Consider the following 57,272-nt stretch of genomic DNA (forward strand, 5'->3'; position numbering starts at 1 on the left):
ACACGCTCGCGCTGCACGGGGGGGCCGCCCCCGCCCCCCCCCCCCTGGGGGGGGCGGGGGGTGCGCGCCGCCGACAGCGGAATCGGTTCACACGACGCGGCGGGGCGCACCAGGGTGTCCATGTTCATTTCACCTCGAATCGGGCGACGTTGTTGCGCGCGTAGCGCGTCACGTCGAACGGCTTGCCACGCACAGTAACCTGAGCGACCTCGGCACGGCCAAGCACCACGGTGTAAGGCGGCGCGCTGGAAAAATCGACGGCGTCACCGGCTTGCAGAACGCGCTGGATGACGACACTGCCGGAGCCATTGACGACCTCCACCCAAGATTCGCCGGTGGCGGCAATGGTGAGCAGGCTGCCCGATGCGGGTGCGGCAGGCGCCGCGGCAGCCGGGGCCACGGGCGGCACCGCAGCCACGGCCGGAGCAGCCGCAGGCGACGCGGACACCGGTGCGGGTGCCGCCACAGGCGCCGCGGGTGTCGCACCTCCTGTGGGAGGAGCCACAGGCGCACCTGCCGCAGCGGGTTCCTGAACAGGCTCGGGCTCCACCGCCGCCACCGGTTCCGCCGGTTGCTCCAGCGGCGTGACCACGTTGCCCGCCTCGGCCTGCGCAGGCTCCTGCGCGGACTCTTCCGCGCGCGGCAGGAACACGATCACCAGCGCGCCCAGCAGCAGCACGATCGCGGCCAGCAGCGCGGGGCGCGAGAGCCAGCTCAAGGGGTTGATGGGGGCCGGGTCGTGCGCGGGCTGGAAGGGGGCGTTGATCGCATGGCGCGAACCACCCAGTTCAGGGATGCCTCCCTGCGGAATCTGTTCGAGGATCGGCGCCGGATCCACCTTGAGGTGGCGGCATGCGCTGGACGCCAGCGCGCGCGCGAAGGTCAGGTCGGGCAGTTCGCTGTAGCGCCCTGCTTCCAGGGCTTCGAGTTTTTTCACCGGGACCTTGAGGGCCGCGGCGAGCGCTGCAATATGCAAGCCCGCCGCCTCGCGCGCCGCGCGCAGCAGCACCGGGCGCGAAGCACCCTCCCCGGCCGCCGTGGCGCCCTCGTTGGCATACACCTCATTCATCAAATGCTCTCCGCTGATACGACGCCCACTCACGCGAGTCCGGATAACGCCGGCTCAGTTGCTGGGCCAGTTGGGCCATGGCTTCGGCGTTGCCCATGCGGTGCTCCACCTTGATGCCCAGCCACAGGGTTTCGGCATTGGCCAGCTCGCTGTTGTTCAGCCGGCGAATGGTGAACTGCGCCTTCGCGTTCTCGCCGCGGCGGAACTGCAAGGCCGCCAGGTTGTAGGCCGTGATGGGGTTGCCAGGATCGAGCTCGTAGGAGCGCGCCAGACTGCCCTCTGCTTCTTCAAACTGCGCCGCCCGCACCTGGCAGATGCCCTTGACCATCAGGGTCTTGGCCTGGCCGCCGTACACCGGGCTGGCCAGCGCCTGCTGGAACAGCTCGATCGCCTGCGGGTAGCGGCCTTGCTGGCACGCGAACAGGCCGTAGTGGTGCAGCACGTCCGGATCGCGCGGGCTGAGCAGTTGCGCGCGCTTGAAGCTGTCTTCCGCGAGCCGCAGTTCGTTCAGCCGCGCGTACACCAGGCCGCGCAGCGTGTAGGCCGGCGCATAGTTCGGATCAGCGGCCAACGCCAGCTTGATCTCGTCGAGCGCCACCGTGGTCTGGCCCTGCTCGAAGTAGCCCGAAGCCAGCTCCACCCGAATGCGCGCGCGCTTGCGCGCTTCGGGCTCGTCCGACTCGGTGACCGGTTCGGCACCGGCTGCCACGGCAGCGGCCGTGGTGGCGGGCAGGCCGCGCGTTTGCGCACAGCCGGCCAGCAACACCAGCAGCACACCCAGCCAGAAGCTGGCCACCATGCCACGCGAGCGCGTGCCATGCGCCCCAAAACCGGTGCGGGTCGGATGTGTCATGCCTGCCTTTCCTTTTGAACGAAACGAATGGGGCGCTCGCTGGCATTGCTGCGCCGTTGCGCCAGGCGCTTGGCCGCGTTGGTGCGGTCCAGCACATCGCCCGCGAGCTGACCGCAGGCGGCATCGATGTCGTCCCCACGCGTCTTGCGCACCGTGGTGACCACACCGGCTTCATTGAGCATCTGCCCGAAGCGCTGCACCACCGCGCGTGGAGAGCAGGTCAGCCCCGAGTCCGGGAAAGGGTTGAAAGGAATCAGGTTGATCTTGCACGGCACACCGCGCTCGCCATGCTGCTTGAGCAGGGCCAGCAATTCGCGGGCGTGCTCGGGCTGGTCGTTCACCCCGTCGAGCATGCAGTACTCGAAAGTGATGAAGTCGCGTGGCGCCGCCGGCAGGTAGCGCAGGCAAGCGTCCAGCAGTTCGGCGATGGGGTACTTGCGGTTCAAGGGCACGAGGTCGTCGCGCAGGGGGTCGTTGGGGGCGTGCAGCGACACCGCCAGGGCCACTGGACAATCCTGCGCCAGGCGATCGATCATCGGCACCACGCCCGAGGTGGACACCGTCACGCGGCGGCGCGACAGGCCGTAGCCATGGTCATCGAGCATGGCGCGCAGCGCCGGCACCAGCGCGTGGTAGTTCTGCAAGGGTTCGCCCATGCCCATCATGACCACGTTCGTGATCACGCGTTCCCCGCGTTTCAGGTGACGGCGAAGAAAATGCTCGGCATGCCACAGCTGGGCCAGGATCTCACCGGTGGTGAGGTTGCGCGAAAAGCCCTGGTGGCCGGTGGAGCAGAAGCGGCAGCCCACGGCGCAACCGGCCTGGGAGGAAATGCACAGCGTGCCGCGGTCTTCCTCGGGGATGAACACGGTTTCCACCGCGTTGCCATCGCCCACATCGAAGAGCCACTTGATGGTGCCGTCGGCCGAGTCCTGGCGCGAGAGCACGGGCAGGTCGGTGATGGTGCAGACGCCGGGCAGCTTGTCGCGCAGGCTGCGCGCCAGGTCCGTCATCTGGGCGAAGTCCGACGCCCCTTTTTGATGGATCCAGCGAAACAGCTGGACGGCGCGAAAGCGCTTCTCGCCCAGCTGCTCGCAAAAGGCGGCCAAACCCTCGAGATCGAAGTCGAGCAGATTGGCCGTCATACCATGATCAACGCGAGTAGACGTTGAGGCCGGCAAAGAAGAATGCCACTTCGGCGGCAGCCGTCTCGGGCGCGTCCGAGCCGTGCACGGCGTTGGCGTCGATGCTGTCGGCGAAGTCGGCGCGGATGGTGCCGGCAGCGGCCTTCTTGGGATCGGTGGCGCCCATCAGGTCGCGGTTCTTGGCGATGGCGCCTTCGCCTTCGAGCGCCTGGATCATCACGGGGCCGGAGATCATGAAGTCGACCAGGTCCTTGAAGAAGGGACGGGCCTTGTGCACGGCGTAGAAAGCTTCGGCTTCGCCGCGCGAGAGGTGGGCCATGCGAGCGGCCACGACCTTCAGGCCAGCGGCTTCAAAGCGGGCGTAAATCTGGCCGATGACGTTCTTGGCGACGGCGTCGGGCTTGATGATCGAGAGGGTGCGTTCGATGGCCATAGGAATCCTGAAGTTTCTTGGTTGAATTTGCCGAAGCCACAAGGCCTCACAAAGCCCACGATTCTACATTGCTCGGGTGTCCGTGCCGTGGAACGTGGGCGTGGGAAGCGCCATTCAGCGCCCGCCCGAACGTCCGCCACCCCGGCGCCGGCCACCGCCCGGCGGGCCTCCGCGGCCGGCGTCCTGCTCGCGCCGGCGCTGCAGGGCGTCCTGACCGATGTAACCGAAGGAGGTTTTCATCGGGTCCGGCTGCGAACCCGCACTCCCCTGCCCCTTGCCCGGGCCCTTGGCGCCACGCGGCTTGGCGCCACCCGGCGCCCCGCCCATGCCGTAGCCGCTGTTGGTCCGGCGATCGCCGAAACCGGGGCCGTCCGCACGGCTGCCTGGCGGTTTGCCCTGGGTGCGGCCTCCCTTGCCGCCTTGTTTGCCCCGCTGGGCAGGGTGCCGGCCGCCGGGGCGCGGGCCACGCGGCTCGTCGGCCTCCACCAGCCCTGCCGCGGCGGTCAACCGGGCGATGTCGCGGTCGTCGAGTTCCAGCCACACGCCGCGCTTGAGCCCGCGCGGCAGCATCACCGCGCCATAACGGATGCGGATCAGCCGGCTGACCGCATGGCCAACGGCTTCGAACATGCGGCGCACCTCGCGGTTGCGGCCCTCGCCGATCGTCACGCGGTACCAGCAGTTGGCGCCCTCGCCGCCGCCATCCTCGATGGAGGCGAACTGGGCCACGCCGTCGTCCAGGCGCACGCCGTCCAGCAGCCGCTGTTTCTCCTCGTTGGACAAGGCGCCCAGCACGCGCACGGCGTATTCCCGCTGCAAACCGAAACGGGGGTGCATCAGCCGATTGGCCAGTTCGCCCGAGTTGGTCAGCAACAGCAGGCCTTCGGTGTTGAGGTCGAGTCGGCCCACCGACTGCCACTTGCCCTGCATCAGCTTGGGCAGGCGGCGGAACACGGTCGGGCGGTTCTGCGGGTCGTCGTGAGAGACCACCTCCCCGGCGGGCTTGTGGTAGGCCAGCACGCGCGGCGGCGGCGGCGTCATGCGCACGCGCACCGGCTTGCCGTTGACCTTGATGACGTCCCCGAACTGGATGCGCTGCCCGATGTGGGCTGGCTCGCCGTTGACCGAGATGCGGCCTTCCAGGATGAGTTGCTCCATCTCCAGCCGCGAGCCCATGCCGGCCTGCGCCAGCACCTTGTGCAGCTTGGGCGACTCGGCCTGCGGCGCGAGCACGCGCTTGGTCGGCAGCGGCAGGGCTTGCTCCTGTTCTGCATCGAAGGCCCCGCTGACCACGTCGTCGAAACGCAGGGCTTCGGCATCGGCGGCCTCTCGAGGGCCCGCGACAGGGGCCGGCTCCATGCCCGCGGCCTGAGGCGGCACCGTGTTCTCGGCGGGCGGCAACGTCGCGTCGGGGGTCGACTCAGGCGTCGCTGGGGGGGTGTTCGCCGGGTTCATGGTGTTCCTGGGTGGAGGGATCGGCTCTCTGCAGATCGGGGGTGGGGGTCTCGGCGTCAGCCGGCAAGTCGGCGGTCGCCGTTGCTTCGGGCGCATCCGCCACGGCAATCTCGGTATCGATCGCGACCTCTGCCACTTCGGGCGACAGGTTGGACGACAGCGCTTCGAAGTCCAGCCGGTCCAGGGCCGATTCCTGGATTTCATTGCCCTCGAGTGGGGGCAACTGATCGAGCGACGACAGGCCCAGGTCGTCGAGAAACTGGCGCGTGGTGGCGAACAGCGCGGGACGGCCCACGGTTTCGCGGTGGCCGATGACCTCGACCCAACCCCGGTCCTCCAACTGCTTGATGATGAGCGAGTTGATGGTCACGCCGCGGATGTCTTCCATGTCGCCCCGCGTCACCGGCTGGCGGTAGGCAATGATGGCCAGCGTCTCCATGGTGGCGCGGCTGTAACGAGGCGGCTTTTCGGGGTGCAAACGGTCCAGGTAGGGGCGCAGTTCGGGCCGGCTCTGGAAACGCCAGCCACTGGCCACTTGCACCAGTTCGACGCCGCGGCCGGTCCATTCCAGTTGAAGGTCGACCAGCAAGGTCTTGAGCGTGTCCGCCGAGACTTCGGCGTCGAACAGCGTGCCCAGTTCCCGCACAGACAGGGGCTGGGGCGCGCAGATCAACGCCGTCTCGAGGACGCGCTTGGCATCCGTGGTGTTCATGGTGTCAGTCTGTCAAAAACCGGCATGGACCGGGACGGTACAGGGGTGGGCACGGGGCCCGTTGCTCAAACCGGCGAGGACGGCGGTGGCCGTCGGCTCGGAACGCCGGGGAAGAACCTGTTGCCTGGCAGGGCAAAAATTGGGGGATCGTGAGGTCAGGACCTCGACACGCCGCGCAGCGGGGGTCGCACGGTAGCGCTCACTCGAGGAATCCGCTGCCCAGACCCGGCTCATTGTACCGGAGGCCGTTGCCATCGATGGCGGCCAGCAGGTCCGGCGGCGGGGCCGATTGAAACGCCAGCGGCTCGCCGGTGATCGGATGCCGCAGCGACAGGCGCGCCGCATGCAGGGCCTGGCGGCCCATGCCCCAGAGCGGGCGACCACCGTAGAGCGCATCCCCGACCAGGGGATGACCCAACCAGGCCATGTGCACGCGGATCTGGTGCGTGCGCCCCGTGTGAAGCTTGCAGGCCACCAGGCAGGCCTGGTCAGACCCATCGAGCAGGCGGATGGTGGTCTGCGCCGTTTTCCCGATGCCGGTGTCGGCGCGCACGACGGCCATGCGCAGGCGGTTGTGCACGTCGCGCCCGATGGGCTGGTCCACGCCCTTCTCGGCCGCGCCCTGCCAGCGGCCATGGGCCAGGGCAAGGTACTGGCGATTCACCTCGCGCGCGGCGATGGCTCGCACCAGCGCCTCCACGGCCTGGCGCGATTTGCCCACGAGCATGAGGCCCGAGGTGTCCTTGTCCAGGCGGTGCACGATACCGGCGCGCGGCAACGCCGCAGCGCCGGCGTGGTGCGCCAGCAGACCGTTGAGCAACGTGCCGGTCCAGTGCCCCGCCGCCGGGTGCACCACCAGGCCGGCGGGCTTCTGGATCACCAGCAGGTCGGCGTCCTCGAACACCACGTCCAGCGCCATGGCCTGCGCCACAAAGGCCTGCGCCTGCTGCGTGGGGCGCAGCTCCACCGCCAACCGGTCGCCCACGGCGATGCGGGCCGACGGCTTGCGCAGGGCCGTGCCACGCATCACGACAGCGCCGTCGGCCATCAGTTGCTGCAGGTAGGAACGGGAGAATTCGGGAATCAGCTGTGCCAGCGCGCGATCGATGCGCCAGCCATGCATGGCAGCGGGTACTTCGCAGATCCGCGTTTCCATTTCCGCCGTGAGTTCGTCGAGCACGGCGCCCGCCTCCGATTCGAGACCCGGCATGGAACCTCCTGTCACATCCCCCGTCGATATAATTTGCGAAGCCAAGTCCATTGTTCCGTTGTAAAGGTGCACCCGTGAAGTTGACGTCCAGATTATCGGCTGTGCCCCTGTGCGCGATGGCCTCGGCGCTGGTGCTCAGCGCATGCAGCACCACGCCCGTGGATGAAACGGCCGGCTGGAGCCCGAACCGAATCTACAGCGAAGCGACCGAAGAGCGTGCCGCCGGCAACTACGAGAAGTCGGTGACGCTGTACGAAAAGCTCGAAGGCCGTGCCGCCGGCACCCCCCTGGCCCAGCAGGCCCAGCTCGACAAGGCTTACGCGCAGTACAAGGCCGGCGAACAAGCCCAGGCGCTGGCCACCCTCGACCGCTTTCAGAAGCTCCATCCCACCAGCCCGGCGATGGACTATGCCCTGTACCTCAAGGGGCTGGTGAATTTCAACGACAACCTCGGCCTCTTCGGCTCGCTGGCGCGTCAGGATCTGTCCGAACGCGATCAGAAAGCCGCCAAGGAATCGTTCGAAGCGTTCCGCGAGCTCGTCTCGCGGTTCCCGGATTCCCGCTACAGCCCCGATGCCCGGGACCGCATGACGTACATCGTCAACTCGCTGGCGCAGTACGAGGTCCATGTCGCGCGCTACTACCACAGCCGGGGCGCCTACGTGGCGGCCATCAACCGCGCTCAGACGGCCTTGACCGACTACGTCAACGCGCCGGCCCTCGAAGAAGCCCTCTTCATCATGCTGCGGTCCTATGAGGCGCTGGGCCTGACGCAGTTGCGCGACGACACCCGCCGCGTGATGCAGGCCAGCTACCCGAACAGCGAGTACCTGAGCCAGGGTTTCAAGTCCAAAGACGATCCCTGGTGGAAGATCTGGTAAGCACCAGCGCATCGAGGCGGGCGACCATGTCCGCCTCGTCCACCAGCCGGCTCATGGCCGGCAACGCCCCCAGCAGACGGTTGCCATAAGACCGGGTGACCAAGCGCCGGTCGCCGATCACCAGAATCCCCTGGTCGGTCTCGGAGCGGATCAAACGCCCTGCCCCCTGCTTGAGCGCCATGGCGGCTTCGGGCAGAAAGGCGTCGTTGAAAGCGCTCAAGCCCTGCGCCTCCAGGCGCTGGCCGCGCGCCTGCATCAAGGGATCGTCCGGTGGTGGAAAAGGCAGCTTGTCGATGACCAACAGCTGCAGCGCGTCGCCGGGCAGATCCACGCCCTCCCAGAACGACGCCGACGCCACCAGCACGGACGGTTCGCCCGCTTGGCGAAACCGCGCCAACAGCGCGCGCTTGGACAAGCGCCCCTGCGCCAACACCTGAAGCGGCGCGCAACGCCCTTGCGCCACCAGGCCCTGCAGATGATCAGCCATGCGCGATGCGGCGCGCAAAGTGGTGGTCAACACCAGGGTGCGGCCACCCAGTCGGGATGCCCAGCGCGCCACCGCGTCGGCGAGCGCCGGCGTGTGAGAGGCGTCGGCGGGCTCGGGCAGGTCGTGGGGCACATACAGCGCCGCCTGGGCCGCGTGATCGAACGGGCTGGGCACGCGCAGGGTGCGCAAACCCGGCAGCGCATCCAGACCGAGGCCCCGGGTGAACCAGCTCAGCCCGTCGTCGCTGCCCAAGGTCGCCGACGAGAACACCCAGCTGCGCCGGCCCGCCGATTCGTCCAGCAAGGGCTGGAACAGGCGGGCGCTGTCGGACGGCGCGCACACGGCGCGCCAATGCCGGGCTTCACCCCACTCCACCCAGCGAACCATGTCGGTCGCCGGCATGCCGGTGGCCATGCCTTGCCACACCGACAGCAAGGCCTGCACCCGCGCCTGCAGGCGCTCCAGTTCCGCCGAGGCTTGCGCGGTGGCGGTCAGCGCCTCCTGGCTGGCCGTCAACGCCTGGCTCAGTTCGATGCCGCAGCGCTGCCAGTCGGCCGCGTCAACACCTTCGGGCGCCATGCCTTGCCAACGGTAGCGGCCACCACTGCCACCGGCCTGGCGGGGCAAGGCGGCCATCGCGCGCGCGGCCTGTTCGATCGCCAGTGCCAGGTGGGCCCACGGCCGCTGGCCCCGCGCCCACTGCGGCCCCTGGGTGGCCAGATCGCGCGCCAGTTCCCGCAACTGCCCCGTCCCGAGCGTGCGCCCCAGAAACGGAATGCCGGTGTCGTTCAGCTGATGCGCTTCGTCGAACACCACCACCTCGGCGGCTGGCAGCAACGAGGCCACGCCCGACTCCAGCAACAGCTGATCCGAAAAGAACAGGTGGTGGTTGATCACCACCCACTCGGCCTGCAAGGCCTCGCCGCGCGCGCGGTTGACATGGCAATCGCCGTGGCGCGGGCAGCTCGCGCCCAGGCAGTTGTCCCGGGTGGATGTGACCATCGGGCGCAGCGGCGAGCGTTCGTCCAGGGCCTCCAGTTCGGCCAGGTCGCCGCTGCGCGAGCGGTTCGCCCAGCTCAGCACCTGGGCCAACCCGGCCGTGATGGCAGGGTCGCGCAGGCCGACCGACGCCGGCCCATGCAAGGCCTGCTCCAGTCGATGCAGGCAGACGTAACTCGACCGCCCCTTGAGCAGGGCCACGCGCACCGGCAGACCGAGTGCGCGAACCACGGCGGGAATGTCGCGCGTGAACAGCTGGTCCTGCAAGGCCTGGGTGGCGGTGGACAGCAGAGCACGCCGGCCACTGAGCAGCAAGGGCACGAGGTAGGCGAAGGTCTTGCCCACCCCGGTGCCCGCTTCGACGGCCAGGCCATGGCCGTCTTCGATGGCGCGGGACACGGCGGCGGCCATGTCGAGCTGCCCCTGACGCGGGCGCAGACTGCCGTGCGCGCGCGCCAAGGGTCCGTCGGCGGCAAACGCGGCTGCCACGCCGTTTTCAAGCGCGCTCAAGCCGCCTCCAGGCCCTGCCAGGCACCGTTGAGCAGGCCCACGCCGCCGGACGGCGGACCGGCGCGCAAGGGTTCACGGTTTCGGCCTTTGCCGGGCTTCGCGCAGCGCATATGTGGATACCATTGCACCCATTTCCCCACCCGCACAGACCGATCAGCACCTTCATGTCCAAAGGCTACCGCATCCAGGCCTCCACCGGCATCCACCGGGGCGATCGCGATTACCAGCAAGACCAGGTCAGCCTGCTGCACCATCCGCGCCACGGCACCTGCCTGCTCGCGGTGCTGGCCGACGGGATGGGGGGTCGCAGCGGCGGACGCAAAGCCTCCGACCAGGTGATGCTCACGGCGCGGCAGCTGTTCGAGCGCTACGACCCCGAGACGGACGATGCCGCCGCGCTGCTGCGCCAGATCGTCGAAGAGTCGCACCTGGTGATCAAGCTCACGGCTGTCTCGGCCGAACAGGAGCCGCACAGCACCATCGCCGCCTTCCTCATCAACCCGGGTGGCGACAGCCACTGGGTGCACGCAGGCGACTCGCGCATCTACCACTTCCGCAATGGCCGGATGGTCTTTCGCACGATGGACCATTCCTACGTGCAGACCCTGGTCAACCAGGGCGAGATCAGCGAGGAAGAGGCGTTGGACCACCCGCATGCCAACATCCTGATGGGCTGCCTGGGCACGGAGAACGATCCGCCAGTGGACCTGCACGTGGTGCCCCAGCTGAGCGCGGGTGACGCGATCATGGCCTGCAGCGACGGCATCTGGCACTACTTCACCCCGGAAGAACTCTCCAGCACGATCGCCATGCTCTCGCCCCGCGAGGCTTGCGAGTTCCTGATCCAGAAGGCGCGCTCGCGCGCCAAGGGCATGGGCGACAACCTGTCGCTGACGATCGTCAAACTCGACCCGCTCGGCTGAAGCGGGGTTCAAGTCAGCCCGGTGTCCACCAACCGGTGCTCCAGCGACAGGAATTCCTGCGACTGCATCTCGGTCAGGCGCGAGACGGTGCGCGGGAATTCGTGCGACATCGGCCCTTCCACGTACAGATCCTCGGGAGGCACGGCGGCGGACATCACCAGCTTGACCCGCCGGTCGTAGAGCACATCCACCAGCCAGGTGAAGCGCCGCGCTTCCGACGCCTGGCGCACCGACATCTGCGGCACGTTCGACAGCATGAGCGTGTGGAACTGGGAAGCGATCTCGAGGTAGTCGTTCTGCGAACGGGGTCCACCGCACAGGGTGCGGAAGTCGAACCAGATCACGCCGCCTGAGCGCCGCAGCGCCTGGATCTGCCGCGCTTCGATGTGCATGACCGCATCGTGGTCGCCCATCTCGGCCAACTCATTGAAGGTGGCCTCCATCGCGGCATCGGCCTGCGGCCCCAGCGGGCAGTGGTAGAGCTGGATGTGGTTGAGCGTGCGCTGGCGGTAGTCGGTGCCGTTGTCCACGCTCAGCACCTCCAGCCGCTGTTTAAGCAGTTCGATCGCGGGCAGGATGCGGTCGCGGTGCAGCCCGTCGGGGTACAGGTCGTCCGGGCGGAAGTTGGACGTGGTGACGAACCCCACGCCTGCCTTGAACAGCGCGTCCAGCAGGCGGTGCAGGATCATCGCGTCGGTCACGTCGGCCACATGGAACTCATCGAAGCAGATGAGCTTGTAGCGCTTGGCGATGCGCGCGCCGAGCTCGTCCAGCGGATTGACCGTGCCCTGCAACTCGCGCAGTTCGCGGTGCACCTCGCGCATGAACTCGTGGAAATGCAGCCGCGTCTTGCGACGCAGCGGCACCGCCTCGAAAAAGCACTCCATGAGGAAACTCTTGCCCCGGCCCACGCCGCCGTACATGTAGACGCCGCGCGGGATCTCGGGATTGATGAAGAGCTTCTTCAGCGAGTTCGAGCGCTTCTGCTTGTATACCGCCCACTCGGCCGCGCACCGCTCCAGCGCGTCGATGGCGCGCTGTTGGGCGGGGTCCGTCGTGTAGCCGCGCTCCTTGAGCGCGGCCTCGTACGTGCTGCGGACGCTCAAGATCGGCGCTTAGAAGTTCAGCGTGCGCTTGTCCACCGCCAGCGCGGCTTCCTTCGTCGCCTCCGACAGCGAAGGGTGGGCGTGGCAGATGCGCGCGATGTCCTCGGCGCTGGCCTTGAACTCCATGGCCACCACGGCTTCGGCGATCAGTTCGCTGGCCATGGGGCCCACGATGTGCACGCCGAGGATTTCGTCGGTGGTCGCGTCGGCCAGGAACTTCACCATGCCGGTGGTGTCGCCCAGCGCCCGCGCACGGCCGTTGGCCAGGAACGGGAAGGTGCCGGCCTTGTACTTCACGCCGTCGGCCTTGAGCTGCTGCTCGGTGCGGCCCACCCAGGCGATCTCGGGGCTGGTGTAGATCACCCAGGGGATGGTGTTGAAGTTGACGTGTCCGTGCTGGCCGGCGATGCGCTCGGCCACGGCCACGCCCTCTTCTTCCGCCTTGTGCGCCAGCATGGGGCCACGCACCACGTCGCCCACGGCCCACACACCCTTGAGGCTGGTGCGGCATTCGCCGTCCACCACGATGGCGCCGCGCTCGTCGAGCTGCAGGCCCACGGCCTCGGCATTCAGGCCGATGGTGTTGGGCACACGGCCGATGGAGACGATCAGCTTGTCGGCGTCAATGCTCTGCGCTTCGCCCTTGGCGTTCGTGTAGGCCACGCTCACGCCCTTCTTGCCGGTCTTGACCTCGCCGACCTTCACGCCCAGTTCGATCTTCAGGCCTTGCTTGTCGAAGGCCTTCTTGGCTTCCTTGGCGATCTGCTCGTCCACCGCGCCCAGGAAGGTCGGCAGACCTTCGAGGATGATCACGTCCGAGCCCAGGCGGCGCCAGACCGAGCCCATTTCCAGGCCGATCACGCCGGAGCCGATCAGCACCAGCTTCTTGGGCACGGCGCCGAGGCGCAGCGCGCCGTCGTTGGACAGCACGCTCTCTTCGTCGAACGGCACACCCGGCAGCGCGCGGGCGTTGGAGCCCGTGGCCAGGATGATCTGCTGGCCCGTGATGAGCTCTTCCTTCGCGCCGGTCACCTGGATCTCGTAGCCGGCTTCGACGGCCTTCACGAACGAGCCGCGGCCATGGAAGAAGGTGACCTTGTTCTTCTTGAACAGGTACAGGATGCCGTCGTTGTTCTGCTTCACCACCGTGTCCTTGCGGCCGATCATCTTGGCGATGTCGATCTTCACGTTGGTGGCGCTGATGCCATGGTCGGCGAAGTGGTGGTTGGCGTGATCGAAGTGTTCGGACGACTGCAGCAGCGCCTTGCTGGGAATGCAGCCGACGTTGGTGCAGGTGCCACCCGGTGCCGGGCCGCCAGCGGCGTTCTTCCACTCGTCGATGCAGGCGACCTTGAAGCCGAGCTGCGCCGCACGGATGGCGGCGATGTAGCCACCGGGGCCGCCGCCGATCACGACGACGTCAAAGGATTGGGACATGTTGTGTTCCTGAAGTCAAAGGGCCAACGCCCCTGTCGGGGCGTTGGCGAGAGGAGGATCGATCAGATGTCGAACAGGATGCGGGCCGGGTCTTCCAGCGCTTCCTTCATCGCCACCAGACCCAGCACGGCTTCGCGGCCGTCGATGATGCGGTGGTCGTACGACATGGCGAGGTAGTTGATCGGGCGGATCACGATCTGGCCGTTCTCCACCACCGCGCGGTCCTTCGTAGCGTGCACGCCGAGGATGGCCGACTGCGGCGGGTTGATGATGGGCGTGGACAGCATGGAGCCGAAGGTGCCGCCATTGGAAATCGAGAACGTGCCACCGGTGAGGTCGTCCAGACCCAGCTTGCCGTCCTTGGCCTTCTGGCCGAACTCGGCGATCTTCTTTTCGATGTCGGCAAAGCTCATCTGGTCGGCGTTGCGCAGGATGGGCACCACCAGGCCACGGGGCGAACCGACAGCGATGCCGATGTCGAAGTAACCGTGGTAGACGATGTCGCTGCCGTCCACCGAGGCATTGATGATCGGGTACTTCTTGAGCGCATGCACCGCGGCCTTCACGAAGAAGCTCATGAAGCCCAGCTTGACGCCGTGTTCCTTCTCGAACTTTTCCTGGAACTTCTTGCGCATCTCCATCACCGGCGCCATGTTCACCTCGTTGAACGTGGTCAGGATGGCGTTGGTGGATTGCGATTGCAGCAGACGCTCGGCCACGCGCGCGCGCAGGCGGGTCATGGCCACGCGCTCTTCGGGGCGGTCGCCCAGGTCGGGGGCGACCACGGGCACCTGCGGCAGCACCTTGGAAGGCGCGCCGGTGGGGATCGCCACGGGGGCGGCCACGGCGGCCTTGGGCGCGGCCACGGCCGACAGCACGTCGCCCTTGGTCACGCGGCCGTCCTTGCCGGTGCCGGCCACCGAGCCAGCGGCCAGGTTGTTGTCGGCCATCAGCTTGGCGGCGGCGGGCATGGCCACACCGGCCTTGGATTGGGATGTTGCAGCAGCAGCAGCAGCAGCCGGTGCGGCGGCGGGAGCGGCAGCGGCAGGCGCCGCAGCAGCGGGTGCGGGCGCCGCGGCACCGGCGACGGCAGCGGTGTCGATGCGAGCGATCAGCTGGTCGGCGGCCACGGTGGCGCCGTCGCCCTGGACCAGCTCCACCAGCACGCCGGCGGCGGGCGCGGGCACTTCGAGCACGACCTTGTCGGTTTCGATCTCGATCAGGATTTCATCGGCCGCGACGGCTTCGCCGGCCTTCTTCTTCCATGCCAGCAAGGTGGCTTCGGCCACGGATTCGGACAGTTGCGGAACTTTGACTTCTACGATTGCCATGAGTGTTCTACCTGGGGGTTTTGTGGGGTGCGCCGGACGGGCCAGTCACAGGACGTCAACGTCGGGTGACCGGCTCGGGTCCGTTCAGTTCACTTGGTGAGGATGAAGCCTTTGAGCTTGCCGAAAGCGGCTTCGATCAACGTCTTCTGCTGCTCCTGGTGGAGGTGGGCATAACCCACGGCCGGCGATGCGGAGGCCGCACGCCCGGCGTAACCCAGCTTCTGGCCCTCGAGCATGTTCTCGTGGATGTAGTGCTGCACGAAGAACCAGGCGCCCTGGTTCTGCGGCTCGTCCTGGCACCACACGATGTCGGTCGCGTTGGGGTACTTGCGCAGCTCCGCGCCGAACACTTTGTGCGGGAACGGGTACAGCTGCTCCACGCGCACGATCGCCACGTCGTCCGAGCCGCGCTCTTCGCGCTTCTTGACGAGGTCGTAGTACACCTTGCCCGAGCAGCAGATGACGCGCTTGACCTTCTCGGCCTTCTTCACGACGTCGGCGTTCTGCTCCGGGATCACGGTCTGGAAACCGCCCTTGGTGAACTCGGACAGCGGCGAGGTCGCGTCCTTGTTGCGCAGCAGCGACTTGGGCGTGAAGATGATCAGCGGCTTGCGCAGGCCGCGAATCATCTGGCGGCGCAGCACGTGGAAGATCTGGCTCGCGGTGGTGGGCTGCACGACCTGCATGTTGGTGTCGGCGGCCAGCTGCATGAAGCGCTCCAGGCGCGCCGAGCTGTGCTCCGGACCCTGGCCTTCGTAGCCGTGCGGCAGCATCATCGTGATGCCGTTGACGCGGCCCCACTTCACTTCACCGGAGGCGATGAACTGGTCGATCACGACCTGCGCGCCGTTGACGAAGTCGCCGAACTGGGCTTCCCAGATCACCAGCGTGTTCGGGTCGTTCGAGGCGTAGCCGTATTCGAAACCGAGCACGGCCTCTTCGGACAGGATCGAGTCGATCACCACGAACGGGGCCTGGTTGTCGGCCACGTTCTGCAGCGGCACGTAGATGCCTTCGTCGTACTTCTCGCGGTTCTGGTCGTGGATGACGGCGTGGCGGTGGGTGAACGTGCCGCGGCCGCAATCCTCACCCGAGAGGCGCACGGGGAAACCGCTGGCCACCAGCGAGGCAAAAGCCATGTGCTCGCCCATGCCCCAGTCCACCGGAATGTCGCCACGGCCCATGGCCGCGCGATCGGCGTACACCTTCTTCACCAGTTGGTGCGGGGTGACGTTGTCCGGAATCGTGGTCAGGCGATCCGACAGTCGCTTCCACTCGGCCATGGGGATGGCGGAGTCCGCGCTGTCGGTCCACTTCTTGCCCAGGTACGGGCTCCAGTCGACCGCGAACTTGCTCTTGAAGTTGGTCAGCACCGGGTCCACCGTGTGGCGACCGGCGTCCAGCGCGGCACGGTAGGCCTTGACCATGTCGTCGCCCAGCGTCTCGCCCAGGCCCTGCGCGGCCAGCTTGTCGGCGTACAGCTTGCGCGTACCGGGGTGGGCCGCGATCTTCTTGTACATGAGCGGCTGCGTCAGGCTCGGGGTGTCCTGTTCGTTGTGGCCCAGCTTGCGGAAGCAAACAATGTCGACCACCACGTCCTTCTGGAAGGTCATGCGGAAGTCGAGCGCCAGCTGGGTGGCGAACACCACCGCTTCGGGATCGTCGCCGTTCACGTGCAGCACCGGCGCCTCGATCATCTTCACGACGTCGGAGCAGTACAGCGTGGAGCGGCTGTCGCGCGGGTCGGAGGTGGTGAAACCAATCTGGTTGTTGATCACCAGATGCACCGTGCCGCCCGTGGAATAGCCACGGGTTTCGGCCAGCGCCAGGGTTTCCATCACCACGCCCTGGCCGGCAAAGGCGGCATCACCGTGCACCAGCACCGGCAGCACCTGCTTGCCCAGCGGGTCGCCACGGCGGTCCATGCGGGCGCGCACCGAACCTTCCACGACCGGGTTCACGATTTCCAGGTGCGAGGGGTTGAATGCCAGCGACAGGTGCACCGGGCCCCCGGGGGTGGTCACGTCGGAGCTGAAGCCCTGGTGGTACTTCACGTCACCGGCGGGCAGTTCTTCGGGCGCGGTGTGGTCGAACTCGGCAAACAGGTCCTTGGGCATCTTGCCCAGGGTGTTGACCAGCACGTTCAGGCGACCGCGGTGGGCCATGCCGATCACGATTTCCTGCACGCCGATCTGGCCGGCCTGGTTGATCAGCTCGTCCATCGAGGCGATGAAGCTCTCGCCACCTTCCAGCGAGAAGCGCTTCTGGCCCACGTACTTGGTGTGCAGGAAACGCTCCAGGCCTTCGGCGGCCGTCAGGCGGTCGAGGATGTGCTTTTTCTTCTCGGCGTTGAAGGCGGGCTTGGTGCGCGTGGCTTCCAGGCGCTCCTGCCACCAGCGCTTCTGGCTCTGGTCGGTGATGTACATGTACTCGGCACCGATGGAGCCGCAGTACGTCTCGCGCAAGGCGTTGAGCAACTCGCGCAAGGACATGGTTTCCTTGCCGAAGAACGTGTTGCTGGTGTTGAACACGGTCTCGAGGTCGGCGTCGGTGAAACCGTAGAACGAGAGTTCGAGTTCGGGAATGTGGTCGCGCTCGGCGCGCTTGAGCGGATCCAGATCGGCCCAGCGGGCACCGACGTTGCGGTAGGCGGCAATCAGCTGCTGGACGGCGGTGCGCTTGCGGGCGAGCTCGGAGTCGGCACCAGCGGCCACGACGACCTTGGTGCCACCCTGCTTGGCGCGCTCGGCGAAGGCGTTGATGACGGGCAGATGGGGTACGTCGCGGGCGTCGGTGCCATCACCGGCGGGGACGTTCTGCAGCGCGTCGAAGTAACCGCGCCAGTTGTCGGGGACGCTACCGGGATTGTCCAGGTAGTTTTCGTACATCTCTTCCACGTACGGCGCGTTGCCGCCGAAGAGGTAGGAGTTGCCTTTGTAGGCAACATAGACGTTGCCCCCGTTCGATTGGGAATCGCTCATAAATCCGCTGACCTCCGTTTCCCTTCGGGAAACATAAGCTGGTTAAGACAACCTTCCGCGGCACGGCTGAACCGTTAGGCGGATGCGACAGTGACTGTGGAAGGACCTGACTGCAGCCCGCGATTGTGCCACCGCGGGAACAGCCCTGTGTAAAAAGATGCGATGCGGGGGCCGTTCGTCAAGACGCGACGCGGGGCGAGAGGCGCTCGGAGGCCGGCACCGAGCTCGGCTCGTCCATCTCGATCGCGATCTGGGTGCAGACCGTGCGGCACAGGGTAACGGCCTTTTCGCTCTGCACGCGGTAGATCACCTGCGTGCCGTCCTTGCGCTTGGCCAGCACGCCTGCGCGGTAGAGCAGGTTCAGGTGCTGCGACAGATTGGGCTGGGTGGTGTCGATTTCCTGCAACAGCTGGGAAACCGACTTCTCCTTGTCACAAAGCGCACTGAGGATGCGCAGCCGCATGGGGGTGGCGAGCACGCCGAAGAGTTCGGCCGCGAGTTCAAACACGCGGACTTTTTCCACTTGGCCTTCGGACGCGATCATCTGTTCCATGGCGGTCGTTGCTCGTGTAAATATAAGCATGAATTGTACTTACAAACACCCCGAACCACCATGCCTTGCCAACGCGACCGGAACGCCGGCAAGGCCTCCCCTGCGTTTCAGGCCAGCAGATCCTTGATCTGCTGCAGCGCGGCGGGATCGTCCATGGTCGTGAGGTCGCCCGGATCGCGCCCTTCGCAGACCGCCTGGATGGCCCGGCGCAGCAGCTTGCCGCTGCGCGTCTTGGGCAGCACGGTCACGAAACGCACCCGGGCCGGGCGGGCCACGGCACCGAGCTGCTCGTCCACCCGCTTCATGATCTCGCCCTCCAGCTTGAGCTTCGAGGCCTCGTCACCGAGCGCCGAGGTGTCCTTGGCGACCACGAAGGCCATGGCCACCTGCCCCTTGAGCTGGTCGGCCACGCCCACCACCGCCACCTCCGCCACGTTGGCGTGGCTGGAGATGCTCTCCTCGATCTCCCGCGTGCCCAGCCGGTGGCCCGCCACGTTGATCACGTCGTCGGTGCGGCCCAGGATGTAGAAGTACCCGTCCTGGTCGCGGATGCCCCAGTCGAAGGTGCTGTAGACCAGCTTGCCCGGGATGCTCTTCCAGTAGGTGTTGACGAAGCGCGCGTCGTCCTTCCACACAGTCTGCATGAAGCCGGGCGGCGTCGGCCCCTCGATCACCACCACGCCCTTCTCATCGGCACCGGTGAGCTCTTCACCGGTGGACTCGTGCAGGAGCTTGACGCTGTAGCCGTACATCGGCACCCCCGGGCTGCCAAACTTGCTGGGCTTCTTCTCGACCCCGTTGGCGATGGTGAGAATAGGCCAGCCGCTCTCGGTCTGCCAGTAGTTGTCGATGATGGGCACGCCCAGGCCGTCGCTGATCCAGCGCGCCGTGGGCTCGTCCAGCGGTTCGCCGGCGAGGAACAGCGCCTTGAGGCTGGAGAGGTCGTACTGCTTCAGGTAGGCCGGGTCCTGCTTCTTGAGCACGCGCACCGCGGTGGGCGCGCTGAACATCACCGTCACCTTGTACTTCTCGACCAGCCGCCACCAGATGCCCCCATCGGGCCGGATCGGCAGGCCTTCGTACAGGATGGTCGCCATGCCGGCGATCAGCGGGCCGTAGACGATGTAGCTGTGGCCCACCACCCAGCCAATGTCGCTGGTGGAGAAATAGGTCTCACCGGGTTCGCCCATGAAGATGTGCTTCATGCTCGCCGCCAGCGCCACCAGGTAGCCTCCGGTATCGCGCTGCACGCCCTTGGGCTTGCCGGTGGTGCCGCTGGTGTAGATCGTGTAGCTGATGGCGGTCGACTCCATCCATTCGCAGGACACCTGCGCGTTCAGGTGCTGCTCGCGCAGAGCGGTGTAGTCGTGGTCGCGCCCGGGCACCAGGGACATCGGCGCCAGGCCCCGATTGACCAGGACCACCGACGCCGGCTTGTGGCTGGACAGGCGAAGGGCTTCGTCCAGCAGCGGCTTGTACTCGACCACCTTGCCACCGCGCGACCCTGCATCGGCGCTCACGATGGCCACGGGGGATGCATCGTCAATGCGGTTGGCCAGCGAATGGCTCGCGAAACCGCCGAACACCACCGAGTGAATGGCGCCGATGCGCGCGCAGGCCAGCATGGCGAAGGTGGCTTCGGGAATCATGGGCATGTAGATCAACACCCGATCGCCCTTCTTCACGCCCTGCCCCAGCAGCACCGCCGCCATGCGCTGCACCTCGGCGTGCAATTCGCGAAAGCTGTAGGTGCGCTCGGTGTCGGTCTCGGTCGACACGTAGATCAGCGCGTTCTGATCGGCGCGATCCCGAAGGTGGCGGTCCACCGCGTTGTGGCACAGGTTGGTCAGCCCGCCCTCGAACCAGTGCGCGAACGGCGGGTGGTCGTGGTTGCAGACCCGGTCGAAGGGCTTGTGCCAGTCCACCAGCGCGGCCTGTTCGGTCCAGAAGGCATCGCGGTCCTCGATGGAGCGGCGGTAGAACTCGGCGTAGCCCTGACTCATATGAATGTCTCCTGCAGCTGATGGACCTAAAGTCGCGCACTAAAGTGAATTCATAATTATGCTGAGCCCGCTTGCGCGAGGCTGACACGGCGCAAGGCCGCCGCCCTGCGCCGCTGCACGCTTCTCTTATTTGATCAAGGCCTGGATCTCGCGGAACGCGGGGTGCTCGGCCGTGCGCAGCCACTCGAAGGCCACCATCTCCGTGGTCACCAGCTCGGCGCCCGCGCCGGCCAGGCGGTCGAAGGCGGCGTCTCGGTTGCGCTCGGTGCGCGAGCTGCAGGCATCCGTCACCACCCAGACGTCGAACTCCTGCTCGATCAGCTCCAGCGCGGTCTGCAGCAGGCACACATGCGCCTCGCAGCCCGCCACGACGACAGTCTGGCGCTCCGAGGCTGGTGCCGCCGCCGGCTTCTGCAGGTGCTTGGGCAGGCTGCGCGCGTTGCCGGACGCCTGCTGACGCACGGGAGGGCGCAGCCAGTCGGCCAGGCCATCGGAGACGGCGCCGAAGTGCATCTTGGACAGGGTCTTCTGGCACAGCTCGCGCAGCTCGGGCGGGTTGGGTCCCAGTTTTTCGGGGTTCTGCTCGGTGCCCCAGGTGGGCACCCGCAGGGCCTGGGCCATGCGCGCCAGGCGCAGGGCATTGGCCAGCACTTGAGGGCCTTCGAAGATGGCGGGCATCAGGCGGGCCTGGTAGTCCACCAGCACCAGTTGGGAATCGGAGGCGTCCAGCAGCATCGGTTTGTCTTTCACGTCTAAGGCTTCGGGGAGAAGCGGGGATTTTCGCAGGGCCGGTCGGGGTGGCCGCGAATGCCCTCAACCCCCGAACAGATCGGCCTGCCCCGGTTCACCCGCTGAAGCGCCATCGCCCGGGCTCAACCGGGCCACGAGCTGGTCCACATAGGCCTGGAACAGCGCATCAGGGGACTGCCCGAACATGCGGATGCGGCCGGTGTGCTGCAACAGCAGCAAACCCACCCCATGGGCGAAGAGCGCGGTGTTCTCGCGCAGCGCGGCTTCGGGCGAGAGCCCCATGGCCTGCAAGGCCTGTTCGCAAGGATGCAGGGCGTCGTGCAGGCGGCTGTTGAGCTGCTGGTTCAGTTCGCTGGTCAGGCCCCGTGGGGCCAGCCCCTGCACCAGGTAGAAGCCCAGATCCAGATCGCGAGGGTTGCGGGCGTAGAAGCCGAACCAGGCCTGCGCCTTGGCCGCGAGCATCGCCTGGGGTTGGGGTTTGGGCGGCTTGGCGGCAGCCACCTCCTGGTTCAGCCGCTCCAGCGATTCGGCCAGCAACGCGGCGTAGATCGCCTCCTTGCTCTCGAAGTAGCTGTAGATCGCCCCTGGTGTGTACGCCGCCCGCTTGGCGATTTCCCGGATGCTGGCGCCTTCCACGCCCTTTTCGGCGAAGACACTGCGCGCCGCTTCCAACACCAGGGCGCGGCGGGAATCCGACTGCGCCGCCTGGCGCAGCTGCCGTTGGCGTTGTTGTTCTCGCGCGGCCTCTGCCTCGGCCTCCGAGGGCACGGGGATCAGTTCATGCAAATGGACGTCCATGCGCGCAGTTTATCGCCCTGACGAACATGGATCGCTGAAATTAAACATTTGCACAAATTATTGAACATTGTTTAAATCAATGCTCGAGAGGCAAAAAATACGTCGACCGTCAATCTATCCACGAGGCATCCATCCCATGAACAACTCACTGGCTCACCCACCCACGCTCATGAGCGGCGAGGATTTCCGCGAATCCCTGCGCGAGCGCAAGCCGCGCGTGTTCGTGGACGGGCGCGCGGTGGACAGCGTGGCCGATGAACCGGGTTTGCAACCCGGGATCAACGCCATTGCCCTCACCTATGACTTGGCCCTCCAAGCCCGGTACGCGCCGCTGATGACGGCGGTCCAGCAGACCAGCGGCCGCCGGGTGAACCGCCTCAGCCACATCAACACCAGCAGCGGCGACCTGCTCAACAAGCTGGAAGCCGTGCGCCTGGTGTGCCAGGAGACCGGTTGCGCCCAGCGCTACCTCACCCACGACGCGCTCAACGCCATCGGCCAGGTCTCGGCCCGCATCGACGATGCCCGTGGGACCACCGAGCACACCCAGCGCTTCCTGAACTACCTGCACCGCGTGCAGGATCAGGACCTGACCCTGGGCGTGGCCATGACCGATGCCAAGGGCGACCGCAGCCGCCGTCCGCATGAGCAGGCCAACGTGGACAGCTACGTGCACGTGGTGGAGAGAAACGCACGCGGCATCGTCATCAGCGGCACCAAGGCCATCGTCACCGGCGCGCCCTATGTGCACGAGCTGCTGGTGATGCCGTGCCGCCACATGGGCCGCGAGGACGCCGACTTCGCCGTCTGCTGCGCCGTGCCCATCGACGCACCGGGCCTGACCATCGTCGCCCGACCCGCCGGCCGGCCCGGCGAAAAGGTCGAACATGGCGAGGCCCTGTTCAGCCGCAAGTACGGGCAGAGCACCGGCGTCTGCATCTTCGACCGGGTGTTCGTGCCCTGGGACAGCGTGTTCTACGCCGGCGAGTGGGAGCACTCCAGCCACCTCACCTACAGCTACGCCACCCACCACCGCCACACCTGCATCGGCGCGCGCGCCGGCTTTGGCGATCTGCTCATCGGCGCCGGGGCGCTCATGTGCGAAGCCAACGGCTTCGACCCGGGCCGGGAAACCCACCTGCGCGAACAAATGGTGGAACTGATCACCATCACCGAGGGCTTCTACGCCTGCGGTGTGGCGGCCAGCGTCTATGGCAAGGCCGACCCGCACAGCCAGACCTTCATGCCCGACCCCGTGTTCTCCAACATCGGCAAGCTGCTGCTGGCCACGCAGATCTACGACATGCACCGCATCGCCCACTACGTGAGCGGCGGCCTGATCGTCACCCTGCCCGGCCCGGACGAAGACCACAACCCCGAAACCGGCGCGAAACTCTCGGACGTGCTGCGCGCCAACCCCGACGTGCCTTACGAGCAGCGGATCCAGACGGCGCGTTTCCTGGAAGACCTGACCGCTGGCTACCAGGGTGGCTGGTACAGCGTGATCAGCCTGCACGGCGGCGGTTCGCCAGCCGCGATGAAGCAGGAAATCTGGCGCAACTACCCGGTGGGCAACAAGGTCGAGCTGGTCGAACGTCTGCTGGAACGCGGCGTGGCGGCCGACGGCAGCGCTGCCGCATCGCCTCACGACCCGGCACGCGCCATCACGAAAAACCGCCAACCCGGCAAGTGCTGCGACACCGGCTGCACCGCGCCCGGTCAGCCCGTGATGGTCGATCTTCCGTCGGTCACCAGCAGCCTTCCGTCGCGAGCCGCCCCGCTGGCCAGGAAGTGAATACGAAAGTGGTTGTAAATCAAGGGGTTGGCGCTCGATTCTCGCTTGACTTCCAGCAGCAGCGCCGATACCCTCACGCCCTATGTCGCGTTGGCTCCCCATTCTTCTGCTGTGCGGTTCGGCCGTGGCCCACGCCGCGCCGGGCACCACCAACGGCTATGAAGACATGGACTCGCTGCTCAACGACAAGGGCCTGATGGCCCGCATCGGTCAACAAGTGCAGCATGCCCGCGAGACGGTGAGCGACCAGGCCTCCAGCCTCGTGATCAACGCCATGGCCTTCCTCGACGTGCCGTACCGCTACGGCGGCAACAGCGCCGAAACGGGCTTCGATTGCAGCGGCTTCGTGCGCGCGGTGTACGAACAGTCGCTGGGCAAGATCCTGCCCCGCCGTTCCGACGAACAGGCCGCGGCCACACAGACCATCGACCGCAGCGAACTCAAGCCGGGCGACCTGGTGTTCTTCAACACCATGCGCCGGGCCTTCAGCCACGTCGGCATTTATGTGGGCGACGGCAAGTTCATCCACTCCCCGCGCAGCGGTGCCCAGGTGCGCATGGAAGACATGCGCATGGCCTACTGGAACAAGCGCTTCAATGGCGCGCGCCGCGTGCCGGTGGCCGACAAGGCTCCCTGAGCCATCACGGCCACCGCGTCGCCGCCCCGACGCTCACTCCATCTTGATGTTCGCGCCCTTGAGCTGGCGGTTGCTGCGCCATTCCTCGGCAATGCGGCGCGCGAAGGAAGGCCGGTCGCCGAGCGCGGGCAGGTTGTCCGACGCCAGCAGCCGCTCGCGGATGGGGGGCGTCTGCACCGCCGCGTTGATTTCCGCATTCAGCCGGTCCAGCACCTGCGGCGGCGTCCCACCCGGCGCGAACAGGCCGAACAGCGAAGTGACATTGGCCTGGGGCAACCCCAGCTCGGCAAACGTGGGCACCTGCGGCAAGACCTCCAGGCGCTGCGGCGCGCCCACGGCCAGGGGCTTGAAACGACCGGCCTCGATGTGGGCCAGCTGCGCCGGAGCCACGTTGGTCGACAGCAACTCGAACTGCCCGCCCAGCGCGTCGGTGAGCTGCTGGCCACCGCCCTTGTACGGAATGTGCGTGACCACCACGCTGCTGCCCAGCTGCACCTGTTCCAGCACCAGATGGCCGGCGGTGGCCAGGCCGGAGGTGGCCCAGCGCAGCGCGCCTGGATGGGCTTTGGCTTGCGCGAGCAAGTCCGCAAAGCCCCGGCCCATGAAGGTCGGCGTGCCCACCAGCAGCACGGGTGTGTACATCACGCTGGCCACCGGCTCGATGTCTCGAAACGGGTCGTAGCCCACCGCACCGAGGTGCGGGCGCAGGGTCAAGGGGCTGACCGCCGAGAAGGCCAGCGTGTGTCCGTCGGCCGGCGCGCGCGCCAGCGCCTGCAGCCCCACGCTGCCGCCCCCACCACCCCGGTTTTCCACCCGCACCGCCACGCCGAGTTGCCACGACAGGCGCTCGGCCAGCGCACGCGCGACGCCATCGCTGAGCCCGCCCGGTGGGTACACGACGATGATGCGCAAGGGCTGAGAAGGCCACGCGGGCTGCGCATGGCTGGCCCGTGGACCGACGACGCCCGCCAGCGCCAGCAGCGCCGGGATCGCTTGCCGACGCGACAGCCCTTCTCTCATGCCACGGTGCGCCCCCGTCGCGCGCGCGCCTGGGCCTTGCGCGCCGTGTCCCGGGCGATCTTGAGGAAATGCGAGGCCGGGCCGGAGGCTTCGGCCGAGCGGTACACCAGGGTCAACGGCGCATCCAGCGGCGTGCCTTCGCGCAAGGGCAGATAGACCACCGCGTGGGGATGCAGCCCGCTCATGGAGGTCGGCACGACCGCGATGCCCGCGCCCGCGGCCACCAGGTTCAGGCTGGTCACCATGCGCTCGACCTCGGCGGCGATGCGCGGACGAAAACCATGGGCTTCGCACAGCGCCAGCAGGTTGGCGTACAGCCCCGGGGCACCGGGTTGCCGCACCAGGATGAAGCCCTCCTCGCGCAGGTCCGCCAACGCCAGCGCGCCCGACCGGCGTCGCGCCAAGGCGTGGTCGCCGGGCAGCGCCACCAGCACCGGCTCGCGCAGCAGCACCTCGAAGGTCAGGCTCTCGGGCTGCGACACCGGCACGCGGATCAGGCCGCAATGCAGCCGCCCCGCCTCCACCGCCTCGGTGATGCCGGCCGCGTGGTCTTCGCGGATCGACAGTGCGATGCCGGGCCAGGCCCGCCGGCAGGCGCGCAAGGCCTCGGGGGTGAAAGCATGCGCGGCGGCGGAGCTGGTGAAGCCGACATGGAGCACACCGAGTTCGCCGCGCGCCACGCGCGCCATGCGCTGCTCCATGGCCGCCATGTCGTCCACCAGCTGGCGCGCTTCCCGCTCGAACAGGCGCCCGGCGTCCGACAACGCCACGCCCTTGGGATGGCGGTGGAACAAGGCAACGCCCAGCTCCTTTTCCAGTGCCTTGATCTGCAGGCTCAGTGGCGGCTGCTGGATGCCCAGGCGCTCGGCCGCGCGGGTCATGTGGCCGGCCTCGGCGACGGCCAGGAAGTAGCGCAGGTGCCTGATTTCCATATCTGAAAGGTATTGAAATTCGGGTTTCAGTATATTTGACATGGGGTGGCGGCGCACCTATCGTCCGCGTGGATTCGAACAACCACAGGAGACCTTTCATGCCCCTTCGCCCCATCGCGCTGCTGGCGCTGGCGGCCCTCGCCGGCCACAGCGGCGGCGCCATCGCCCAGGTGCCCACCGACCCTCAGCCCCGCGCCTGCCCCGCCGAAGTGCCGGCCGGTGCCACCTGCCACACCGGCGAGGACGGGCTGGGCGGCTTCTACTGGATCGCCCTGCCCGCCGGGTGGAAACCTGAGACCGGCGTGCTCGTGGTGCATGCCCATGGCGGCCCCGCCGACACCGGCCCGGCCACGCTGGCGCGCGGCGAGGAAGACCTCAAACGCTGGGCCGTGACCGTCAAGGCCGGCCACGCCTGGGCGGGCGCCACCTACCGCCGGGGCGGCTTTGGCGTGAGCATGGCGGCCGAGGACACCGAGCGCGTGCGCCGCGTCTTCGTGAAGCATTTCGGCCCGCCCCGCCGCACCATCTTGCACGGGCAAAGCTACGGCGGCTCGGTCGCCGCCAAGGGCGCCGAGCTGTACGCCATGGTGGACGGCCCCAACGGACCCGTCAAAGGCCCTTACGACGGCATGCTGCTCACCAGCGGCATGCTGGGCGGCGGCACCCGCGCTTACGACTTCCGGATCGACTTGCGCGTGGTCTACCAGTACGTGTGCAAGAACCACCCGAAGGCAGACGAGCCCCAGTACGCGCTGTGGCAGGGCCTGCCCATGGACGCCAAGCTCACGCGCGCCGAACTGGCCAACCGCGTGGACGAATGCACCGGCGTGCGCAAACCCGCCGCGCAACGCACCGAACAGCAGAAGACCAACCTGGCCAACATCGTCAACGTCATCAAGATCCCCGAGCGCTCGCTGATCGCCCACCTCAACTGGGCGACCTGGCTGTTCCGCGATCTGACGCAGCTGCGCCTGGGCAACCGCAACCCGTTCAACAACGCCAACGTGCGGTACACCGGCTCCACGGACGACGCGGCCCTGAACGCGGGCGTGCTGCGCTACACCGCCGACCCGGCGGCCGTGGCCGAGCTGGCGAAGGACAGCGACCCCGAAGGCCGGATCAACATGCCCGTGCTCTCGCTGCACGCCGTCAACGACCCGACCGCGTTCGTCGAACTCTCTTCCGCCTACCGCGAGACACTGGATCGCGCGGGCAAGGGCAACCTGCTGGTGCAGACCTTCAGCGACGAGTCCGAGCACAGCTACCTGAGCGATCCGCAGTACCCCGCGCTGTTCACCGCGCTGCTCAACTGGATCGACAAGAACGAGAAGCCCACGCCCCAGACGGTGGCCACACTCTGCAAGGGCTACGAGGCCGCGTATGGCGACACCTGCAAGCTGCTGCCCGACTACCGGAGCGCGCCGCTGGCCAGCCGCGTCCCGGCTCGCTGAACGCGGCCCATGAAAAAAGCCGCCGACCCGTGAGGGCTGGCGGCTTCTTCTTTGGCCGGCGTCCCGGCGCTTACTTGCGCTGCGGCGGCACGTCCGTGCAGGAGCCGTGGGCGATCTCGGCCGCCATGCCGATGCTCTCACCCAGCGTGGGGTGGGGGTGGATGGTCTTGCCGATGTCCACCGCGTCCGCGCCCATCTCGATGGCGAGGGCGATCTCGCCGATCATGTCGCCTGCATGCGTGCCCACCATGCCGCCGCCCAGGATCTTGCCGTGGCCATGGGCCTCGGGCGAGTCGTCGAACAACAGCTTGGTCACGCCTTCGTCGCGGCCATTGGCGATGGCGCGGCCCGAGGCCGTCCAGGGGAACAGGCCCTTCTTGACCTTGATGCCCTGCGCCTTGGCCTGGTCCTCGGTCAGGCCCACCCAGGCCACCTCGGGGTCGGTGTAGGCCACGCTCGGAATGACGCGCGCGTTGAACGCCGCGCTGGCCAGTTCCTTGTTGCCCTGCAGTTCACCCGCGATCACCTCGGCCGCCACGTGCGCCTCATGCACCGCCTTGTGCGCCAGCATGGGCTGGCCCACGATGTCGCCAATGGCGAAGATGTTGGGCACGTTGGTGCGCATCTGGATGTCGACGTTGATGAAGCCGCGATCCGTCACCGCCACACCGGCCTTCTCGGCGCCGATCTTCTTGCCGTTGGGCGTGCGGCCCACGGCCTGCAGCACCAGGTCGTAGGTCTGCGGTGCGGGCGCCGTGCCACCCGGCTCAGTGCTCTCGAACGTCACCTCGATGCCGGCCGGCGTGGCCTTGGCCGACACCGTCTTGGTCTTGAGCATGATGTTGTCGAAGCGCGGCGCATTCATCTTCTGCCAGATCTTCACCAGGTCGCGGTCGGCGCCCTGCATCAGGCCGTCGAGCATCTCCACCACGTCCAGGCGAGCGCCCAGGGTGCTGTAAACCGTGCCCATTTCCAGGCCGATGATGCCGCCGCCCAGGATCAGCATGCGCTTGGGCACTTCCTTGAGCGCGAGCGCACCGGTGCTGTCCACCACGCGCGGATCGTCCGGCATGAAGGGCAGGCGCACGGCCTGCGAACCGGCGGCGATGATGGCCTTCTTGAAGCCGATCACCTGCTTCTTGCCCGTCTTCTCCTGGCCGGTGGCCCCCGTGGTCTCTTCCACTTCCAGGTGGTTGGCGCCCACGAAGGAACCGACACCGCGAACGGTCGTGACCTTGCGCATCTTGGCCATGGCGGCCAGGCCACCGGTGAGCTTGCCGATCACCTTTTCCTTGTGGCCGCGCAGCTTCTCGATGTTGACCACCGGGCGGCCGAACTCCACGCCCAGCGCCGCCATGTGGCTGACCTCGTCCATCACCGCCGCCACGTGCAGCAGCGCCTTGGAAGGAATGCAGCCCACGTTCAGGCACACGCCACCCAGGGTGGCGTAGCGCTCGACGATGACGACCTTCAGGCCCAGGTCGGCCGCGCGGAAGGCCGCGCTGTAGCCGCCAGGACCACCGCCGAGCACGACCACGTCGCACTCGAGATCGGCGCTGCCGCCGAAGCTGGCGGCGGTCGGCGCAGCCACCGGGGCCGCAGCCGGCGCCGCGGCGGGTGCCGCTTGTGGCGCGGGTGCCGGTGCGCTGGCGGCGGGCGCGGCGGCGGCCTCACCCGCGGCTTCCAGCGTCAGCACCACGCTGCCCTGCTTGACCTTGTCGCCCAGCTTGACCTTGAGCTCCTTGACCACGCCCGCCTGGGGAGACGGAATCTCCATCGAGGCCTTGTCGGACTCGACCGTGATCAGGCTTTGTTCGGCCTTGACCGTGTCGCCGGGCTTGACCAGCAACTCGATCACCGCCACTTCGTCGAAGTCGCCGATGTCGGGAACTTGAATGTCGATCAGTGCCATCTGCGTGGTCCTTTACAGCAACACGCGACGGAAGTCGCTGAGGATCTGGCCGAGGTACACGTTGAAGCGGGCGGCGGCGGCGCCGTCGATCACGCGGTGGTCCCAGGTCAGCGAGAGCGGCAGCATCAGACGCGGCTGGAAGGCCTTGCCGTCCCACACCGGCTCCATGGTGCTCTTGCACACGCCGAGGATGGCCACTTCGGGCGCGTTGATGATGGGCGTGAAATAACGCCCGCCAATGCCACCCAGGCTGGAGATGGTGAAGGTCGCCCCGCTCATCTCGGCCGGGCTCAGCTTGCCCTCGCGCGCCTTCTTGGCAAGTTCGCCCATTTCCTGGCTGATCTGCAGCACGCCCTTCTTGTCGGCGTCCTTGATCACCGGGACCATCAGGCCGTTGGGCGTGTCGGCCGCGAAGCCGATGTGCCAGAACTGCTTGTAGATCAGGGCATCGCCGTCGATCGAGCTGTTGAACTCGGGGAATTTCTTGAGCGCGGCCACGCAGGCCTTGATCAGGAAGGCGAGCATGGTGACTTTCACGCCGCTCTTCTCGTTTTCCTTGTTGGTGGACACGCGGAAGGCTTCGAGGTCGGTGATGTCGGCGTCGTCGTGGTTGGTGACCGCCGGGATCATGACCGCGTTGCGCAGCAGGTTGGCACCACTGATCTTCTTGATGCGGCCCATCTCCTTGCGCTCGATCGGGCCGAACTTGGCGAAGTCGACCTTGGGCCAGGGGATCAGGCCCAGGCCCGCGCCGTCGCCACCACCGCCGGCCGGGGCCTTGGCCGCCTGCGCCTTGGTCTGCATGGCGCCGGCCATCACGGCCTTGGTGAAGCCTTGCACGTCGTCCAGCACGATGCGGCCCTTGGGACCGCTGCCCTTGACCTCTTCCAGCGGCACACCGAGTTCACGGGCGAACTTGCGCACCGAGGGCGAGGCGTGGGGCAGGCCCAGCGGCGCCGTGGCGGTGGGGTTGTGGGCCGGCGCGGCAGCGGCGGGCGCCGATGCCGTGGCGGCCTGGGGTGCTGCCGCAGCGGCAGCAGGTGCCGCGGGCGCGGCCGTCGGTGCGGCGGCGGGCGCCGGCGCTGCGGCCGGGGCGGCGGCAGCGGCGCCTTCCAGAATCGCCAGCAGGTCACCGATGTTCACGGTGTCGCCGATCTTGACCTTGAGCTCCTTGAGCACGCCAGCGGCCGAGGACGGGATTTCCATCGAGGCCTTGTCGGACTCGACCGTGATCAGGCTCTGCTCCACCGAGATCTTGTCGCCGGGCTTGACCAGCACCTCGATCACCGCGACGTCCTTGAAGTCGCCGATGTCGGGCACACGCACCTCCACCGGGCCGGCGGCCGCAGCGGGCGCCGCCGCAGGCGCGGCAGCCGGTGCCGCAGGGGCCGAGGCCGAGGCCGGTGCAGCGGCTGCAGCCGGTGCGGCCGCCGCCGGGGCCGAAGCGGCTGCGGCCTCTCCCGCCGCCTCCAGCACCAGCACCACCGAACCCTGCTTGACCTTGTCGCCCAGCGCGACCTTGAGTTCCTTGACCACGCCGGCCGTGCTGGAAGGGATCTCCATCGAGGCCTTGTCGGACTCGACCGTGATCAGCGACTGCTCGGCCTTGACCGTGTCACCCACCTTCACCAGCAGTTCGATGACCGCCACTTCATCAAAGTCCCCGATGTCCGGGACCTTCACATCAATCAGTGCCATGTTCTTGTCTCCGGATTACGCGTACAGCGGGTTCACTTTGTCGGCGTTGATGCCGTACTTCTTGATCGCCTCGGCCACCTTGGCCACCGGCAGCTTGCCCTCTTCGCTCAAGGCCTTGAGCGCGGCGACCACGATGTAGTGGCGGTTGATCTCGAAGTGCTCGCGCAGCTTGCTGCGGAAATCGCTGCGGCCGAAACCGTCCGTGCCCAGCACCTTGTACGTGCGCTCCTTGGGAATGAAGGGGCGGATCTGCTCCGCGTAGTTCTTCATGTAGTCGGTGGACGCGATCACCGGGCCGGTGGTGGCGCTCAGCTGCTGCGCCACGAAGGGCACGCGCGGCGTTTCGGCCGGGTGCAGCAGGTTCCAGCGGTCGGCGTCCTGGCCGTCGCGGGCCAGTTCGTTGAAGCTCGGGCAGCTCCACACACCAGCGCTCACGCCCCAGTCCTTCTCCAGCAGTTCCTGCGCGGCGATGCTTTCGCGCAGGATGGTGCCGCTGCCCAGCAGTTGCACACTGGGCGCGTCCTTCTTGAGGGCCGGCGCCTGCTTGCAGTAGTACATGCCCTTGATGATCTGCTCCTCCGTGCCGGGCTGCAGGCCGGGCATGGGGTAGTTCTCGTTGAGCAGCGTCAGGTAGTAGAAGACGTTGTCCTGCTTCTCCACCATGCGCTTCAAGCCGTGGTGCAGGATCACCGCCACTTCGTGCGCGAAGGTCGGGTCGTAGCTGATGCAGTTCGGGATCGTGCCGGCCAGGATGTGGCTGTGGCCGTCTTCGTGCTGCAGGCCTTCGCCGTTGAGCGTGGTGCGGCCCGAGGTGCCGCCCAGCAGGAAGCCACGCGCCTGCATGTCGCCCGCCGCCCAGGCGAGGTCGCCGATGCGCTGGAAGCCGAACATGGAGTAGTACACGTAGAACGGCACCATGATGCGGTTGCTCGTGCTGTAGCTCGTGGCCGCCGCGATCCAGCTGCTCATGCCGCCGGCTTCGTTGATGCCTTCCTGCAGGATCTGGCCGGCCTTGTCTTCCTTGTAGTACATCACCTGGTCCTTGTCGACCGGGGTGTACTGCTGACCGTGCGGGTTGTAGATGCCGACCTGACGGAACAGGCCTTCCATGCCGAAAGTGCGGGCTTCATCCACCAGGATGGGCACGACGCGCGGGCCCAGGGCCTGGTCGCGCAGCAGCTGGGTGAGGAAACGCACGTAGGCCTGCGTGGTCGAGATCTCGCGGCCTTCGGCCGTCGGGTCGAGCACGGCCTTGAAGGTGTCGAGCGAAGGCACGGTGAAGCTTTCGTCGGCCTTCACGCGGCGCTTGGGCAGGTAGCCGCCCAGGGCCTGGCGGCGCTCGTGCAGGTACTTCATTTCCGGCGTGTCTTCGGCCGGCTTGTAGAACGGGATCTTGGAGAGTTCGCTGTCCGGGATCGGCAGGTTGAAGCGGTCGCGGAAGATCTTGATGTCCTCGTCCGTGAGCTTCTTGGTCTGGTGGACCGTGTTCTTGCCCTCGCCCGCCTTGCCCATGCCAAAACCCTTGACGGTCTTGATCAGCAGCACGGTGGGCTGGCCCTTGTGGTTGACCGCCTTGTGATAGGCCGCATAGACCTTCTGGGGGTCGTGGCCGCCACGCTTGAGGTTCCAGATGTCGTTGTCGCTCAGGTGGGCGACCATCTCCAGCGTCTTGGGATCGCGGCCGAAGAAATGCTTGCGCACATAGGCGCCGTCGTTGGCCTTGAACGACTGGTAGTCGCCGTCGACCGTGTCCATCATGATCTTGCGCAGCGCGCCGTCCTTGTCGCGCGCCAGCAGCGAGTCCCACTCGCTGCCCCACAGCAGCTTGATCACGTTCCAGCCGGAGCCGCGGAACTCGCCTTCGAGCTCCTGGATGATCTTGCCATTGCCGCGCACCGGGCCGTCCAGGCGCTGCAGGTTGCAGTTCACCACGAAGATCAGGTTGTCCAGGTTTTCACGGGCGGCCAGGCTGATGGCGCCCAGCGACTCGACTTCGTCCATCTCGCCGTCGCCGCAGAACACCCATACCTTGCGGTTCTCGGTGTTGGCGATGCCACGGGCATGCAGGTACTTCAGGAAACGCGCCTGGTAGATCGCCATCAGCGGGCCCAGGCCCATGGACACCGTGGGGAACTGCCAGAACTCGGGCATGAGCTTGGGGTGCGGGTAGCTCGACAGCCCCTTGCCGTTGACTTCCTGGCGGAAGTTGAGCAACTGCTCTTCGGTCAGGCGACCTTCCAGGTAGGCGCGGGCATACACACCGGGGGACACGTGCCCCTGGATGTAGAGGCAATCGCCGCCGTGGTTCTCGCTCTCGGCATGCCAGAAGTGGTTGAAGCCGGCGCCGAACATGTGGGCCAGCGAGGCGAACGAACCAATGTGACCGCCCAGGTCGCCTCCGTCCTCGGGGTTGTGGCGGTTGGCCTTGACCACCATGGCCATGGCGTTCCAGCGCATGTAGGCGCGCAGGCGTTCTTCGATCTCGATGTTGCCCGGGCAGCGCTCTTCCTGGTTGGGCTCGATGGTGTTGACGTAACCGGTGGTGGCCGAGAACGGCAGGTCGATGCTGTGCTGACGGGCTTCTTCCAGCAGCTGTTCGAGCAGGAAGTGCGCGCGCTCGGGGCCCTCACGTTCGATGACGGCGGCCAGCGCCTCCATCCACTCACGGGTTTCCTGGGAATCCGCATCGGCGGCACCACGGGCATTGAGAGCGTCATTCGCTGACATTGTTGTCTCCTGTTGGTTTGAATCGAGCTTACGGAGGTCCATCCGCACTGTCACTGATTTTTCCACAAAAGCTTTTCATTTTCAACATATGCTTTATGTTTTTATATTGTGAAAATTTAAACGGTTGACGAGACAGGCCTTGGGCGCGACAAAACACGCGTTTCTCCAGCCCCTCCGAAGGGCGTGGAGCACCCACTCACGTAGACTCTCGGGTTCATGATTCCCCTGCCCCAAACCACGCCACCCAACAGCCCGCCTGCCCAGGCCGTCTGGTGGAAGCGCTGGTGGCGCCGCCTGCCGCCGTCCCGCCAGGATCGCTTCGCCACCCTCGGCCCCTTGCTGGCCGTGCTCCTGTTCCTCTCGGCCATCGTGGTCGCCATCACCTACCTGCGTTACGAGGAACTCGAACGCGAACAGGAGGCCGTCACGCGCGACGTGGAGTACGCCCAGCAGCGCCTGCGCCTGCGCCTGCTCGAACGGCAGGAGCAGCTCATGCGACTGGCCCGTGAAGTAGGCAACAAGGAGATCGAGAGCGAGGAGTTCGAGTTCCAGGTCGAATCCCTGGTGAGCCAGTTCCCCGAGATGCTGGCCATCAGCTGGATCGATGGCCGTCGCAACGTGCTGGCCACCTACGCCTCGCCCAGCGCGCCTGCGGCGCTGGTGCGCCCCGTGGGCACGGTGCTCTCGGCCGGCGAAACCGACGGCTCCTTCGACCTGGCCCGGGACCTGCGCCAACCCATCTACTCGCGCCCGCTGGGCGAGGACGCGCGCAATTCCACGCTGATGCTGCACGTGCCGCTGAGCGAGCAAGGCCGCTTCTCCGGCACCATCATGGGCGAGTACTCGGTCGACGGGCTGATGCGTTTCGGCATCCCGCCGGAAATCATGGCCCGCTATGCCGTGGCCTTGGTGGACGACCGCGGCCGCGTGCTGGCCGGCAGCCTGCAGACACCCACCAGCGTGCTGCGCCTGCTGCCGTGGTCCAACCCGCCGCTGGAGCACGAGGTGCCCGTCTCGCCGGTGGGCAACGGCCTGATCCTGAAAGCCCAGGGCTACCGCACCTCGCAGGACATCGTGGGCAGTGGTTTCTTCTGGGTCATTGGCGCACTCTCCGCGCTCACGGTCTGGATGCTGCTCGGCACCTGGCGCCACACCCGCCGCCGCGTGCAGGCGCAGCAGGCGCTGGTGGCCGAGACCAACTTCCGCCGCGCGATGGAAAACTCCATGCTCACCGGCATGCGCGCCCTCGATATGCAGGGGCGCATCACCTACGTCAACCCGGCCTTCTGCTCGATGACCGGCTGGACCGAAGGCGAGCTTGTCGGCCGCACCGCGCCCTTCCCCTACTGGCCGGAAGAGGAACATGATCAACTCGCCGCGCGCCTGGAAGACGAGCTGCGTGGCCGCTCCACGCCCGGTGGCTTCGAGGTGCATGTGAAGCGCCGCGACGGCAGCATCTTCGACGCGCGCATGTACGTCTCGCCCCTGATCGACCCCAAGGGTCACCAGACCGGCTGGATGACGTCCATGACCGACATCACCGAGCCCAAGCGCATCCGGGAGGAGCTTTCGGCCTCCTATGAACGCTTCACCACGGTGCTGGAGTCTTTGGACTCCGCGGTCTCGGTCGCGCCCCTGGGCAGCGACGAGATGCTGTTCGCCAACAAGATGTACCGCCTGTGGTTCGGTACCCGCGGCCAGGGGCACCGCCACCTGGTTGATCTGGCCGGCAACCAGCCCTCCCCCAGCCCCGACGACGGTGACGCCGTGGACGCCTTCGCCGGCATGCCCACCGAAACGCTGACCGACGCTGGCGCGGAGAACGCGGAAGTGTTCGTGGAAGAACTGGACCGCTGGCTGGAGGTGCGCACGCGTTACCTCACCTGGGTCGACGGCCGGCTCGCCCAGATGGTGATCGCCAGCGACATCACGCCCCGCCGCTACGCGGAAGAACAAGCCTCTCGCCAGGCCGAGCGCGCGCAGACCGCGAGCCGCCTGATCACCATGGGAGAGATGGCATCGAGCGTGGCGCACGAACTCAACCAGCCGCTGACCGCGATCACCAACTATTGCAACGGCATGATCTCGCGCGTGACCGAGCAGCGCATCACCACCGACGAGTTGCTGGGCGCGCTGGAGAAGACCTCACGCCAGGCCCAGCGCGCGGGGCAGATCATCCAGCGCATCCGGGCCTTCGTGAAGCGCAGCGAACCCAATCCCACGCTGTCCGACGTGGCACAGATGGTGAGCAACGCGATCGAACTCGCCGACATCGAGTTGCGCCGGCATCAGGTGCGCCTCTCACCCTACGTGGCCGCGCGCTTGCCGAATCTCATGGTCGATCCCATCCTGATTGAGCAGGTGTTGATCAATCTCCTCAAGAACGCGGGCGAAGCCATCGCCCAAGCGGGGCGCGCACCGGGCGAACGCTATGTGGAGCTGCGCGTCGGGCCACGCCGCCTGGACGACGTGGACGTGGTGGAGTTCTCGGTGCGCGACTCGGGCAATGGCGTGCCCGACGAAATGATCGAGCGCATCTACGAAGCCTTCTACAGCACCAAGAGCGAAGGCATGGGCATCGGCCTCAAACTGTGCCGCAGCATCGTCGAATCGCACCACGGCCGGATGCAGGTTCAGAACATCTACAATGGTGAAGAGGTGGTGGGCTGCTGCTTCAGCTTCTGGATCCCCGTGATCTCTCGGCTGCAGAATCTCAGCGCCGCGGCCGGGCCCGCCACAGAGCCGCTGACGGACACTGAAAGAGCGAGATGAGTTTGATCCCCAAAAAAGGCAGCGTCTACGTGGTCGATGACGACGAGGCGGTGCGCGACTCTCTGCAATGGCTGCTCGAAGGCAAGGACTTCCGGGTCCGATGTTTCGAATCGGCCGAAGCCTTTCTGAGCCGCTACGACGCACGCGAAGTGGCCTGCCTGATCGCCGACATCCGCATGGGCGGCATGACCGGCATGGAACTGCAGGAACGCCTGATCGAGCGCCAGTCGCCCCTGCCCATCGTCTTCATCACCGGCCACGGCGATGTGCCCATGGCGGTGGAATCGATGAAGCGCGGCGCGCTCGACTTCATCCAGAAACCCTTCAAGGAAGACCAGCTCGTGGCCCTGGTCGAGCGCATGCTCGAACACGCGCGCGAAGCCTTCGCCACCCACCAGCAGGCGGTCAGCCGCGATGCCCTGCTCTCCAAGCTCACCAGCCGCGAGGCGCAGGTGCTCGAACGCATCGTCGCCGGCCGGCTGAACAAGCAGATCGCCGACGACCTGGGCATCAGCATCAAGACGGTGGAGGCGCACCGCGCCAACATCATGGAAAAGCTCGGCGCCAACACCGTGGCCGACCTGCTCAAGATCGCGCTGGGGCAGACCCCGGCCAAGGCCTGAACCCCTTCATCAGCCACACCCATTCCCCCTAACGCCCGCCGCTCTCCCGGCGGGCGTTTGCATTTCAACCGTAGACACTCTCCAGCCATGACCGCCCAACTCATCGACGGCAATGCCCTCTCCCGCCAACTGCGCGCCGACGTCAGCGCCCGCGTCACCGCCCTCAAGGCCAAAGGCATCACGCCGGGCCTGGCCGTGATCCTGGTCGGCGAGAACCCGGCCTCCCAGGTCTATGTGCGCAACAAGGTCAAGGCCTGCGAAGACACCGGCATGCACTCGGTGCTGGAGCGCTGGCCCGCCACCCTCAGCGAAGCGGAGTTGCTGGCGCGGGTCGATGCGCTCAACCACGACGCGACGGTTCACGGCATCCTGGTCCAGCTGCCCCTGCCCGCCCACATCGACGCCCAGAAGGTGATTGAAGCGATCTCTCCGGCCAAGGACGTGGACGGCTTCCACATCGCCAGCGCGGGCGCTCTGATGACCGGCATGCCCGGCTTCTGGCCCTGCACGCCCTATGGCTGCATGAAGATGCTGGAGAGCATCAGCTGCGAGCTCAAGGGCAAGCACGCGGTGGTGATCGGGCGCAGCAACATCGTGGGCAAACCGATGGCCCTGATGCTGCTGCAACAGAACGCCACCGTGACCATCTGCCACAGCGGCACCAAGGACCTGAAAGCCCTGACCCTGCAGGCCGACGTGATCGTGGCGGCCGTGGGCAAGCGCAATGTGCTCACGGCCGACATGGTCAAACCCGGCGCCGTCGTGCTCGACGTGGGCATGAACCGCAACGACGAAGGCAAGCTCTGCGGTGACGTGGATTTCGACGGCGTGAAGGAAGTGGCCAGCTGGATCACGCCCGTGCCCGGCGGGGTGGGCCCCATGACCATCACCATGCTGATGGTCAATACGCTGGAGTCGGCCGAGCGTCTGGCGGCCTGAGGCCTCAGCGAGCCGGCGATGCCCGGCTCAAGCGCCAGAGCACGGCACCAGCACACAGCCACTGGCCCAGCACCATGGCGGTGCCCACGCCATGCCACAGACGCAGGTTGCCGCCGCTGGCGCGCGCGGTGACGATGTTCTGCGCCACACCGAACTCCTGCAGCAGCGCCAGCAACATGCCCAACACCACGATGCCCAGCGTGGTCATGGTGGCGCCATTGGGCGGGCCACCCTGCTCATTGCCGCGCCGCAACATCACCAGCAGCGCCAGGCCCAGCAACAGGCCCGCGTAACACTGCAGGGAAAAGAGCTTGGCGGCGACCGGCCCCGCCATGGCGGGATTGCCCAATTGGGCGAACAGCGTCGGCACCGCGAGAAAACTCAGCGCCGTGATGCCACCCCACCACAGCGCGGCGATGAAGATGGATACACGGTGCAGTGGCATGGCCTATCAGGCGTAACGCACCGCGACGATTTCGAAGCGCTTGGTGCCACCCGGCGCCTGCACTTCGGCCACATCGCCCTCTTCTTTGCCGATCAGCGCGCGCGCGATCGGGCTGCTGATGTTCACCAGGCCCAGCTTGAGATCGGCCTCGTCCTCGCCCACGATCTGGTAGGTCACGGCCGCGCCGCTGTCTTCGTCTTCCAGCTCCACCGTGGCGCCGAACACCACACGGCCGCCCGCATCGAGTGCGGCCGGGTCGATGATCTGCGCGGCCGAGAGCTTGCCTTCGATTTCGGCGATGCGGCCTTCGATGAAGCCTTGGCGGTCTTTCGCGGCGTCGTACTCGGCGTTCTCGCTCAGGTCCCCCTGCGCGCGCGCCTCGGCGATCGCATTGATCACCCAGGGGCGGTCCACGGTTTTCAAGCGCTGCAACTCTTCCTTGAGTTTTTCGGCGCCGCGTTTGGTGATCGGAATGGTGGCCACTGTGATGTTCTCCTACTGCTTCCGGCTCTGCGCCGGCACAAAAGCAAACCGCCGGGCGTTGCCGCTCGGCGGTGTTCATGAAAGGGCATTATGCCGCGAAAGAAAGCGGTGTCCACACGCATCGGCCGAGTCGATGCGCGGGCCAGCCTCAGAGTTGCGCGTGCATCTCCTGCACCGAGATCACACCCAGCTTGTCCAGGTACTGCATGCCCTCCACCGCGGCTTCAGCGCCAGCGATGGTGGTGAACGTGGTCACGCGCGCCAGCAAGGCCGAGGTGCGGATGGCCCGCGAGTCGGCGATGGCATTGCGGCGCTCTTCCACGGTGTTGATGACGAGCACGATGTCGCCGTTCTTGATCGCGTCGACGATGTGAGGGCGGCCCTCGGTGACCTTGTTCACCGTCTGCACCGCGACCCCAGCGGCGGCGATGGCCGCCGCCGTGCCGCGCGTGGCGACCAGCGAGAAGCCCATCTCGACGAGCTGGCGCGCGATCTCCACCGCGCGCGGCTTGTCGCTGTTCTTCACGGTCAGGAAGACCTTGCCCGAGGTCGGCAGCTTGGTGCCGGCGCCGAGCTGGCTCTTCACGAAGGCCTCGCCAAAGGTCTTGCCCACGCCCATCACCTCGCCGGTGGATTTCATCTCGGGGCCGAGGATGGTGTCCACACCGGGGAACTTCACGAACGGGAACACCGCTTCCTTGACGCTGAAATACGGCGGCGTCACTTCGGCGCCGATGCCCTGCTGGTCGAGCGACTGGCCGGCCATGCAGCGCGCTGCCACCTTGGCCAGCTGGATGCCCGTGGCCTTGGACACGAAGGGCACGGTGCGCGAGGCACGCGGGTTCACTTCGAGCACGAAGATCACGTCCTTCTTCACGCCGTTCTCTTCCACCTCCTGGATCGCGAACTGCACGTTCATCAGGCCGACCACGTTCAGGCCTTCGGCCATGGCGGCGGTCTGGCGCTTGAGCTCATCGACCGTCGCCTTGCTCAGGTAGTACGGCGGCAGCGAGCAGGCGGAGTCACCGCTGTGCACACCGGCCTGTTCGATGTGTTCCATGACGCCGCCGATGAAGACGCGGCCGGTGGCATCGCGCACCGCGTCCACGTCGCACTCGATGGCATCGTTCAGGAAGCGGTCCAGCAGCACGGGCGAATCGTTGCTGACCTTGACGGCCTCGCGCATGTAGCGCTCGAGGTCGCGCTGCTCGTGCACGATCTCCATGGCGCGGCCACCGAGCACATAGCTCGGGCGCACCACCAGCGGGTAGCCCAGGGCAGCCGCCTTCTCCAGCGCCTCCGGTTCGGCGCGGGCGGTGGCGTTGGGCGGCTGGCGCAGGCCCAGGGTGTGCAGCAGCTGCTGGAAGCGCTCGCGGTCTTCGGCCGCGTCGATCATGTCCGGGCTGGTGCCGATGATGGGCACTCCCGCGGCCTCCAGGCCCAGCGCGAGCTTGAGCGGCGTCTGGCCGCCGTACTGCACGATCACGCCCACCGGCTTCTCCTTGTCCACGATCTCCAGCACGTCTTCCAGCGTGAGGGGTTCGAAGTACAGGCGGTCGCTGGTGTCGTAGTCGGTCGACACGGTCTCGGGGTTGCAGTTGACCATGATGGTCTCGTAGCCGTCCTCGCGCATGGCGAGCGCGGCGTGCACGCAGCAGTAGTCGAACTCGATGCCCTGGCCGATGCGGTTGGGACCGCCACCCAGCACCATGATCTTCTTCTTATTGGTCGGCTCGGCCTCGCACTCACCGTCGCCATGGCCTTCGTAGGTGGAGTACAGGTAGGCGGTGTCGGTCGCGAATTCGGCCGCGCAGGTGTCCACGCGCTTGTAGACCGGGCGGATGTTCTCGGCGATGCGGCGCTCGCGCACGGCCTGGTCGTTGGTCTTGAGCAGCTTGGCCAGGCGGCGGTCGGAGAAGCCCTTCTTCTTCAGGCCACGCAGCGTGTCGGCGTCGATCGCGTCGAGGCTGGTCTTTTCCAGCGCGAGCTCGATCTTCACGATCTCCTCGATCTGCACCAGGAACCAGGGGTCGATCTTGGTGAACTGGTGCACCTCCTCCAGCGTCCAGCCGGCGGCGAACGCGTCGCCCACGTACCAGATGCGGTCCGGACCGGGTTCGCCGAGTTCGCGTTCCAGCGTCTCGCGGTCCTGCGTCTTCTCGTTCATGCCGTCCACTCCCACTTCCAGGCCGCGCAGGGCTTTCTGGAACGACTCCTGGAAGGTGCGGCCCATGGCCATGACCTCGCCCACGCTCTTCATCTGCGTGGTCAGGCGGCTGTCGGCGGTGGGGAATTTCTCGAACGCGAAACGTGGGATCTTGGTGACCACGTAGTCGATGCTGGGCTCGAAGCTCGCGGGCGTGGCGCCGCCCGTGATCTCGTTGCGCAGTTCGTCCAGCGTGTAGCCGATGGCCAGCTTGGCGGCCACCTTGGCGATCGGGAAGCCGGTGGCCTTGGACGCCAGCGCCGAAGACCGCGAGACGCGCGGGTTCATCTCGATGACGACCATGCGGCCGTCCTTCGGGTTGATGGAGAACTGCACGTTGGAGCCACCGGTGTCCACGCCGATCTCGCGCAGCACGGCCAGCGAAGCGTTGCGCAGGATCTGGTATTCCTTGTCGGTCAGCGTCTGGGCAGGCGCCACGGTGATCGAATCACCGGTGTGCACACCCATGGGGTCCAGGTTCTCGATCGAGCAGACGATGATGCAGTTGTCCGCCTTGTCGCGCACCACTTCCATCTCGTACTCTTTCCAGCCGAGCAGCGACTCTTCGATCAGCAGTTCGTTGGTGGGCGAGGCTTCCAGGCCGCGCTTGCAGATGGTCTCGAACTCTTCCGGGTTGTAGGCAATGCCGCCACCGGTGCCGCCGAGTGTGAAGCTGGGGCGGATCACCACCGGGAAGCCGACGGTCTTCTGCACGCCCCACGCCTCTTCCATGCTGTGCGCGATGCCCGAGCGCGCCGACCCCAGACCGATCTTGGTCATGGCGTCCTTGAACTTCAGGCGGTCTTCGGCCTTGTCGATGGCCTCGGGCGTGGCGCCGATCAGCTCCACGTCGTATTTGGCGAGCACGCCGTTGCGCCAGAGGTCGAGCGCGCAGTTCAGCGCGGTCTGACCGCCCATGGTCGGCAAGATGGCGAAGCCACCCTGGGCCAGCGGGCGCTCCTTGGCGATGATCTTCTCGACCGTCTGCCAGGTGATGGGCTCGATGTAGGTGACGTCGGCCGTGGCCGGGTCGGTCATGATGGTCGCGGGGTTGCTGTTGATCAGCACGACCCGGTAGCCCTCTTCGCGCAGGGCCTTGCAGGCCTGCACGCCAGAGTAGTCGAACTCACAGGCCTGGCCGATGATGATCGGGCCGGCGCCGATGATGAGGACGGTTTGAATGTCGGTTCTTTTGGGCATGGTTCGCTGGGGATGTGCGCCGGCTCAGGCGGTGGCGGGCACGCGGGCCTGCATCAGGTCGATGAAACGGTCGAACAGGTAACCGATGTCGTGCGGGCCGGGCGATGCCTCGGGGTGGCCCTGAAAGCAGAAGGCCGGCTGGTCGGTGCGTGCCAGGCCTTGCAGCGTGCCGTCGAACAGGCTCACGTGCGTGGCGCGCAGCGTGGCGGGCAAGGTCTTTTCGTCGACCGCGAAGCCGTGGTTCTGGCTGGTGATGCTCACGCGGCCGTTGTCGAGGTCCTTCACCGGGTGGTTGGCACCGTGGTGGCCGAACTTCATCTTGAAGGTCTTGGCCCCACTGGCCAGCGCCAGGATCTGGTGGCCCAGGCAGATGCCGAAGGTCGGCACGCCCGCTTCGATGATCTCGCGCGTGGCGGCGACGGCGTAGTCGCAAGGCTCCGGGTCGCCAGGGCCGTTGGACAGGAACACGCCGTTGGGCTTGAGCTTGAACACGTCGGAGGCTGGCGTCTGCGCCGGCACCACGGTGATCTTGCAGCCCCGCTCGCTGAGCATGCGCAGGATGTTGTACTTCACGCCGAAGTCGTAGGCCACCACGTGGAAGCGCGGCGCGATCTGCTCGCCATAGCCGAAGCCGAGTTGCCACTCGGTCTGCGTCCAGGCGTAAGGCGCCGTGGCCGAGACCACCTTGGCAAGGTCGGTGCCGGCCATGTTCGGCGCAGCCTTGGCCGCAGCCAGGGCCTGGGCGCGGTGCGCCTCGGTGATGGCTTCGCCGGCCGGCAGGGCCAGGATGCAGCCGTTCTGCGCGCCATGCGTGCGCAGGCGGCGCGTGAGCGCCCGGGTGTCGAGGTCGGCGATGGCCACGGTGCCTTCGCGCTGAAGGTACTGCGAGAGCGTTTCGTTGCTGCGGAAGTTGGAGGCCAGCAGAGGCAGGTCTTTGATGATCAGGCCAGCGGCGTGGACGCGGCTGGCTTCCACGTCTTCGGCATTGACGCCGGTATTGCCAATGTGCGGATACGTCAGCGTGACGATCTGCTGGCAGTAGCTGGGATCGGTGAGGATTTCCTGGTAGCCGGTGAGCGAGGTGTTGAACACCACCTCGCCCGTGGTCTGACCGGTGGCGCCAATGGAAACGCCTGTAAAGACCGTGCCGTCGGCGAGCGCGAGAAGGGCTTTCGGGTGGACGGGAAGCACGGAATTCTCCAGAGTGGGGCGGCAACGTCTTCGCGCCGGCGGCAGGTGCCGCGCAGGCCTCGCACCCGCCTCGCGCCGGCCGGAGCCGGGGCAGAAACGGAGCAAAAACCTGGGGTGGTGAGCCGGGGCGCGCAGGGTTGCGCTGATTGCGGGTAAACCGTGGAATTATAGCCCGGGTCGGTCAATCGACCGACGGGTCACGAAGCCAATCCGGCTGCGCTGGCGTGCAGGCAAATGGCGGCGGCGGCGGCCACGTTGAGCGACTCTTCTCCGCCGGGCTGGGCAATGCGCACGAAAGCCCCGGCACGGGCCATCAGGGCCTCGCCCACGCCCTGCCCTTCGTGACCCAGGACCCAGGCGCAGGGCCACGGCAGCCGGGCCTGATGCAGCCAGTCGCCCTGGTGGGAACTGGTCACCAGCATCGGCACGTCCAGCGCCGCGAGATCGTCCGCTGCCAGGCCTTCGATCAAGCGCAGCCCGAAATGCGCCCCCATGCCGGCACGCACCACTTTGGGCGACCACAGCGCGGCAGTGCCCTTGAGGGCCAGCACCTGACCAAAACCGAAAGCCGAGGCGCTGCGCAGGATGGAGCCCACATTGCCCGCGTCCTGCAGGCGGTCCAGCACCACGGTGGCCGTGCCGCCCTGCACCGCCAAGCCGGGCGGCAAGGACCAGACAAAGCCCACGCCGGCGGGCGACTCCAGCCCGCTGATGCCTGCCATCAGGGCGTCGGGCACGGTGACCACGTGATCGGTGGCATCGCGCAGGTCGTGCGGGGCCTGCGGCCAGAAGGATTCGGTGAACACCGCGGTGAGCGGACGCTGCCCGCGCGCCAGCAAGGCCCGGCAAAGGTGATCCCCCTCCAGCCAGACCTGGCCTTGCTTTCGGTAGGCGGTGCCATCCTGCACCAGCAGGCGCAGGCGTTTGAGCAGAGGGTTGTCGCGCGAAGTGATGGCCAGGGGCGATGCCGTCATGGCTCACCGCCCTCGTCCGCTGCGGGCACCACCAAGGCACGCGCGACCGGCGCGAACGAGCGCCGGTGCACAGCCAGGGCGCCATGCACCCGCAAGGCCTGCATGTGTTGCGCCGTTCCGTAGCCCTTGTGCTGGTCGAATCCGTACTCGGGGTGCTGCAGGTGCAGCTCGCACAACAGGCGGTCACGCGTGACCTTGGCCAGGATGGACGCGGCCGAAATCGACGGCACCAGCGCATCGCCCGACACGATGGCCTCGGCCAGCACGTCCAGTGTCGGCAGCCGGTTGCCGTCCACCAGCACCTTGGCGGGCTTCAAGCGCAGGCCCATGACCGCCCGGCGCATGGCCAGCATGGTGGCCTGGAGAATGTTGAGCTGGTCGATCTCCTCCACCGAGGCCTGCGCCACACTGCAGCACAGCGCCTTGGCGCGGATTTCGTCATACAGTTTTTCGCGGCGCAATGCGGTCAGTTGCTTGGAGTCCGCCAGACCCTTGATGGGCGAGCGGTCGTCCAGGATCACGGCGGCGGCCACCACCGGCCCGGCCAGGGGGCCGCGCCCGGCCTCGTCCACGCCCGCGAGCAGTCCGGGCACGTCCCAGATCAGCGGGGCCTGTTCAGCCTTCAAGAACTTGTTCGATCGCATCGGTGGCCAGTTGGGCGGTGTCTCGTCTCAGTGTGTGGTGCAGCTCGGCGAATCGCTGCTGGAGTGATGCAATTTTCGCAGGTGCGTCGAGCCAGTCCAGCACCGCCCGCGACAGCGCCTGGGGTGTGGCCGCGTCTTGCAGCAGCTCGGGCACCACGAATTCGCCACACAGGATGTTGGGCAGGCCCACCCAGGGCTGCAGCTGCTTGCGCCGCATGATCTGCCACGAGAGCCAGTTCATGTTGTAGGCGATCACCATGGGCCGCTTGAACAGCGCGGCTTCCAGCGTGGCGGTGCCGCTGGCGATCAGCGTCACATCGCAGGCGGCCAGCGCGGTGTGCGACTGACCTGGGATCACCGTCAACGCGCCATCCAGCCCGGCGGCACGGGCCGCGGCCTCGATCCGCTCGCGCAGCGCTGGCACCGCCGGCACCACGAATCGAATCCCCGGGCGCTCGCGCCGAAGCCGCACGGCCGCTTCAAAAAAGCGCGCGACCAGGTACTGCACCTCCGACGCACGACTGCCCGGCAGGATGGCGACCACCGCATCCTCCTCGCGCAGACCCAATTGGGCGCGCGCTGCCGCGCGGTCTGGCTCCATGGGGATCACATTGGCCAGCGGATGGCCGACGTAGGTCGCCGCAATGCCATGCTGCCCCAGCAGCTCGGGCTCGAACGGAAAAATACAGAGCACGTGGTCGGCGCTGCGCCGGATCTTGTCGACCCGGTCCGCGCGCCAGGCCCAGATGGACGGGCAGACGAAGTGCACGGTGCGAATGCCCCCCGCCTTCAGGTTGGCTTCCAGATCCAGATTGAAATCGGGTGCGTCCACGCCGATGAACACATCGGGGCGCGTCGATGTCAGCAAGCGCTGCTGCAACTCGGCACGGATGCCCACGATCTCGCGGTAATGGCGCAGCACCTCGACATACCCACGCACCGCGAGCTTCTCGCTGGGCCACCAGGGGTCGAAGCCCTGCGCCACCATCTGCGGGCCACCGATGCCGAACGAGTGAAGATCGGGCCAGCGCTGCCGGACACCACCCAGCAACAGACCGGCGAGCAGGTCGCCCGACGTCTCGCCCGCCACGAGGGCAAAACGCTTGGACGGATTCATCAAGGCCTCAGCGGACGATGCCGCGCTGGGGCGACACCTGCCCGAGGAAGTCCAGCATCATCGCCACATCGGGCGCCGCCTCGGGCGTCTTGTCGGTCAGCCCGTGAATGCGCGCCACGGCCTCTTCCAGCTTGAGATCGTCCCGGTACAACGCCTTGTGCATGGCCTTCACGGCCGAAATGCGCTCGGGCGAAAAGCCCCGGCGGCGCAGGCCTTCGAAATTCATCGAACGCGCCTGGGCGGGCTGGCCCTGGCACATCACAAACGGGGGCAAGTCGGCAAACAGCAGCGAGCACATGGCGGTCATGGCATGCGCACCGATGCGCACGAACTGATGCGCCACGGTGAAACCGCCGAGGATCACCCAGTCATCCACCACCACGTGGCCGGCGAGCTGCGAGTTGTTGGCAAAGATGGTGTGATTGCCTACCACGCAGTCGTGCGCCAAATGCACATAGGCCATGATCCAGTTGTCGTTGCCGACCTGGGTCACCGCACGGTCGCCCGGCGAGCCGATGTTGAAGGTGCAGAACTCGCGGATCGTGTTGCGGTCACCGATGACCAGTTCGCAGGGCTCGCCCGCGTACTTCTTGTCCTGTGGAATCGCCCCCAGCGAGTTGAACTGGAAGATGCGGTTGTCGCGGCCGATGGTGGTGTGACCTTCGATCACGCAGTGGGCGCCGACCGTGGTGCCGGCACCGATCTTCACGTGTGGCCCGATCACGGTGTACGGCCCCACACTCACCGAGCTGTCGAGTTCGGCGGCAGGGTCGACCAGCGCAGTGGGATGAATCAGAGACACGAGGCGCGCTCTCCCACGTTCAGGCGATGGTGCGCATGGTGCACATCAGTTCGGCTTCACACGCAATCTGATCGCCCACGCGCGTCACACCCTTGAACTTGAAGATGCCGGCCTTGGCGCGCTCCAGGGTCACGTCCATGATGAGCTGGTCGCCGGGTTCAACGGGGCGCTTGAAACGCGCGCCATCGATGCCCGCAAAGTAGTACACCGTCTTGTCGTCGGGCGTGACGCCCATGGTGTCGAAGGACAGCAGCGCCGCGGCCTGGGCCATGGCTTCGAGCATCAGCACCCCCGGCATGACCGGGCGATGCGGAAAGTGGCCCACGAAAAACGGCTCGTTGATGGTCACGTTCTTCAGTGCCTTGATACTCTTGCCCTTGTCCAGCTCCAGCACGCGATCCACCAGCAAAATGGGGTATCGGTGCGGCAGCTGCTTGAGAATCTGGTGGATGTCCATCATGGCTTTGAATTGTTTTGAACGGCTTGTTCGATCGCCTGCTCCGCGGCCTTGAGGCGCTCGCGCAGGCGGTTGAGCTGCTTGAGGGAGGCAGCGTTCTTTTCCCAGCTGGCATTGTCGTCGATGGGGAACATGCCGGTGTAATGTCCTGGCTTGAGCAGGGAGCGCGTGACCACCGAGGCCGCCGAGACGTGCACACCATCAGCCAGCCGGAGGTGCCCCAGCACCACCGCGCCCCCGCCAATGGTGCAATGCGCTCCGATGGTCGCACTGCCCGCCACGCCGACACAACCGGCCATGGCGGTGTGCGCTCCCACATGCACGTTGTGGCCGATCTGGATCAGGTTGTCCAGCTTCACGCCGTCCTCGATCACGGTATCGTCCAGCGCGCCACGGTCGATGCAGGTGTTCGCACCGATCTCCACGTCGTTGCCGATGCGCACCGCACCCAGTTGCTCGATCTTGATCCATTCGCCCTGATGAGGCGCGAAACCGAAACCATCGGCCCCGATCACCGCACCGGAATGCACCACACCACGCGCGCCGATGGTGCACCGCTCACCCAGGGTGACCCGCGGATGCAACCAGGTGCCTTCGCCCACGCGGGCGCCGTCACCCAGCACGGCGTGGGCGCCTACCCGGACACCGCGCGACAAATGAACATCGCGCCCCACGACTGCAAACGGCCCCACGCTCACCCCCTCGTCCACACGGGCCGAAGGATGGATGCTGGCCAGTGGATCAATGCCCTGCGCAGGCGCAGCATCGTGCTGCTGCTTCCACCACTGGGTCAGCCTGGCGAAATAGAGGTAGGGGTCGTCCGTGACGATGCAGGCGCCACGGGCCATGGCCTGGTCCTGCAAGGCCGGAGGAACGATGAGCACCTCGGCCGCCGTGCTGGCAATCTGGCCTGCGTAGCGTGCCTGTGCCACGAAGGCCAGCTCGCCCGGGCCGGCCGTGGCCACGGGGGCCAAGCGGTGAATCAGCAGGTCGGGTGAGCCGTGCCGCGCGCCGCCCAGGGCTTCAACGATGTCGCCCAGTGGCCTCGACACGGGTCGCCCTGGCGTGAACTTACTTGCCGCCGTTCAAGCCGCTCAGCACCTTGTCGGTGATGTCGTGCTTGGGGTTGATGTAGACGGCTTCCTGGATCACCAGGTCGTATTTCTCGGCCTCGGCCACCTGCTTGATCACGCGGTTGGCGCGCTCGAGCACGCTTTGCAGCTCCTCGTTCTTGCGCAGGTTGAGGTCTTCCTGGAACTCGCGCTGCTTGCGCTGAAAGTCGCGATCCTGCTCGACGAGCTGGCGCTGGCGCGCCGCGCGCTGGGCATCCGGCAACGTGGGGGACTCACGTTCGAATTTCTCCGAAGCGGTCTTGAGCTGGGCTGCCAGCCCCTGGACTTCCTTCTCGCGCCGCGAGAACTCCTGCTCCAGCTTGGTCTGTGCCGCCTTGGCCAGGTTGGCCTCGCGGAAGATGCGGTCGGTGTTCACGAAGCCGATGCGGAAGTCCTGCGCCGTGGCGGCAAAGGCCAGCAGGCCCAGCCCAGCGGCCAGCAGGAGGCGTCGGTTGAAAAGTCGGGAGAAAGTCTTCATCAAAAGGAGGTTCCGATCTGAAACTGGAATTTCTGGATTCTATCGCCAGGGAATTTCCGGATGGGGTTGGCGATGGCGAAGCGCAAGGGGCCGACGGGCGAGATCCAGCTCAGGCCCACACCCACGGAAGCGCGCAAATCGGTGGCATTTGCTCGGGTGTCATTTTCGCCGTACACGTTGCCGACGTCGATGAACCCGAACATGCGCAGGGTACGGTCATTGCCCGCGCCTGGGAAAGGCGTGATGAACTCGGCGCTGAAAGCCATGCTGCGATTGCCACCGATGTTGACCAGCTCGCCGGCCTGAACGCCCGACATGATGGGCGAGGTCGGACCCAGGGTGCCTTGGTCGAAGCCGCGCACCGAACCCAGGCCCCCCCCGTAGAAGTTCTTGAACAGCGGGAACGGACGGCCGCCCAGGCCCTTGCCATAGCCCAACTCACCGTTGAACGCGAGGGTGTACTGCTTGGTCAGCGGAATGTACTGCTGGATCTGGTAGTTGGCCTTGAGGTAGCGGGTGTCGCCGCCCACCCCGATCTCGGTGTTGAAGCGCTGCAACCGGCCCTGGGTCGGCACCAGCGCGCTGTCGCGACCGTCCCGTGACCAACCGATGGTCAGGGGCACCGAGGAGCTGGTTTCCCCGAACGTGTTCGAGTACTGCTGGTAGGCCTGTGGCAGACCCGTACCGGGTTCGATCTTGGTCTGCTCGATGCCAATGCCGAAGAACACCGTGTCCTGCTCGGTGAAGGGCACGCCGAACTTCACGCTCACACCCGGCGTGATGAGGCGGTAGTCACCACCCTGCTCGGTGTACGGCTGGGTCGTGCGGTAGTAGACGTCGAAGCTGCGCGACACGCCGTCCGGCGTGAAATACGGGTCCACCGTGCTGATCACGACCTGGCGGTTGTAGTCGCTGGTGTTGACGTCCACCCCCAGGTAGTTGCCCGAGCCGAACACGTTTTCCTGGCGGATGCCGGCAATGATCGAGAGCTTGTCAGCCTGTGAGTAGCCCGCACCCAGCGTCAGGTTGCCGGTGGGTTTTTCGGCCACGGTGATGGTCATGTCCACCTGGTCGGGCGTGCCCGGCACCGGCTGGGTATCGACCTCCACGGACGTGAAGAAGCCCAACCGGTCGACCCGGTCGCGCGACAGGCGGATGCGATCGCTGTCGTACCAGGCCGATTCCAGCTGGCGGAACTCGCGACGGATGACTTCGTCGCGGGTGCGGTTGTTGCCTTCGACGTTGATGCGGCGCACGTACACGCGGCGTGCGGGCTGCGCCCGCAGCACGAAGGCCACCTGTTTGTTCACCCGATCGATGTCGCGGCTGGCCTCGACCTGGGCGAAGGCATAACCGAAGGCGCCGAAGTAGTCGGTGAAGGCCTTCACCGTGCTGGTTTCGTCTTCCGCGTTGTAGGCCTCGCCAGCGCGCAGCGTCACGAGCGACTTGAACTCCTCTTCCCGCCCCAGGTACTCGCCCTCGAGCGCCACCGACTTGACCACGTAGCGGTCGCCTTCGGTAATGTTCAGGGTGATGGACATGCTCTCCTTGTCCGGCGCGATCGCGACCTGGGTGGAGTCGATGCGGAATTCGAGGTAGCCGCGCGTGAGGTAGTAGGAACGCAGGGTTTCGATGTCGGCGTTGAGCTTGGCACGCGAATAGCGGTCGGACTTGGTGTACCAGCTCAGCCAGCCACCGGTGTCGAGGTCGAACAGGTTGCGCAGCGTCGACTCCGAGAACGCGCGGTTGCCGACGATGCGAATCTCCCGGATCTTGGCCACGTCGCCTTCGACCACGCTGAAATTGAGGTTGACGCGGTTGCGCTCGCTCGGGGTCACGGTGGTGACGATCTGCGCGGCGTACATGCTGCGGTTGATGTACTGGCGCTTGAGCTCCTGCTCGGCGCGATCCGCCAGCGCCTTGTCGAACGGCCGGCCATCGGTCAGGCCGATGTCTCGCAGGGCCTTCTTCAGCACGGTGTCGTCAAACTCCTTGATGCCAGAGAAGCTGATGTCCGCGACCGTCGGCCGCTCTTCGACGATCACCACCAGCACGTCGCCATTGACCTGCAGGCGCACGTCGCTGAACAGGCCCAGGCCGAACAGCGAACGGATGGCGGTCGAACCCTTGTCGTCGTTGTACTGGTCACCGATGCGGAACGGCAAGGAAGCGAACACCGTACCGGGCTCGACACGCTGCAGGCCTTCGACACGGATGTCGCGCAAGGTGAAGGGGTCGACAGCCCAGGCAGGCAGGGCCGCAAGAAGGGTCGTCGCGAGCGCCGAAAGGGTCAGGCCGCGAAGTCCGAAGGATTTTATTTTCATGGAAAAGAAGCGTTCAGCCAGCCAGGCGGGCCACATCATTGAACAAGGCGACGGACATGAGCGCCATGAGAACCACGACACCCCCTCGCTGCAGGCGCTCCATCCAGACATCAGACACGCTGCGCCCAGTGACACCCTCCCAAAGATAATACATCAGGTGCCCCCCATCGAGGACCGGCAGCGGCAGCAGGTTGAGCACGCCCAGACTCACGCTGATCAGAGCGAGAAACAGCAGGTAAGAGGTGATACCGAGGCTGGCCGATTTACCGGCGTAGTCGGCAATCGTGAGCGGGCCGCTGAGGTTCTTCACAGACGCTTCGCCGATGAGCATCCGCCCCATCATCTTGAGCGTCAGCCAGGACACCTCCCAGGTCCGGACAACCCCGTTGACCAGGCCATCGACCGCGCCGTGGCGCACGGTCGTCATCTCCGGCATGGCGCCGATGTACGCCCCGACACGCCCCACCCAGATGCCGGCCTGCTGCTCGGGCATGGGTTTGACCACCAGATGCACGACCTGCCCTGCGCGCAGCACCTCCCAGCGCTGCTCGACGGGCTGCCCGGCCGGGCCGACGGCTGCCCGGATCAGGGCCCGCAGGCTTTGCCCGTCACCCAGGGCCTGGTCGTTGACCTTGCGCACGGTGTCGCCTTCCCTCAGTCCGGCAGCGGCCGCCGCCCCACCCTCCATGACCTCGCCCACCACCGGCGCGCTCCACGGGCTGGTGATGCCGATGCGCTGGAACAGCGCAGCGTCGGCTTCCCGCACGTCCAGCTCGCTCAAGGGAAGCGTCACGGGGCGCGTCGCATCGCCTTCGCGCGACGACACCCACAGGGTCAAGTCCTCGCTCGACAGAGCGGCCTGCGTCAGGCGCCAGCGCAGGTCCTCGAAAGACGCCACCGCACTGGCTTCGGCGTCGGCCACGGCGGTCTGCGCCACCCACTCACCGCCGTGCAGGCCCGCACGCTCGGCGATCGAACCCGCCACCGGACTGGCCAGCACCGGCTTGGGCTCTTCCACACCGGTCCAGTTGACGACGGCATAAATCGCGATCGCCAGCAGCAGGTTCGCCGCGGGGCCGGCCGCGACGATGGCGGCACGCGAGCGCAGCGGCTGGGTGTTGAAGGCCAGATGGCGCTCGGCCGGGTCGACCGGTGCCTCGCGCTCATCGAGCATGCGCACATAGCCGCCCAGGGGCAACGCGCAGAGCACGAACTCGGTGGGACTGCCCTTTTTGCGCCAGGTCAGCAGCGGTTTGCCAAAACCGACCGAAAAACGCAGCACCTTCACGCCGCAGGCCACGGCCACCCGATAGTGGCCGTACTCGTGCACGGCGATCAGCAGACCGAGGGCCACGACGAAGGCAACGAGTGTGAGCATGGCGAATTCGGTTGAGAGGTGAACGGACGGGGTGGCGGCCGTCGGGCCGTCAAGCCGCCAACCGGTCGATCTGGACTTGCGCGATGGCGCGCGTTTCCGCGTCGATCGCCAGCAGGTCGTCCAGGCCCTGGGGCTTCGAGGGGGTCAGGGCCTGCAAAGTTGCATGGTTGACGACGTGGATCTGGTCGAACCGCAGCCGATGGTCCAGAAAGGCCGCCACGGCGACCTCGTTGGCGGCATTGAGCACCGCCGTCGTGCCCGCCGGGCCGCCCAGGGCATCCCAGGCGAGGCGCAGACCGGGAAAACGCCGGTCGTCCGGCTTTTCGAAACTCAGAGCCCCCAGTGAGGCGAAGTCCAGTGCGGCCGCACCGGAGACGATGCGCTCCGGCCAGGACAGGCCATAGGCGATGGGCCCCCGCATGTCGGGGGTACCCAGCTGGGCCACCACGGATCTGTCGGCGTACTGCACCATCGAATGGATCACGCTTTGCGGATGGATCACCACTTCGATCTGCGAAGCGGGCAATCCAAACAGATAGCAGGCCTCGATGACTTCCAGCGCCTTGTTCATCATGGTCGCCGAGTCCACCGAGATCTTGCGGCCCATCACCCAATTGGGATGCGCACAGGCCTGCTCCGGCGTCACCTCGTGCAAGGTCTGCGGATCGCGCGTGCGGAAAGGACCACCGGAAGCCGTGAGCACGATCTTGTCGACCCGGCGCGACCAGGTCGTGGGGTCTTCGGGCAGCGACTGAAAGACCGCCGAATGTTCGCTGTCGATGGGCAGCAGCGTCGCACCGCCTTCGCGCACCGCCCGCATGAACAGCTCGCCGCCGACCACCAGCGCCTCCTTGTTCGCCAGCAGCAGCTTCTTGCCCGCCTGCGCGGCCGCCAGGCTGGGCGAAAGACCGGCGGCTCCGACGATGGCGGCCATCACGGCATCCACCTCCGGATTGCGGCTGACGTCGCACAAGGCCTGCGCGCCCGACAGCACCTCGACCGACAGGCCGAGCTCGCGCACGCGGCCGGCCAGTTGCTGCGCATGCGCCGGGCTGGCCATGACGGCGTAGCGGGGAGCAAAGCGCTGGCATTGCGCCAGGATGGCCTCCACCTGCGTGGCGGCAGTCAGCGCAAACACGGTGTAGCGCTCAGGGTGGCGGGCGATCACGTCCAGCGTGCTGACCCCGATCGAGCCTGTGGAGCCCAGAATGGTGATGGCTTGGGGGCGGGTCATGGCAATCAGACGGTGATGAGCATCATGGCCAGCGGCAACACGGGCAGCAAGGCGTCGACGCGATCGAGCACGCCGCCATGGCCGGGGAGCAGCTGGCTGGAATCCTTGGCTCCGGCACTGCGCTTGACCAGCGACTCCACCAGATCACCGACCACGCTCATGGTGACAAGAAACACCAGCGACAGCACCGCCAGCGCCGGCCCCAGAGCCCAGAGCCGCGCATACAGGCTGGTGCCTTGCGCATCGGCCCAGAGCCAGCAGGCCGCCAACACAAAGACCCCCAGCAATCCACTGATGGCGCCCTCCCAGCTCTTGCCCGGGCTGATGGTGGGAGCGAGCTTGCGCCGCCCCAGGGCCTTGCCACCAAAATAGGCGGCGATGTCGGCCGTCCAGACCAGCAGCAGCACGGAGAGCAGAAAGCCCAGACCTTCCAGGCGCGCGTGCACCATGGCCAGCCAGGCACAGGCGATGAGTGCCAGCCCCACCCAGAGGCGCAGGCCGACCGGCCATGCGCTCCAGCCTTTCACGCCACGGCCCAGCATTACGACAGCGAGCAACACCCAGGCGGCCCCCACGGCCAGCCAGAGCGGGCGCAGCGACAGGTTCAGGCCACCGGCCCACCAGACCACCGCCATCAGGACACCCAGACCCAGGCCCAGACCCAGCGAGAGCGAAGAGCCGCAGCCATTGAGGCGAGCCCATTCCCAGCCGCCCGCCACGATCAGCAGCAGGGTCAGGGCGGCAAAAGGCTCGATCGAGGGGTTAAACAGCGCGGGCAGCAGAACGGCCAGCAACAGCACAGCCGTGATGATGCGCTGCTTAAGCATGTCGCTGGCCCACCGCGACCACCTCGGGCTCGACCTCGGCCCGTTGCTCGGCGGTCTGGCCGAAGCGGCGCTCGCGCCGGGCGAATTCGGCCAATGCGCGGTCCAGTTCGGCCGCATCGAAATCGGGCCAGAGGCAGTCGGTGAACAGCAGCTCCGTGTAGGCCGACTGCCAGAGAAGGAAGTTGCTGATGCGCAGCTCACCACCGGTGCGGATCAACAGATCCGGGTCGTCCACGTGGGCCAGCGCCATCGCACCTGACAAGCTTTGCTCGGTGATCTCCACGCCTTGCTGGGCGAGGCGCCGGGCGGCCTGGGCGATGTCCCAGCGCCCGCCATAGTTGAAGCACACGTTCAAGACCAGGGTGTGGTTGTGCGCGGTCTCGCGCTCGGCCGCCTCCAGGCCTTGCACCACCCGCGTCGACAGGCCTTCCCGGTTGCCTGGGAAATGCAGTTGCACGCCACTCTTTTTCAGGCTGGGAACCTCGCGCGACAACGCCATGGCGAGCAAATCCATGAGGCCCGAGACCTCTTCCACCGGGCGGTTCCAGTTTTCGGACGAGAACGCGAAGACGGAGAGCACGGGCACGCCTCGCTCGATGCACGCCTTGACCACCCCGCGCAGCGCGTCCACGCCCTGCTTGTGCCCGGCCGCGCGCGGCAGCCAGCGCTTCTGCGCCCAGCGGCCATTGCCGTCCATGACGATGGCCACATGGCCAGGCAGTTTCGCCGGCACGGAGGGGTGAGTTGCAGCAGATGCCATGGCCAGGGTCGATGGAAGGGGCGGATCAGACCGCCATGATGTCCTGCTCTTTGGAGGCCACCAGCCGGTCCACCTCGGCAATCATGCGGTCGGTGAGCTTCTGGATGTCTTCCTGCGAGCGGCGGTCGTCGTCTTCGGACGCCAGCTTTTCCTTGACCAGCTTCTTCACCGATTCGTTGGCGTCGCGCCGGAGGTTGCGCACCGCGATCTTGGCGGCTTCGCCCTCACCCCGGACCACCTTGGTGAGCTCCTTGCGGCGCTCCTCGGTCATGGGAGGCATGGGAACGCGGATCAGGTCGCCCTGGCTGGAAGGATTCAGGCCCAGATCCGACTCGCGAATGGCCTTCTCGATCTTGGCGCCCATGCCTTTTTCCCACGGCGACACGCCGATGGTGCGCGCGTCGAGCAACGTCAGGTTGGCGACCTGGGACAGCGGCAGCATGGAGCCGTAATACTCCACGTGCACGGTGTCCAGCAGGGCGGGGTTGGGCCGGCCGGTGCGGACCTTGGTCAAACTGTTCTTGAGCGCTTCCACCGATTGAAGCATCTTGTGCTCAGCGGTTTTGCGGATGTCGTCGGTGCTCATGAAAACTCCTCAATGCAGCAGAAAATGGAATGCCGTGTGGGCATCAGACGTGAACCAGCGTGCCCTCATCGCCTCCCAGCACCACCTTGCGCAGCGCGCCGGGCTTGAAGATCGAGAACACCTTCACGGGCAGTTTCTGGTCGCGGCACAGGGCAAAGGCGGTGGCGTCCATCACCTGCAGGTTCTTGCTCATGGCCTCGTCGAAGGAAATGGTGGTGTAGCGCGTGGCGCTGGGGTCCTTGTTCGGATCGGCGGTATAGACGCCATCGACCTTGGTGGCCTTGAGCACGATCTCGGCACCGATCTCGGCTCCGCGCAGCGCCGCGGCGGTGTCGGTGGTGAAGAAGGGGTTGCCGGTGCCGGCGGCGAAGACCACGACCTTGCCCTCTTCGAGGTATTGCAAGGCCTTGGGGCGAACGTAGGGCTCGACCACCTGCTCGATGGCAATGGCCGACATCACGCGGGCAACCAGGCCGGCCTTGTCCATGGTGTCGGCGAGAGCCAGCGAATTCATCACGGTCGCAAGCATGCCCATGTAATCGGCGGTGGCGCGGTCCATGCCGACCGAGCCCCCGGCAACGCCGCGGAAGATGTTGCCGCCACCGATGACGATGGCCACCTGGACGCCCAGGCGGGTGACTTCGGCGATTTCTTCCACCATGCGCACGATGGTGGCTCGGTTGATGCCGAAAGCGTCATCGCCCATGAGGGCCTCTCCCGACAGTTTCAACAGAATCCGTTTGTAGGCTGGCATGAGGCAACTTTCAGGAAATCGATAAACAAAGATTCAACCGGCAAGTGTAGCGAGGAGCCCGCATTCACCTGCCGCTTCGGGGCGTAAATAAGCCCCATACGGCACAACGGGCCTTGCGGCCCGTTGTCTCGTCCAGTCTCGGCAGGATCAGGCGCCCT

Annotated in this window: 48 protein-coding genes (1 of these 48 running past the window's edge); 8 read left to right on the forward strand and 40 right to left on the reverse strand. The window is 66.6% G+C overall.

What is annotated here, in order from left to right; translation table 11 throughout:
- Nucleotides 1–124 precede the first annotated feature (124 nt).
- The 7 genes from AC3WPZ_RS02480 to AC3WPZ_RS02510 form a co-directional block, all read right to left on the reverse strand.
- Complete coding sequence (locus AC3WPZ_RS02480; RefSeq protein ID WP_492437942.1) at nt 125–1,069, reverse strand: helix-turn-helix domain-containing protein; 945 nt, start codon at nt 1,067–1,069, stop codon at nt 125–127.
- On the reverse strand, nt 1,062–1,922 hold the full coding sequence (pilW, locus tag AC3WPZ_RS02485) for a type IV pilus biogenesis/stability protein PilW (protein WP_382324431.1): 861 nt from the start codon (nt 1,920–1,922) through the stop codon (nt 1,062–1,064). The genes AC3WPZ_RS02480 and pilW overlap by 8 nt, the downstream gene beginning before the upstream one ends.
- Nucleotides 1,919–3,067: a dual-specificity RNA methyltransferase RlmN gene (rlmN, locus tag AC3WPZ_RS02490; protein ID WP_382158427.1), complete on the reverse strand. Its 1,149-nt coding sequence runs from the start codon at nt 3,065–3,067 to the stop codon at nt 1,919–1,921. Before rlmN ends, pilW begins: the two co-directional genes overlap by 4 nt.
- 7 nt (nt 3,068–3,074) lie before the next feature.
- The gene (ndk, locus tag AC3WPZ_RS02495) at nt 3,075–3,500 is read right to left on the reverse strand and encodes a nucleoside-diphosphate kinase (protein ID WP_086123506.1); all 426 of its coding nucleotides are present in this window, start codon (nt 3,498–3,500) and stop codon (nt 3,075–3,077) included.
- A gap of 114 nt (nt 3,501–3,614) precedes the next feature.
- Nucleotides 3,615–4,955, reverse strand: coding sequence for a pseudouridine synthase (locus AC3WPZ_RS02500; RefSeq protein ID WP_492437944.1), 1,341 nt, complete (start codon nt 4,953–4,955; stop codon nt 3,615–3,617).
- Nucleotides 4,921–5,667: an SMC-Scp complex subunit ScpB gene (gene scpB / locus AC3WPZ_RS02505; protein WP_492437946.1), complete on the reverse strand. Its 747-nt coding sequence runs from the start codon at nt 5,665–5,667 to the stop codon at nt 4,921–4,923. The genes AC3WPZ_RS02500 and scpB overlap by 35 nt, the downstream gene beginning before the upstream one ends.
- Before the next feature lie 199 nt (nt 5,668–5,866).
- A complete protein-coding gene (locus tag AC3WPZ_RS02510; protein ID WP_492437948.1) occupies nt 5,867–6,877 on the reverse strand; it encodes an RluA family pseudouridine synthase in 1,011 nt (336 codons plus the stop codon).
- 116 nt (nt 6,878–6,993) lie between these two features.
- Between AC3WPZ_RS02510 and AC3WPZ_RS02515 the strand changes: the two genes are divergently transcribed.
- The gene (locus AC3WPZ_RS02515; protein ID WP_291119609.1) at nt 6,994–7,758 is read left to right on the forward strand and encodes an outer membrane protein assembly factor BamD; all 765 of its coding nucleotides are present in this window, start codon (nt 6,994–6,996) and stop codon (nt 7,756–7,758) included.
- On the opposite strand, the gene yoaA is transcribed toward AC3WPZ_RS02515, so the two are convergent.
- Complete coding sequence (gene yoaA / locus AC3WPZ_RS02520) at nt 7,721–9,754, reverse strand: DNA repair helicase YoaA (protein ID WP_492437950.1); 2,034 nt, start codon at nt 9,752–9,754, stop codon at nt 7,721–7,723. The two genes, AC3WPZ_RS02515 and yoaA, sit on opposite strands and share 38 nt — an antisense overlap.
- A 164-nt stretch (nt 9,755–9,918) precedes the next feature.
- Between yoaA and AC3WPZ_RS02525 the strand changes: the two genes are divergently transcribed.
- Nucleotides 9,919–10,677, forward strand: a complete 759-nt coding sequence (locus AC3WPZ_RS02525) for a PP2C family protein-serine/threonine phosphatase (RefSeq protein ID WP_291119577.1) — start codon at nt 9,919–9,921, stop codon at nt 10,675–10,677.
- 8 nt (nt 10,678–10,685) lie between these two features.
- On the opposite strand, the gene zapE is transcribed toward AC3WPZ_RS02525, so the two are convergent.
- From zapE to AC3WPZ_RS02565, 8 genes are all read right to left on the reverse strand, one after another.
- Nucleotides 10,686–11,783 carry a cell division protein ZapE gene (gene zapE / locus AC3WPZ_RS02530; protein ID WP_492437952.1) on the reverse strand — a complete coding sequence of 366 codons (1,098 nt, stop codon included), beginning with the start codon at nt 11,781–11,783 and terminating at the stop codon, nt 10,686–10,688.
- A gap of 9 nt (nt 11,784–11,792) precedes the next feature.
- Nucleotides 11,793–13,220 (reverse strand): dihydrolipoyl dehydrogenase, encoded by a 1,428-nt coding sequence (lpdA, locus tag AC3WPZ_RS02535; RefSeq protein WP_382326799.1) that lies wholly within the window; start codon nt 13,218–13,220, stop codon nt 11,793–11,795.
- Between the two features lie 62 nt (nt 13,221–13,282).
- A complete protein-coding gene (gene odhB / locus AC3WPZ_RS02540) occupies nt 13,283–14,551 on the reverse strand; it encodes a 2-oxoglutarate dehydrogenase complex dihydrolipoyllysine-residue succinyltransferase (RefSeq protein ID WP_492437954.1) in 1,269 nt (422 codons plus the stop codon).
- 89 nt (nt 14,552–14,640) lie between these two features.
- On the reverse strand, nt 14,641–17,532 hold the full coding sequence (locus AC3WPZ_RS02545; RefSeq protein ID WP_382158437.1) for a 2-oxoglutarate dehydrogenase E1 component: 2,892 nt from the start codon (nt 17,530–17,532) through the stop codon (nt 14,641–14,643).
- 178 nt (nt 17,533–17,710) lie between these two features.
- Nucleotides 17,711–18,085 (reverse strand): ArsR/SmtB family transcription factor, encoded by a 375-nt coding sequence (locus AC3WPZ_RS02550; protein ID WP_204731485.1) that lies wholly within the window; start codon nt 18,083–18,085, stop codon nt 17,711–17,713.
- A gap of 107 nt (nt 18,086–18,192) precedes the next feature.
- Entirely contained in the window at nt 18,193–20,088 is a 1,896-nt protein-coding gene (locus tag AC3WPZ_RS02555; protein WP_382326803.1) for a propionate--CoA ligase, read from the reverse strand.
- Between the two features lie 126 nt (nt 20,089–20,214).
- Entirely contained in the window at nt 20,215–20,823 is a 609-nt protein-coding gene (locus AC3WPZ_RS02560) for an isochorismatase family protein (protein ID WP_444687470.1), read from the reverse strand.
- Nucleotides 20,824–20,901: 78 nt separating this feature from the next.
- Nucleotides 20,902–21,636, reverse strand: a complete 735-nt coding sequence (locus AC3WPZ_RS02565; RefSeq protein WP_382158441.1) for a TetR/AcrR family transcriptional regulator — start codon at nt 21,634–21,636, stop codon at nt 20,902–20,904.
- A 136-nt stretch (nt 21,637–21,772) separates the two neighbouring features.
- Here AC3WPZ_RS02565 and AC3WPZ_RS02570 point away from each other — a divergent pair, with 136 nt between their 5' ends.
- Both AC3WPZ_RS02570 and AC3WPZ_RS02575 read left to right on the forward strand, forming a co-directional pair.
- Complete coding sequence (locus AC3WPZ_RS02570) at nt 21,773–23,431, forward strand: 4-hydroxyphenylacetate 3-hydroxylase family protein (protein WP_492432108.1); 1,659 nt, start codon at nt 21,773–21,775, stop codon at nt 23,429–23,431.
- A gap of 82 nt (nt 23,432–23,513) precedes the next feature.
- Nucleotides 23,514–24,068 (forward strand): C40 family peptidase, encoded by a 555-nt coding sequence (locus tag AC3WPZ_RS02575; protein ID WP_382158445.1) that lies wholly within the window; start codon nt 23,514–23,516, stop codon nt 24,066–24,068.
- Nucleotides 24,069–24,101: 33 nt separating this feature from the next.
- Here the strand turns inward: AC3WPZ_RS02575 and AC3WPZ_RS02580 are convergent, their stop codons facing one another.
- On the reverse strand, nt 24,102–25,088 hold the full coding sequence (locus tag AC3WPZ_RS02580) for a Bug family tripartite tricarboxylate transporter substrate binding protein (protein ID WP_492432110.1): 987 nt from the start codon (nt 25,086–25,088) through the stop codon (nt 24,102–24,104).
- Complete coding sequence (locus tag AC3WPZ_RS02585; protein WP_382324411.1) at nt 25,085–26,020, reverse strand: LysR family transcriptional regulator; 936 nt, start codon at nt 26,018–26,020, stop codon at nt 25,085–25,087. Before AC3WPZ_RS02585 ends, AC3WPZ_RS02580 begins: the two co-directional genes overlap by 4 nt.
- 98 nt (nt 26,021–26,118) lie before the next feature.
- Between AC3WPZ_RS02585 and AC3WPZ_RS02590 the strand changes: the two genes are divergently transcribed.
- Nucleotides 26,119–27,471 carry an alpha/beta hydrolase gene (locus AC3WPZ_RS02590; RefSeq protein WP_492437957.1) on the forward strand — a complete coding sequence of 451 codons (1,353 nt, stop codon included), beginning with the start codon at nt 26,119–26,121 and terminating at the stop codon, nt 27,469–27,471.
- Nucleotides 27,472–27,541: 70 nt separating this feature from the next.
- On the opposite strand, the gene lpdA (AC3WPZ_RS02595) is transcribed toward AC3WPZ_RS02590, so the two are convergent.
- The 3 genes from lpdA (AC3WPZ_RS02595) to aceE are packed head-to-tail and all read right to left on the reverse strand — an operon-like array spanning nt 27,542 to nt 33,808.
- Nucleotides 27,542–29,383, reverse strand: a complete 1,842-nt coding sequence (gene lpdA, locus AC3WPZ_RS02595; RefSeq protein ID WP_492437959.1) for a dihydrolipoyl dehydrogenase — start codon at nt 29,381–29,383, stop codon at nt 27,542–27,544.
- Between the two features lie 12 nt (nt 29,384–29,395).
- Complete coding sequence (gene aceF / locus AC3WPZ_RS02600; RefSeq protein WP_492437961.1) at nt 29,396–31,081, reverse strand: dihydrolipoyllysine-residue acetyltransferase; 1,686 nt, start codon at nt 31,079–31,081, stop codon at nt 29,396–29,398.
- A gap of 15 nt (nt 31,082–31,096) precedes the next feature.
- Nucleotides 31,097–33,808, reverse strand: a complete 2,712-nt coding sequence (gene aceE / locus AC3WPZ_RS02605; RefSeq protein ID WP_382324405.1) for a pyruvate dehydrogenase (acetyl-transferring), homodimeric type — start codon at nt 33,806–33,808, stop codon at nt 31,097–31,099.
- A 216-nt stretch (nt 33,809–34,024) separates the two neighbouring features.
- On the opposite strand from aceE, the gene AC3WPZ_RS02610 reads away from it, so the two are divergent.
- From AC3WPZ_RS02610 to folD, 3 genes are all read left to right on the forward strand, one after another.
- Entirely contained in the window at nt 34,025–36,580 is a 2,556-nt protein-coding gene (locus tag AC3WPZ_RS02610) for a PAS domain-containing sensor histidine kinase (protein ID WP_444686414.1), read from the forward strand.
- Nucleotides 36,577–37,203, forward strand: coding sequence for a response regulator transcription factor (locus tag AC3WPZ_RS02615; protein ID WP_291119523.1), 627 nt, complete (start codon nt 36,577–36,579; stop codon nt 37,201–37,203). The genes AC3WPZ_RS02610 and AC3WPZ_RS02615 overlap by 4 nt, the downstream gene beginning before the upstream one ends.
- Nucleotides 37,204–37,290: 87 nt before the next feature.
- Complete coding sequence (gene folD, locus AC3WPZ_RS02620) at nt 37,291–38,142, forward strand: bifunctional methylenetetrahydrofolate dehydrogenase/methenyltetrahydrofolate cyclohydrolase FolD (RefSeq protein WP_444686413.1); 852 nt, start codon at nt 37,291–37,293, stop codon at nt 38,140–38,142.
- Between the two features lie 4 nt (nt 38,143–38,146).
- Here folD and AC3WPZ_RS02625 read toward each other — a convergent pair whose 3' ends face one another.
- The 19 genes from AC3WPZ_RS02625 to tsf all read right to left on the reverse strand — a co-directional run.
- Nucleotides 38,147–38,587 carry a DUF4149 domain-containing protein gene (locus AC3WPZ_RS02625; protein ID WP_492437963.1) on the reverse strand — a complete coding sequence of 147 codons (441 nt, stop codon included), beginning with the start codon at nt 38,585–38,587 and terminating at the stop codon, nt 38,147–38,149.
- Between the two features lie 6 nt (nt 38,588–38,593).
- Nucleotides 38,594–39,070: a transcription elongation factor GreA gene (greA, locus tag AC3WPZ_RS02630; protein ID WP_382158465.1), complete on the reverse strand. Its 477-nt coding sequence runs from the start codon at nt 39,068–39,070 to the stop codon at nt 38,594–38,596.
- 148 nt (nt 39,071–39,218) lie between these two features.
- Nucleotides 39,219–42,476 carry a carbamoyl-phosphate synthase large subunit gene (carB, locus tag AC3WPZ_RS02635; protein ID WP_291121637.1) on the reverse strand — a complete coding sequence of 1,086 codons (3,258 nt, stop codon included), beginning with the start codon at nt 42,474–42,476 and terminating at the stop codon, nt 39,219–39,221.
- 24 nt (nt 42,477–42,500) lie between these two features.
- Nucleotides 42,501–43,667 carry a glutamine-hydrolyzing carbamoyl-phosphate synthase small subunit gene (gene carA, locus AC3WPZ_RS02640; protein WP_382324401.1) on the reverse strand — a complete coding sequence of 389 codons (1,167 nt, stop codon included), beginning with the start codon at nt 43,665–43,667 and terminating at the stop codon, nt 42,501–42,503.
- Between the two features lie 197 nt (nt 43,668–43,864).
- On the reverse strand, nt 43,865–44,641 hold the full coding sequence (locus AC3WPZ_RS02645) for a TrmH family RNA methyltransferase (protein WP_492437966.1): 777 nt from the start codon (nt 44,639–44,641) through the stop codon (nt 43,865–43,867).
- A complete protein-coding gene (gene rnhB, locus AC3WPZ_RS02650) occupies nt 44,638–45,285 on the reverse strand; it encodes a ribonuclease HII (protein ID WP_382158471.1) in 648 nt (215 codons plus the stop codon). The genes AC3WPZ_RS02645 and rnhB overlap by 4 nt, the downstream gene beginning before the upstream one ends.
- Nucleotides 45,257–46,402 (reverse strand): lipid-A-disaccharide synthase, encoded by a 1,146-nt coding sequence (gene lpxB / locus AC3WPZ_RS02655; protein WP_492437967.1) that lies wholly within the window; start codon nt 46,400–46,402, stop codon nt 45,257–45,259. Before lpxB ends, rnhB begins: the two co-directional genes overlap by 29 nt.
- 7 nt (nt 46,403–46,409) lie before the next feature.
- A complete protein-coding gene (gene lpxA, locus AC3WPZ_RS02660; RefSeq protein ID WP_382324395.1) occupies nt 46,410–47,204 on the reverse strand; it encodes an acyl-ACP--UDP-N-acetylglucosamine O-acyltransferase in 795 nt (264 codons plus the stop codon).
- A gap of 19 nt (nt 47,205–47,223) precedes the next feature.
- Nucleotides 47,224–47,664, reverse strand: a complete 441-nt coding sequence (gene fabZ, locus AC3WPZ_RS02665; protein ID WP_291121647.1) for a 3-hydroxyacyl-ACP dehydratase FabZ — start codon at nt 47,662–47,664, stop codon at nt 47,224–47,226.
- Entirely contained in the window at nt 47,661–48,713 is a 1,053-nt protein-coding gene (gene lpxD / locus AC3WPZ_RS02670; protein ID WP_492437969.1) for a UDP-3-O-(3-hydroxymyristoyl)glucosamine N-acyltransferase, read from the reverse strand. Before lpxD ends, fabZ begins: the two co-directional genes overlap by 4 nt.
- A 19-nt stretch (nt 48,714–48,732) precedes the next feature.
- A complete protein-coding gene (locus tag AC3WPZ_RS02675) occupies nt 48,733–49,251 on the reverse strand; it encodes an OmpH/Skp family outer membrane protein (RefSeq protein WP_382158478.1) in 519 nt (172 codons plus the stop codon).
- Nucleotides 49,251–51,575, reverse strand: coding sequence for an outer membrane protein assembly factor BamA (gene bamA / locus AC3WPZ_RS02680; protein ID WP_382158480.1), 2,325 nt, complete (start codon nt 51,573–51,575; stop codon nt 49,251–49,253). Before bamA ends, AC3WPZ_RS02675 begins: the two co-directional genes overlap by 1 nt.
- 13 nt (nt 51,576–51,588) lie before the next feature.
- Nucleotides 51,589–52,953: an RIP metalloprotease RseP gene (gene rseP / locus AC3WPZ_RS02685; protein WP_492437971.1), complete on the reverse strand. Its 1,365-nt coding sequence runs from the start codon at nt 52,951–52,953 to the stop codon at nt 51,589–51,591.
- Between the two features lie 49 nt (nt 52,954–53,002).
- Nucleotides 53,003–54,187: a 1-deoxy-D-xylulose-5-phosphate reductoisomerase gene (ispC, locus tag AC3WPZ_RS02690; RefSeq protein ID WP_492437973.1), complete on the reverse strand. Its 1,185-nt coding sequence runs from the start codon at nt 54,185–54,187 to the stop codon at nt 53,003–53,005.
- Between the two features lie 5 nt (nt 54,188–54,192).
- Nucleotides 54,193–55,014: a phosphatidate cytidylyltransferase gene (locus AC3WPZ_RS02695; RefSeq protein ID WP_382324389.1), complete on the reverse strand. Its 822-nt coding sequence runs from the start codon at nt 55,012–55,014 to the stop codon at nt 54,193–54,195.
- Nucleotides 55,007–55,774 (reverse strand): polyprenyl diphosphate synthase, encoded by a 768-nt coding sequence (gene uppS, locus AC3WPZ_RS02700; RefSeq protein WP_444686410.1) that lies wholly within the window; start codon nt 55,772–55,774, stop codon nt 55,007–55,009. The genes AC3WPZ_RS02695 and uppS overlap by 8 nt, the downstream gene beginning before the upstream one ends.
- A 25-nt stretch (nt 55,775–55,799) precedes the next feature.
- Nucleotides 55,800–56,360, reverse strand: coding sequence for a ribosome recycling factor (gene frr / locus AC3WPZ_RS02705; protein ID WP_382158489.1), 561 nt, complete (start codon nt 56,358–56,360; stop codon nt 55,800–55,802).
- Nucleotides 56,361–56,403: 43 nt separating this feature from the next.
- Complete coding sequence (gene pyrH, locus AC3WPZ_RS02710; RefSeq protein WP_291121862.1) at nt 56,404–57,114, reverse strand: UMP kinase; 711 nt, start codon at nt 57,112–57,114, stop codon at nt 56,404–56,406.
- A gap of 147 nt (nt 57,115–57,261) precedes the next feature.
- On the reverse strand, nt 57,262–57,272 hold the 3' portion of the coding sequence (gene tsf, locus AC3WPZ_RS02715; protein WP_492437975.1) for a translation elongation factor Ts. Its footprint extends 883 nt past the window's final position; 11 of the gene's 894 nt are visible here — the last part of the coding sequence; its start codon lies off the right edge, out of view — the gene reads right to left on this strand; the stop codon is at nt 57,262–57,264.

The organism is Hydrogenophaga sp. FW305-3-2-15-A-LB1 (assembly GCF_058787875.1).

Excerpts from the sequence above, each read along its gene's own strand:
- AC3WPZ_RS02570 (WP_492432108.1), top strand. The coding sequence starts at position 21,773 with ATGAACAACTCACTGGCTCACCCACCCACGCTCATGAGCGGCGAGGAT.
- AC3WPZ_RS02675 (WP_382158478.1), bottom strand. The coding sequence starts at position 49,251 with ATGAAGACTTTCTCCCGACTTTTCAACCGACGCCTCCTGCTGGCCGCT.
- AC3WPZ_RS02565 (WP_382158441.1), bottom strand. The coding sequence starts at position 21,636 with ATGGACGTCCATTTGCATGAACTGATCCCCGTGCCCTCGGAGGCCGAG.
- AC3WPZ_RS02695 (WP_382324389.1), bottom strand. The coding sequence starts at position 55,014 with ATGCTTAAGCAGCGCATCATCACGGCTGTGCTGTTGCTGGCCGTTCTG.
- pyrH (WP_291121862.1), bottom strand. The coding sequence starts at position 57,114 with ATGCCAGCCTACAAACGGATTCTGTTGAAACTGTCGGGAGAGGCCCTC.
- aceE (WP_382324405.1), bottom strand. The coding sequence starts at position 33,808 with ATGTCAGCGAATGACGCTCTCAATGCCCGTGGTGCCGCCGATGCGGAT.
- AC3WPZ_RS02515 (WP_291119609.1), top strand. The coding sequence starts at position 6,994 with ATGGCCTCGGCGCTGGTGCTCAGCGCATGCAGCACCACGCCCGTGGAT.
- AC3WPZ_RS02625 (WP_492437963.1), bottom strand. The coding sequence starts at position 38,587 with ATGCCACTGCACCGTGTATCCATCTTCATCGCCGCGCTGTGGTGGGGT.
- AC3WPZ_RS02525 (WP_291119577.1), top strand. The coding sequence starts at position 9,919 with ATGTCCAAAGGCTACCGCATCCAGGCCTCCACCGGCATCCACCGGGGC.
- lpxB (WP_492437967.1), bottom strand. The coding sequence starts at position 46,402 with ATGAATCCGTCCAAGCGTTTTGCCCTCGTGGCGGGCGAGACGTCGGGC.
- folD (WP_444686413.1), top strand. The coding sequence starts at position 37,291 with ATGACCGCCCAACTCATCGACGGCAATGCCCTCTCCCGCCAACTGCGC.
- AC3WPZ_RS02585 (WP_382324411.1), bottom strand. The coding sequence starts at position 26,020 with ATGGAAATCAGGCACCTGCGCTACTTCCTGGCCGTCGCCGAGGCCGGC.
- fabZ (WP_291121647.1), bottom strand. The coding sequence starts at position 47,664 with ATGATGGACATCCACCAGATTCTCAAGCAGCTGCCGCACCGATACCCC.
- AC3WPZ_RS02575 (WP_382158445.1), top strand. The coding sequence starts at position 23,514 with ATGTCGCGTTGGCTCCCCATTCTTCTGCTGTGCGGTTCGGCCGTGGCC.
- rnhB (WP_382158471.1), bottom strand. The coding sequence starts at position 45,285 with ATGCGATCGAACAAGTTCTTGAAGGCTGAACAGGCCCCGCTGATCTGG.
- odhB (WP_492437954.1), bottom strand. The coding sequence starts at position 14,551 with ATGGCAATCGTAGAAGTCAAAGTTCCGCAACTGTCCGAATCCGTGGCC.
- AC3WPZ_RS02615 (WP_291119523.1), top strand. The coding sequence starts at position 36,577 with ATGAGTTTGATCCCCAAAAAAGGCAGCGTCTACGTGGTCGATGACGAC.
- aceF (WP_492437961.1), bottom strand. The coding sequence starts at position 31,081 with ATGGCACTGATTGATGTGAAGGTCCCGGACATCGGGGACTTTGATGAA.
- AC3WPZ_RS02510 (WP_492437948.1), bottom strand. The coding sequence starts at position 6,877 with ATGCCGGGTCTCGAATCGGAGGCGGGCGCCGTGCTCGACGAACTCACG.
- AC3WPZ_RS02610 (WP_444686414.1), top strand. The coding sequence starts at position 34,025 with ATGATTCCCCTGCCCCAAACCACGCCACCCAACAGCCCGCCTGCCCAG.
- lpdA (WP_382326799.1), bottom strand. The coding sequence starts at position 13,220 with ATGTCCCAATCCTTTGACGTCGTCGTGATCGGCGGCGGCCCCGGTGGC.
- rseP (WP_492437971.1), bottom strand. The coding sequence starts at position 52,953 with ATGCTCACACTCGTTGCCTTCGTCGTGGCCCTCGGTCTGCTGATCGCC.
- AC3WPZ_RS02580 (WP_492432110.1), bottom strand. The coding sequence starts at position 25,088 with ATGAGAGAAGGGCTGTCGCGTCGGCAAGCGATCCCGGCGCTGCTGGCG.
- lpdA (WP_492437959.1), bottom strand. The coding sequence starts at position 29,383 with ATGGCACTGATCGACATTCAAGTTCCCGACATCGGCGACTTCGACGAA.
- AC3WPZ_RS02500 (WP_492437944.1), bottom strand. The coding sequence starts at position 4,955 with ATGAACCCGGCGAACACCCCCCCAGCGACGCCTGAGTCGACCCCCGAC.
- AC3WPZ_RS02545 (WP_382158437.1), bottom strand. The coding sequence starts at position 17,532 with ATGAGCGATTCCCAATCGAACGGGGGCAACGTCTATGTTGCCTACAAA.
- AC3WPZ_RS02560 (WP_444687470.1), bottom strand. The coding sequence starts at position 20,823 with ATGCTGCTGGACGCCTCCGATTCCCAACTGGTGCTGGTGGACTACCAG.
- scpB (WP_492437946.1), bottom strand. The coding sequence starts at position 5,667 with ATGAACACCACGGATGCCAAGCGCGTCCTCGAGACGGCGTTGATCTGC.
- AC3WPZ_RS02550 (WP_204731485.1), bottom strand. The coding sequence starts at position 18,085 with ATGGAACAGATGATCGCGTCCGAAGGCCAAGTGGAAAAAGTCCGCGTG.
- rlmN (WP_382158427.1), bottom strand. The coding sequence starts at position 3,067 with ATGACGGCCAATCTGCTCGACTTCGATCTCGAGGGTTTGGCCGCCTTT.
- AC3WPZ_RS02480 (WP_492437942.1), bottom strand. The coding sequence starts at position 1,069 with ATGAATGAGGTGTATGCCAACGAGGGCGCCACGGCGGCCGGGGAGGGT.
- ispC (WP_492437973.1), bottom strand. The coding sequence starts at position 54,187 with ATGACCCGCCCCCAAGCCATCACCATTCTGGGCTCCACAGGCTCGATC.
- bamA (WP_382158480.1), bottom strand. The coding sequence starts at position 51,575 with ATGAAAATAAAATCCTTCGGACTTCGCGGCCTGACCCTTTCGGCGCTC.
- AC3WPZ_RS02590 (WP_492437957.1), top strand. The coding sequence starts at position 26,119 with ATGCCCCTTCGCCCCATCGCGCTGCTGGCGCTGGCGGCCCTCGCCGGC.
- pilW (WP_382324431.1), bottom strand. The coding sequence starts at position 1,922 with ATGACACATCCGACCCGCACCGGTTTTGGGGCGCATGGCACGCGCTCG.
- frr (WP_382158489.1), bottom strand. The coding sequence starts at position 56,360 with ATGAGCACCGACGACATCCGCAAAACCGCTGAGCACAAGATGCTTCAA.
- carB (WP_291121637.1), bottom strand. The coding sequence starts at position 42,476 with ATGCCCAAAAGAACCGACATTCAAACCGTCCTCATCATCGGCGCCGGC.
- AC3WPZ_RS02555 (WP_382326803.1), bottom strand. The coding sequence starts at position 20,088 with ATGAGTCAGGGCTACGCCGAGTTCTACCGCCGCTCCATCGAGGACCGC.
- ndk (WP_086123506.1), bottom strand. The coding sequence starts at position 3,500 with ATGGCCATCGAACGCACCCTCTCGATCATCAAGCCCGACGCCGTCGCC.
- AC3WPZ_RS02645 (WP_492437966.1), bottom strand. The coding sequence starts at position 44,641 with ATGACGGCATCGCCCCTGGCCATCACTTCGCGCGACAACCCTCTGCTC.
- uppS (WP_444686410.1), bottom strand. The coding sequence starts at position 55,774 with ATGGCATCTGCTGCAACTCACCCCTCCGTGCCGGCGAAACTGCCTGGC.